This window comes from Paraburkholderia sp. MM5482-R2 (assembly GCF_050436125.1).
GTDB classification, from domain to species: Bacteria; Pseudomonadota; Gammaproteobacteria; order Burkholderiales; family Burkholderiaceae; genus Paraburkholderia; species Paraburkholderia tuberum.
In genome coordinates, this window is record NZ_JBNDLP010000003.1 from 2179265 (window position 1) to 2236935 (window position 57671).

At 58.6% G+C, this 57671-nt stretch carries 42 protein-coding genes and 5 pseudogenes (1 of these 47 cut by a window edge); 11 read left to right on the top strand and 36 right to left on the bottom strand.

Annotated elements, in window-relative coordinates:
* The 3 genes from OKW37_RS32060 to OKW37_RS32070 form a co-directional block, all read right to left on the bottom strand.
* Positions 1-39, bottom strand: partial view of a PDR/VanB family oxidoreductase gene (locus OKW37_RS32060; RefSeq protein WP_429403305.1) — the beginning only. Its footprint begins 924 nt before the window's first position; 39 of the gene's 963 nt are visible here — the first part of the coding sequence; it begins with the start codon at positions 37-39; the stop codon falls past the left edge of the window.
* A 14-nt stretch (positions 40-53) separates the two neighbouring features.
* Entirely contained in the window at positions 54-836 is a 783-nt protein-coding gene (locus OKW37_RS32065; RefSeq protein WP_429403306.1) for an SDR family NAD(P)-dependent oxidoreductase, read from the bottom strand.
* A 105-nt stretch (positions 837-941) separates the two neighbouring features.
* On the bottom strand, positions 942-2216 hold the full coding sequence (locus tag OKW37_RS32070; RefSeq protein ID WP_184071569.1) for an aromatic ring-hydroxylating dioxygenase subunit alpha: 1275 nt from the start codon (positions 2214-2216) through the stop codon (positions 942-944).
* Between the two features lie 141 nt (positions 2217-2357).
* On the opposite strand from OKW37_RS32070, the gene OKW37_RS32075 reads away from it, so the two are divergent.
* Positions 2358-3146, top strand: a complete 789-nt coding sequence (locus tag OKW37_RS32075; RefSeq protein WP_429403307.1) for an IclR family transcriptional regulator — start codon at positions 2358-2360, stop codon at positions 3144-3146.
* A 307-nt stretch (positions 3147-3453) separates the two neighbouring features.
* On the opposite strand, the gene OKW37_RS32080 is transcribed toward OKW37_RS32075, so the two are convergent.
* The gene (locus OKW37_RS32080; RefSeq protein ID WP_429404336.1) at positions 3454-4938 is read right to left on the bottom strand and encodes a mannose-1-phosphate guanylyltransferase/mannose-6-phosphate isomerase; all 1485 of its coding nucleotides are present in this window, start codon (positions 4936-4938) and stop codon (positions 3454-3456) included.
* Positions 4939-5225: 287 nt separating this feature from the next.
* On the opposite strand from OKW37_RS32080, the pseudogene OKW37_RS32085 reads away from it, so the two are divergent.
* Positions 5226-5490: pseudogene (locus OKW37_RS32085) on the top strand (NAD-dependent epimerase/dehydratase family protein); the annotation flags it as partial.
* Between the two features lie 18 nt (positions 5491-5508).
* A pseudogene (locus OKW37_RS32090) lies at positions 5509-5664 on the top strand (NAD(P)/FAD-dependent oxidoreductase); the annotation flags it as partial.
* A gap of 636 nt (positions 5665-6300) precedes the next feature.
* On the opposite strand, the pseudogene OKW37_RS32095 reads toward OKW37_RS32090, so the two are convergent.
* A pseudogene (locus OKW37_RS32095) lies at positions 6301-6600 on the bottom strand (IS30 family transposase); the annotation flags it as partial.
* Between the two features lie 449 nt (positions 6601-7049).
* On the opposite strand from OKW37_RS32095, the gene OKW37_RS32100 reads away from it, so the two are divergent.
* The gene (locus tag OKW37_RS32100; protein WP_187617758.1) at positions 7050-8270 is read left to right on the top strand and encodes a glycosyltransferase; all 1221 of its coding nucleotides are present in this window, start codon (positions 7050-7052) and stop codon (positions 8268-8270) included.
* On the opposite strand, the gene OKW37_RS32105 is transcribed toward OKW37_RS32100, so the two are convergent.
* Positions 8260-8610 (bottom strand): hypothetical protein, encoded by a 351-nt coding sequence (locus OKW37_RS32105; protein WP_429403308.1) that lies wholly within the window; start codon positions 8608-8610, stop codon positions 8260-8262. The two genes, OKW37_RS32100 and OKW37_RS32105, sit on opposite strands and share 11 nt — an antisense overlap.
* A gap of 150 nt (positions 8611-8760) precedes the next feature.
* Between OKW37_RS32105 and OKW37_RS32110 the strand changes: the two genes are divergently transcribed.
* Positions 8761-8976, top strand: coding sequence for an NAD-dependent epimerase/dehydratase family protein (locus tag OKW37_RS32110; protein ID WP_429403309.1), 216 nt, complete (start codon positions 8761-8763; stop codon positions 8974-8976).
* A gap of 57 nt (positions 8977-9033) precedes the next feature.
* Here the strand turns inward: OKW37_RS32110 and OKW37_RS32115 are convergent, their stop codons facing one another.
* Together OKW37_RS32115 and OKW37_RS32120 are read right to left on the bottom strand one after the other, a co-directional pair.
* Positions 9034-10302, bottom strand: coding sequence for a glycosyltransferase family 4 protein (locus tag OKW37_RS32115; protein ID WP_429403310.1), 1269 nt, complete (start codon positions 10300-10302; stop codon positions 9034-9036).
* 324 nt (positions 10303-10626) lie between these two features.
* Entirely contained in the window at positions 10627-11637 is a 1011-nt protein-coding gene (locus OKW37_RS32120; protein WP_429403311.1) for a GlxA family transcriptional regulator, read from the bottom strand.
* A gap of 489 nt (positions 11638-12126) precedes the next feature.
* Here OKW37_RS32120 and OKW37_RS32125 point away from each other — a divergent pair, with 489 nt between their 5' ends.
* Positions 12127-12894 (top strand): class I SAM-dependent DNA methyltransferase, encoded by a 768-nt coding sequence (locus OKW37_RS32125; RefSeq protein ID WP_429403312.1) that lies wholly within the window; start codon positions 12127-12129, stop codon positions 12892-12894.
* A gap of 223 nt (positions 12895-13117) precedes the next feature.
* On the opposite strand, the gene OKW37_RS32130 is transcribed toward OKW37_RS32125, so the two are convergent.
* Together OKW37_RS32130 and OKW37_RS32135 are read right to left on the bottom strand one after the other, a co-directional pair.
* A complete protein-coding gene (locus OKW37_RS32130; RefSeq protein WP_429403313.1) occupies positions 13118-14278 on the bottom strand; it encodes a DegT/DnrJ/EryC1/StrS family aminotransferase in 1161 nt (386 codons plus the stop codon).
* Positions 14275-14796: a hypothetical protein gene (locus tag OKW37_RS32135; RefSeq protein ID WP_184068038.1), complete on the bottom strand. Its 522-nt coding sequence runs from the start codon at positions 14794-14796 to the stop codon at positions 14275-14277. Before OKW37_RS32135 ends, OKW37_RS32130 begins: the two co-directional genes overlap by 4 nt.
* Before the next feature lie 395 nt (positions 14797-15191).
* Between OKW37_RS32135 and OKW37_RS32140 the strand changes: the two genes are divergently transcribed.
* Positions 15192-16142 carry a GDP-L-fucose synthase family protein gene (locus OKW37_RS32140; protein ID WP_429403314.1) on the top strand — a complete coding sequence of 317 codons (951 nt, stop codon included), beginning with the start codon at positions 15192-15194 and terminating at the stop codon, positions 16140-16142.
* A 170-nt stretch (positions 16143-16312) separates the two neighbouring features.
* On the opposite strand, the gene OKW37_RS32145 is transcribed toward OKW37_RS32140, so the two are convergent.
* The 12 genes from OKW37_RS32145 to OKW37_RS32200 form a co-directional block, all read right to left on the bottom strand.
* Positions 16313-17371 (bottom strand): IS630 family transposase, encoded by a 1059-nt coding sequence (locus tag OKW37_RS32145; RefSeq protein WP_429403315.1) that lies wholly within the window; start codon positions 17369-17371, stop codon positions 16313-16315.
* Positions 17372-17409: 38 nt separating this feature from the next.
* Positions 17410-18576 (bottom strand): glycosyltransferase, encoded by a 1167-nt coding sequence (locus OKW37_RS32150; protein WP_429403316.1) that lies wholly within the window; start codon positions 18574-18576, stop codon positions 17410-17412.
* Positions 18561-19943, bottom strand: a complete 1383-nt coding sequence (locus OKW37_RS32155) for a hypothetical protein (protein WP_429403317.1) — start codon at positions 19941-19943, stop codon at positions 18561-18563. Before OKW37_RS32155 ends, OKW37_RS32150 begins: the two co-directional genes overlap by 16 nt.
* Positions 19944-19988: 45 nt before the next feature.
* Positions 19989-21107 (bottom strand): GDP-mannose 4,6-dehydratase, encoded by a 1119-nt coding sequence (gene gmd / locus OKW37_RS32160; protein WP_429403318.1) that lies wholly within the window; start codon positions 21105-21107, stop codon positions 19989-19991.
* A 55-nt stretch (positions 21108-21162) separates the two neighbouring features.
* Entirely contained in the window at positions 21163-23409 is a 2247-nt protein-coding gene (locus OKW37_RS32165) for a polysaccharide biosynthesis tyrosine autokinase (RefSeq protein WP_429403319.1), read from the bottom strand.
* Positions 23410-23786: 377 nt separating this feature from the next.
* Positions 23787-25784 (bottom strand): hypothetical protein, encoded by a 1998-nt coding sequence (locus OKW37_RS32170; protein ID WP_429403320.1) that lies wholly within the window; start codon positions 25782-25784, stop codon positions 23787-23789.
* A 99-nt stretch (positions 25785-25883) separates the two neighbouring features.
* Positions 25884-27311 (bottom strand): lipopolysaccharide biosynthesis protein, encoded by a 1428-nt coding sequence (locus OKW37_RS32175; RefSeq protein WP_429403321.1) that lies wholly within the window; start codon positions 27309-27311, stop codon positions 25884-25886.
* Between the two features lie 141 nt (positions 27312-27452).
* Positions 27453-28604, bottom strand: coding sequence for a glycosyltransferase (locus OKW37_RS32180; protein WP_429510017.1), 1152 nt, complete (start codon positions 28602-28604; stop codon positions 27453-27455).
* 50 nt (positions 28605-28654) lie between these two features.
* A complete protein-coding gene (locus OKW37_RS32185) occupies positions 28655-29524 on the bottom strand; it encodes a glycosyltransferase family 2 protein (protein WP_187613105.1) in 870 nt (289 codons plus the stop codon).
* The gene (locus tag OKW37_RS32190) at positions 29487-30125 is read right to left on the bottom strand and encodes a putative colanic acid biosynthesis acetyltransferase (protein ID WP_429403323.1); all 639 of its coding nucleotides are present in this window, start codon (positions 30123-30125) and stop codon (positions 29487-29489) included. The genes OKW37_RS32185 and OKW37_RS32190 overlap by 38 nt, the downstream gene beginning before the upstream one ends.
* A 66-nt stretch (positions 30126-30191) precedes the next feature.
* The gene (locus tag OKW37_RS32195) at positions 30192-31742 is read right to left on the bottom strand and encodes a GMC oxidoreductase (protein ID WP_429403324.1); all 1551 of its coding nucleotides are present in this window, start codon (positions 31740-31742) and stop codon (positions 30192-30194) included.
* On the bottom strand, positions 31732-32547 hold the full coding sequence (locus OKW37_RS32200) for an aldo/keto reductase (RefSeq protein WP_429403325.1): 816 nt from the start codon (positions 32545-32547) through the stop codon (positions 31732-31734). Before OKW37_RS32200 ends, OKW37_RS32195 begins: the two co-directional genes overlap by 11 nt.
* Positions 32548-33144: 597 nt before the next feature.
* Between OKW37_RS32200 and OKW37_RS32205 the strand changes: the two genes are divergently transcribed.
* From OKW37_RS32205 to OKW37_RS32220, 4 genes are all read left to right on the top strand, one after another.
* Complete coding sequence (locus OKW37_RS32205) at positions 33145-34398, top strand: glycosyltransferase WbuB (protein ID WP_184068000.1); 1254 nt, start codon at positions 33145-33147, stop codon at positions 34396-34398.
* Between the two features lie 93 nt (positions 34399-34491).
* Complete coding sequence (locus OKW37_RS32210) at positions 34492-34707, top strand: hypothetical protein (RefSeq protein WP_184067996.1); 216 nt, start codon at positions 34492-34494, stop codon at positions 34705-34707.
* 450 nt (positions 34708-35157) lie between these two features.
* Positions 35158-35370, top strand: coding sequence for a hypothetical protein (locus tag OKW37_RS32215; protein WP_429403326.1), 213 nt, complete (start codon positions 35158-35160; stop codon positions 35368-35370).
* Between the two features lie 120 nt (positions 35371-35490).
* The gene (locus OKW37_RS32220; protein WP_429403327.1) at positions 35491-36396 is read left to right on the top strand and encodes a GlxA family transcriptional regulator; all 906 of its coding nucleotides are present in this window, start codon (positions 35491-35493) and stop codon (positions 36394-36396) included.
* A gap of 217 nt (positions 36397-36613) precedes the next feature.
* Here the strand turns inward: OKW37_RS32220 and OKW37_RS32225 are convergent.
* The 14 genes and pseudogenes from OKW37_RS32225 to istA (OKW37_RS32290) all read right to left on the bottom strand — a co-directional run.
* Positions 36614-37154: pseudogene (locus tag OKW37_RS32225) on the bottom strand (IS110 family transposase); the annotation flags it as partial.
* A gap of 243 nt (positions 37155-37397) precedes the next feature.
* The gene (locus OKW37_RS32230) at positions 37398-37610 is read right to left on the bottom strand and encodes a hypothetical protein (protein WP_429403328.1); all 213 of its coding nucleotides are present in this window, start codon (positions 37608-37610) and stop codon (positions 37398-37400) included.
* 255 nt (positions 37611-37865) lie between these two features.
* On the bottom strand, positions 37866-38654 hold the full coding sequence (gene istB / locus OKW37_RS32235) for an IS21-like element helper ATPase IstB (RefSeq protein ID WP_429403329.1): 789 nt from the start codon (positions 38652-38654) through the stop codon (positions 37866-37868).
* A gap of 7 nt (positions 38655-38661) precedes the next feature.
* Positions 38662-40179 (bottom strand): IS21 family transposase, encoded by a 1518-nt coding sequence (gene istA / locus OKW37_RS32240; protein WP_429404338.1) that lies wholly within the window; start codon positions 40177-40179, stop codon positions 38662-38664.
* Between the two features lie 402 nt (positions 40180-40581).
* Positions 40582-41739, bottom strand: coding sequence for a hypothetical protein (locus tag OKW37_RS32245; RefSeq protein WP_429403330.1), 1158 nt, complete (start codon positions 41737-41739; stop codon positions 40582-40584).
* A 36-nt stretch (positions 41740-41775) separates the two neighbouring features.
* Positions 41776-43530 carry a phospholipase D-like domain-containing protein gene (locus OKW37_RS32250; RefSeq protein WP_429403331.1) on the bottom strand — a complete coding sequence of 585 codons (1755 nt, stop codon included), beginning with the start codon at positions 43528-43530 and terminating at the stop codon, positions 41776-41778.
* The gene (locus OKW37_RS32255; RefSeq protein ID WP_429403332.1) at positions 43527-47093 is read right to left on the bottom strand and encodes a DEAD/DEAH box helicase; all 3567 of its coding nucleotides are present in this window, start codon (positions 47091-47093) and stop codon (positions 43527-43529) included. The genes OKW37_RS32250 and OKW37_RS32255 overlap by 4 nt, the downstream gene beginning before the upstream one ends.
* Positions 47094-47326: 233 nt before the next feature.
* A complete protein-coding gene (locus OKW37_RS32260; RefSeq protein ID WP_429403333.1) occupies positions 47327-51124 on the bottom strand; it encodes a DEAD/DEAH box helicase in 3798 nt (1265 codons plus the stop codon).
* A 966-nt stretch (positions 51125-52090) separates the two neighbouring features.
* On the bottom strand, positions 52091-52960 hold the full coding sequence (locus tag OKW37_RS32265) for a hypothetical protein (RefSeq protein ID WP_429403334.1): 870 nt from the start codon (positions 52958-52960) through the stop codon (positions 52091-52093).
* A gap of 405 nt (positions 52961-53365) precedes the next feature.
* Positions 53366-53646, bottom strand: a pseudogene (locus OKW37_RS32270) (hypothetical protein); the annotation flags it as partial.
* A gap of 100 nt (positions 53647-53746) precedes the next feature.
* On the bottom strand, positions 53747-54244 hold the full coding sequence (locus tag OKW37_RS32275) for a Mov34/MPN/PAD-1 family protein (RefSeq protein ID WP_429403335.1): 498 nt from the start codon (positions 54242-54244) through the stop codon (positions 53747-53749).
* Positions 54241-54693: a hypothetical protein gene (locus OKW37_RS32280; protein WP_429403336.1), complete on the bottom strand. Its 453-nt coding sequence runs from the start codon at positions 54691-54693 to the stop codon at positions 54241-54243. The genes OKW37_RS32275 and OKW37_RS32280 overlap by 4 nt, the downstream gene beginning before the upstream one ends.
* Positions 54694-54922: 229 nt before the next feature.
* Positions 54923-55723 (bottom strand): IS21-like element helper ATPase IstB, encoded by an 801-nt coding sequence (istB, locus tag OKW37_RS32285; RefSeq protein WP_429403337.1) that lies wholly within the window; start codon positions 55721-55723, stop codon positions 54923-54925.
* On the bottom strand, positions 55716-57239 hold the full coding sequence (gene istA / locus OKW37_RS32290; protein WP_429403338.1) for an IS21 family transposase: 1524 nt from the start codon (positions 57237-57239) through the stop codon (positions 55716-55718). The genes istB (OKW37_RS32285) and istA (OKW37_RS32290) overlap by 8 nt, the downstream gene beginning before the upstream one ends.
* Positions 57240-57671: the final 432 nt, after the last annotated feature.

Sequence of the window (57671 nt, forward strand, 5' to 3'; positions counted from 1 at the left end):
GGCGACACGCACCATCAGCGTGGAATCGGTCATGTTCATGCCACCTCCTCCGCTCACATCGCCGACAGGCCGCCGTCGACCATCAGCGTCGTGCCGGTTATGTACGAAGCCTCGTCGCTCGCGAACCACAGGATCGGCCATGCGATCTCTTCGGGCGACGCCCAACGGCCGATCAACGACGTGTCCTGGCGTTGCGTCTTCAGCACTTCGACGCTTTTGCCCGATGCAATGGCCCGGTTCATGTGGAATTCGGTCAGCGTCGAACCCGGGCACACCGCGTTCACGCGCACGCCGTTCGCGGTCTCCTCGAACGCGAGTGTGCGGGTCATCGCGAGCATGCCGGCCTTGGTCGCGTCGTACAGGCCCATGCCCTTGCGGCCGGTCACCGCGTAGCACGACGACACGTTGACGATGCTCGCGCGGCCCGCGCGACGCAGGAACGGCAGCGCTGCCCTGCAATAGTTGGATGTGCCGACCAGATTGACCGACACCATCGCCTGCCACTCGGCCGGCGTCGCGTCGGCGAGTGCGCTGTAGTTGCGCATCGCCGCGTTGTTCACCAGCACGTCGAGCCGGCCGAACGAATCGGCGGCGAGTTGCGCCGCGCGCACCGCATCGGCGTCGTGCGACACGTCGGCCGCGAACGTCTCGACACGCGCGGACGGATCAGCCGCCTTCAGTTCGTCGGCGACGCGCATGAGCGCCTCCGGGTTCGCATCGACGAGCACCACCGCGGCGCCCTCCGCGCAGAACACGCGCGCGGTCGCGGCACCGATGCCGCCTCCGCCGCCGGTGATCAGCGCGACCTTGTCCTCGAGTCTTTTACGTTGCTGCATTGCATACCGGCGCGCAGCCGGCCTCCTTTTGCGGAATGGGCAGAAGGTCCAGTCGGACCAGACGACGACACGCGGGGCCGGACCAGAGTCCGGCCCCGCCGTGCATCAGATCGAGTAGATCGGCTGGTCCTTGCCGTCGTGCAGATGGATCACCGCCCATTCCTGCGGCTTCTGATCGCGCGGCAGCAGCACGCCGGCAGCACGTACGCGCTGCTGGTCGGCGTCGATCGCGGGCGGATCGGTGTCGGGCACCAGCGCCGTTGCCGCCTCGTACATCATGCGGCGCGCCATCACGATCGCGCGGTCGGTCGGCAGCAGCTTTTCCTTGCTGTGATCCTGAATCGGACCCATGCTTTCCTGCAGCGACGCATCCTGCATCGCAAAGCCGAACACGCCCGAGTACGCGCGCTTTTCCTTCTGAGCCTGGCGGTCGATCAGGTAGTCGTTGTCCTTGTTCGCTTTCGGCCGGAACGTGCCACCCTCCTCGTACTCACAATGAATGCCCTTGCCGGCGTTCAGGTCGGCCAGTTCCTGCTCGTCGAGCGGACGGTCCGGGCGGAAGTTGATGCTCCACGCCCAGCAGGTGTGATCGTCGATCGGCACCCATACGTGGCCCGCGAGCGAGTGATCGCCGAACGGCGGGATCAGCGTGTACCACGGGAACAGCCACTGCGTGACGCGCCAGTAGTACGAATCCGGCTCGCCGTTGCGGCGGCCGAACAGCGTGAGGCCGAACGGCTGCTTCTCGATCTCGAAGATCACGTTGCCGTCCGCCTTGATGTAGTCGAGTGCCTTCGTGCCCTGATGCATCGGGTCCTCGTCGACTTCGTAGCGGTGTACATACGACACGTGACTCGTGTCGATGCCGCCTTCCATCGCCTGCAGGTAGTTCGATTCCTGCAGCCGCTTCGAGACGAACACGTGGCTCTCCGGCAGATTGCACCACTCGAGATCCGGCGGCGCCGGCTGGCGGTCCTTCGGCCCCATGTACGCCCACACGATGCCCGCGCGTTCGATGCACGGATACGCGGTGATGCCCATGTGCTTGCACGCCTGCGGCGCGGACGGCACTTCCACGCAGTTGCCGTTGCGGTCGAATTTCAGACCGTGATACGAGCAGCGGATGCCGTTCTCTTCATTGCGGCCGAAGTACAGCGACACGCCGCGGTGCGAGCAGAACTCGTCGATCAGCGCCGGCTGGCCGTCGGAATCGCGAAAAGCGAGCAGCTTTTCGCCGAGGATCTGCACGCGCACCGGCGGGCAATCAGGCTCTGCGATTTCGCTGGCGAGGAGCACCGGCACCCAGTAGCGGCGCATCAGATCGCCCATCGCCGTGCCTGGGCCAGTGCGAACCAGAGTTTCCGACATGTTCTTGTCCATCATTCCTCCGAATCCTGTTGTCCGTTGTATGAGAATGTAGTCTCATTGTACGGACAGATTGATCGACGTCAAGTTCTTGCGGCTAGGGACTTTCACTACAATGTGCAATCGACGCGGACCGCCGCAGAAAGGAAATTTCAAATGGAAGAAAAAAAGCCGCACGAAAACGTGCGGGCCGTCGAACGGGCGCTAGAAATTCTTCTGGCGTTCCGACCCGGGGACAAAGAATTGACCGTCGCGGAGCTGCTGACCCGCGTGGACCTGAGCCGACCGACGCTGTACCGCCTGCTGAATACGCTCGAACAGAACGGCTTTCTCGCCTCGTCGGGCGAGCCGCAACGCTTCAGGCTCGGCAGTTCGGTCGCGCAGCTCGCGCACGCGTGGATGGCGAACAATACGATCGCGCAGCTCGCGCAGCCGATGCTGCGTGAGCTTTGGAAAGCGACATCTGAGACGGTCGCGTTGTTCGTGCCGGAGGGGACGTACCGGATCTGCGTGGCCGAACTGGAAAGTCCGCAGCCGCTGAGTTTCCGGCGCGGGGTCGGCTATCGCGAGAAGCTCGTGCTCGGCGCGAGCGGCCGCACGATTCTTTCGCAGATGCCGCTGTCGGAGGACGATCTGCGGCGCTATCTGACCGATCCGGATCAGGACGTCGCGGCGCTAGCCGCCGATCTCGACGCGGTCCGCGCACGAGGCTTCGGTACCAGCCATCACGAGCTGATCGCCGGCGCAGTCGCGGTAGCCGCGCCGTTCTTCAACGGCGCGAACCAGGTGGCAGGTTCGGTGTGCATCTTCGGGCCGAGCGTGCGCGTAACCGATGAGCGCGTCGCGCAGTTCGCGGAGTTGCTCAAGCGCGAGGTGGGCAATCTGTCGCGTGCGCTTGGGCATCAAGGGGAAACTGCACGGCCGCAGGGTACGGCACGTCGGTGAAATCGGCCTCAAAGGCGCTGGCCAACGCCGGGAGCGTCGTCAGAAAGGTCGACGCTTTTGCTCAGGCTCCCGCTGATTCAGGGCTGAAGCCGAAACCAGCCGGATGGCACGCAGTTCGACATTCACGAGGTTGGAGTGTGATGTGCCCGGAGGGCCGACGGGTTGCTGAAAGTAACCGATAATCAGATGGGGCACATCTCCCGGATCGCAGTGTCCGGCGCAGCGCGCATAAAGGATGAGGCCGGCATGACACCGGCGGATAGAAGTTGGTGAGACGTTGGTGTCTCACGTGCGTATCAACCGAGGGTCAAATTCGGCCGTAGCAGTCGTCCAGGCGCACAATATCGTCCTCGCCGAGATAACTGCCCGATTGAACCTCGATGATTTCGAGCTGCACTTTGCCCGGATTCTCCAACCGATGCTGCACGCCGAGCGGAATGAAGGTCGATTGGTTTTCTGAAAGAAGAAACTGGTCCTCGCCCCGTGTCACGAGCGCGGTGCCGCGCACGACGACCCAGTGCTCGGCGCGATGGTGGTGCATCTGCAATGACAGGCGAGCGCCTGGCGCAACCACGATGCGCTTCACCTGAAACCGCTCGCCGCGCTCGATCGCATCGTAGAAGCCCCACGGACGGCGCACCTTCCGGTGCGTCTCGGCTTCAGGCGCGCGCTGCTCGCGAAAGCGCGCTACCAGCGTCTTGATGTCCTGCGCGTGTGAGCGGTCGGCGACGAGCACGGCGTCGTCCGTGTCGACGACGACTACGTTGGAGGTGCCAACGCATGCAACCAGCCGCCCGCCCTCGGCGCGCACATAGCTCGAGGTCGCGCCTTCGAAAACGACACGCCCGCTCGCGACGTTGCCGAGCCCGTCCTTCTCCATCGCTTCCCACACGGCATCCCAGGATCCAAGGTCCGACCATCCCGCCGCCAATGGCACGACCACGCCTTTGCAAGGCGAGCCGGCCGCGCCGATGTGCTCCATTACCGCATAATCGATGGAATCCGCCGGCACACGGCCGAACTGAAACGGGCAAGGACGAATGAAGTTGTCGTCCGCCTTGCCTTCCGCGAACGCCGCGGTGCAGGCCGCATGCATGTCGCCGTTGAGCTTGGCTAGCGCTTCGAGCCACACGCCCGCTCGCACGATGAAGATGCCGCTGTTCCACCAGTAGGTGCCTGCAGCGACGTACTGCGCGGCGAGTTCGGTCGTGGGCTTTTCGACGAAGCGGTCGATCAGATGTGCGCCGTTTTCGAGGGCGTCGCCGATTCGGATGTAGCCAAAGCCGGTATCCGGCCGTGTGGGCGCAACGCCGAGCGTCACGATCATGGAGCGTTCGGCATATTCAGCGGCAATTGCGATCGCACGATGCAGCGCCGGAATGTCTGAGATGGAATGGTCAGACGGCATCACCACCATGATCGCGTCGTCATCCTGATTAACGGCTGCGAGCGCCGCGAGCGTGAGCGCCGGCGCCGTATCGCGCCGCGCAGGCTCGACGATAATCTTCGCGCAGACGCCGCACGCCCGCACCTGCTCTTCTGTCTGGAACCGGTGTTCCTCCCCACACACGATAATCGGCCGAGTGTCGACGTCGAAGCCGCCGACGAAACCCTCCATCCGTGTGACGGTAGCCTGCAGCAATGAATCCCGTCCGACCACATCGATCAACTGCTTTGGAAACTGCTCACGCGACATCGGCCAGAGGCGCGTGCCCGATCCGCCTGCGAGAATGACCGGGACGATGCGCCGACAGGAGTGCCCGAGCGACGCTTCTGCGATCGCCGCTGCCATTGCGTCTTCAGAACTCACCGCGTCTTCCATCATCCACCCCTCTGGTCTTGCGTCGAACACGTACTTCCCGGCATCGCCAATTCGATTCATCGGTTATGGGTTCGCCGTGAAGCGCACTTTCTCCTGCTCTCCCACATAGGGGCCCCGCTTGATGAAGAGGGAACGACCTCACGCGTCTGCAAGCATAGGAGCAGTTCCAGGGTCACTAGACGGGTTGACCGAATATGCCATGACGTTGGCTGAAGCGAGTTTCGCGGTACCAGGTGGTCTCACACGCACCACCTGATCTGCTCTTCTTTGGTTCATCATGCACTTATCCAAAGTGTTGCCCGCAGCCCATCAAGGAAGAGTACCTGCACACGAGCAGCTTCGGGCATACCAACGAAGCCTACGCTATCGCGAAGGTCGCCGGGCTCAAGCTCTGCGAGGGGTATAACCGACAGCACGGAACGCGGTACATATCGGTGATGTCCGAACGACAACGATGATTTGCAGAACGGGCATGTGCTAGCTGCGCTCATCCGTACGGCACACGAGGCAAAGCTCAACGGGGTGCTGATTATCGAACAGGGCATGATCGGCGCGGGCAGCACGTCACAGTCGTCCGGCCTGTTGCGCACGCACTATTCGGTGCGCCAGAACGTGGAACTCGCGCGCGCTTCGTGGTGGGCGTTCAATAATTTCGCTGACTATCTCGGCGACGACGAAGCGTCCTGCGGTTTCGTCGGCCAGAGGGCCGGGGTTCCAACGTTGCACACCGACTCCCCGCGATGCTTTCCCTACGGGCTGACGCGCCCGCGTCGCGGGCTTGCCTTGCATTGAGATATACAACCCTGAAAAACCATCCCCGAAACCCTGACCTTTCCCGCAATCCGGCTCGGTTTATTTGTTGAGCGGCTTCATGCTGTTGCTGTGAATATCTCCGAAATGGCAGGACCGCCAAGCGCACAGCTGGAGGCAACCGTGAAGGCATTGGACGAGGCGTTCGGTCTCGGCGTAGTGCGATTCGGACGCGAACACGCAGAGGCCCAACCGGACGACTCCCGCGCTATTGTCCAATTCGCCGTGGGCGTTGGGTTATTCGATTGGTTCTTCAATGCGCGAACTGGATATCGCGCACATTTTCGAGGGTGCTATAAGCGTGGGTTAGAGTTCAATAAACAGATCATCGAAGCGCTGCGCCGTTGCCTCGATGCGAAACTTCCTGATATTGTCATTGGTCGGGAACTGAATAAAAACTTCGAGGACTGCGGCGAGACAGAGATTCCGAGAAGCCTTTTAATGGACTCGCTTGTGCCTCACCTGTCAAAGGTATGGTTCTGTACCAAGCTTACCCGACCGTCTCAGCAACGTGATAGTGCCGTCAGTACCCTTGGGCAGATACTGCCGCAGCAGCCCGTTGGTGTTCCCGCAGGTACCGCGTTGCCATGAACCGTGCGGATCGCAGAAGTACACACGCACGCCGGTGGCGGCGCTGAGCTCCTGATGCCGGGTCATTTCCTTACCCTGGTCGTAAGTGAAGCTCTGGCGCAGTGGGGCGGCGATCGAATTCAGTTTGGCAGTGAAGCCCGCCAGTGCCGAAGCGGCGGTGGCGTCTTCCATCTTCGCCAGCAGCACCAGGCGACTGGTGCGCTCAACCAGCACGCCGACGGAAGACTGATTGCCGGCGTCGGCTCGTGCTGAGCGACTCCGCCGGGGCAGACGCATAGCCCACGACAGAACACGTGTTTCTGGTCAGCTCGCGGCTCACAGTTCGGGCCATGGCCGAACACTCGAACCCTGCTGCTTCATGCTTGCAATGGTCATGCGCTCTTCAGGCTGAAGCTGCTGATACGTTCTTCTTTTTTGCATGTGCGCACCTTACACGAGGAAGGTGTTGCAGTTCAGATTTGATCGCGCCGTCTGTTTCACATTGCTATTGCAAACGCGCCGCGTCGTCGGCCAACTACTTGCCATTATCCGCCAGTACCGGCGGCTGAACCTGAAGTTACATTAAGATTTCGCTACCAAGATATCGCTAACGAAGCCGATTTTTCTGCATAGCCCGGCCTATAGCAGAAGACGACCTACGGAAAGTCGATTCGAGGCGACAAACGAATGCGGAGACCACCATGCCGAACCCGCCCGCCCCGCGAGCGCTGATCTGTTTTTGGGAAGAGTACATCGGGGCGGCCCCGAGCATCATCAATGCGATCCGTCGGTTGGCTGAAAATGGCTATCGAGTCGACGTAGTCGTGCGAGATCTTGGTGCGGATTATCCGGACGCGCCCGGGTTCCCAGCGGGTGTGACGATCATAGCTCTGCAGAAAAAGAACCGGGGCCTAGAAAGCCAACGATGGTGCCCGGCGTGGATACGAAGCGCATTGAATTGTGCAGCATTGGCGGTTAGCGTACATGATTTCGCGTTCGGAGCGGTAGACGAGCTGCGGGGACGATCCTACGACGTCGCATTCGGTGTTGACCTATTTGGTTTGATAGCGGCAAACGCGGTGGCTCGTAAATCAAAGGTTCGTCGCCTGGCTTACTGGTCACTCGAAATATATCTACTCAGCACTATCCGAAACCCAGTCATACGCTGGGCGAAGAAGCGCGAGATCTCGCTGAGTCGTGGAGCAGACCTCGTCATAGCTCAAGACGAAGAGCGGGCGCGTTCGCTAGCTCTCGAGAACGGATTCACTGAGCAGCGCATAGCATATGTGCCTAATTCCCCTATGGGTCGTCCAGGCGGTGTCGACACTGCTTTTCTTCATCGCCGATTTTCACTGCCGCCCAATATCAGGATCGTCTTACATGCAGGCATGATTTCTCGAGAAATGCAATCCATTGAACTGGCTCGCGCCGCAGCTTCGTGGCCAGACCCCTATCGATTGCTATTTCATGAACGGCGCCGCCGTACCATCGATGATCCGTACATCCGCGAAGTTTCGAACGCGAGCCAGAATCGGGCTATCTTGTCACTTGATCCAGTTCCTTATGACCAGCTCGATAGCATCTACGCATCCGCATGGGCAGGGGTGGTTTATTACGCGGACGATATAGGGCCAAACTTTCACCAGATGGCAGCGGCATCTGGGAAGTTGGCATTTTGCCTGCGAAACGGGATCCCGGTCGTAGTGCGAAATCTGCCTTCGCTACAGCGGATGATGGATGTCAGCGGATGCGGAATCGCTGTCAGTCAGCCCTCCGAGATACTGGATGCGCTCTCTCGCATCGCCGAAGATTACGAAGGTTACCGAAGGCGCGCACTTAGTTGCTTTGACAACTCTCTTGACTTTCGGCCGTTGTTTGACGAGGCACTGGAGCGCCTCGTATCCAACCAGGCTATAGCTTGATCTGCTGTTTATGGAAGAACGAGCAAGAATCGTGAAATCGTGGCAAAGTCGCCGCGAACGAATCGACGCAACCCAGCCGCACCGGCATCTTGCCCGTATGCGAGGCATCGCCGATGCGGGCTCTGACCATCTGCGCATGCTCGATCAATGGCCCCGCCAACTCCACCAACGCGCGCCCCGTTACATTCGGGCCGCGCTCTGGCTCAGGCCGAGCTGCTTCGCGGCACGTCATCGAGCCGCTTTCGCACACGGCGACGAATGCCTGTAGCGCGCGCAGATCGATCGGGGTCGGGGTTAGTCTCTTGAAATGCTCCGCTCGCATGGGTGACTTGCCGGTCATCCTGTGCGGCACGACAGCATGGTGCCGGGGTTCACAGGGTTGGTGTGCAGGATGAGTAATTGCATTGGCTCGGCATAAGTTTGCCTAATACAAAATTGGTGCAGCCAACGTTTTCCTAGAATTCGCCTCATTGCCCACACAGAGGTCCACATGAGCCACTACGATTTCATCGTGATTGGCGCTGGTGTCATCGGCGCGTCGGTCGCCCATCATCTCGCCGTCCTGGGCGCACAAAGCGTTCAGTCGATTTCCGTCTGGGGCTCCGACTCTCCGAACCGGGAGTTCCTGCACGTCAACGACCCCGGGTCGGCCGCACTGGCCTTGCTCGACGCCGACGGGGCCGAAGGCGTCTTCAATATCGGATAGGGACGGGGACACTGCAATCGCGGATCTCGCCCGTCTCGTCTGTGACCTCACCGTACTCTAATTCATCCAGGCTTCCTCTCCCCAACACACCGCACGGGTGCGATATCGTTCGAGCACCCGCGCTAGCGTCGACAAGCGGGCTGCGTCATCGTTGCTCGCAAGACGCCGCGTGCCGCGCTCGATCATCAACTGGCGCAATGCAGGCTGGTCGATCAGACTGAAAAGCGCATCCGCCATGCTGTCGGGCCGAGCCAGATCGACCAGCAGTCCCGCGTCGCCGACTTGCTCGCGCAGCGCCTCGAGGTCCGGGTAAAGGACCGGTACGCCCAGACTGAACGCCTCGAGTGGCGGCAGATTCGTCGGGCCGAAATATGTGGGCATCACTAACGCGTTCGACTCGCGATACCAGTAAGGCACGTCGCCGTCCGGAACGAAACCGAGAAAGAACACACGCTCGCCCAGACCGAGATCGGCGGCGACCGAACGCACGTATCTCATGGTGCCGAAATCGCTTCCTGTGAAGACCGCACCTACACGGATGCCATAGCGGGACTCCAGCGCGTGCAGTCCCTTCAACAGAAACACATGGTTCTTGTGCGACCAGAACTGCGCGGGATAGTAGACGTATTTCAGATCGCGCGGAATTTTGTACTTCGTCTTGACATCGACGAAGTGCTCCACGTACGCCTCCTCGGAAAGCACTGTCGCGCGGGCGGGCGAGAATGGCATCAAATGCACGCGTTCGCTGTCTACTCCATATCGCCTGACAACCTTCTCGCGGCCGGCCTGCGAATCGACGAAGATGCCGCAGGCCTTCTTCAAGGCAGATCCGTACAGAAATTCGCGACGCTCGAATTCGTGCTTGATCCGGACTTCGGGAAACTCGACGTCGTCGCGGTGGGACAGATCCCAAACGGTGAACAGGTAGTTGAATCGATCAATCGCCAGTGCGAGGTTGGACGGCGTTGTGAAGTACGCAATGTCCGCGCGCATCACCGAAAGCAAGCGGTCCACCGAAGCCATCTTGCCCGGTTTCCGCAGAAACGCGCGCGGGCCTCCACGGCTATATATTGAACCGAGTCTCGCCGCCAGTCCGCGCAAGCGGGGCACCGGGAAAAAAATAGGCTCAATGCCGCTGCGTCGCAGATCATCGATGGTGGATCGCCGCGTCGTCACAAACTCAACCGCGCAAAGTTCCGGCGGAAGACTCTTTAGCAGCAAGGCAGCATTCTTCGCCTGCTGATAACCCCCACCAGAGGTATGTTCATAGTCTATAAACGCGACCATGCGAATAGGCCGTTCCAAGGAACCGTTTGAATTCGTCACTCCTCGCTCCACGTTTCTTGGCCATCTATATGACGATTGCAGCGCTCGACAACGGTTCTCGCGCCCTGTTTGAATTTAGATTGCGCGAGCTTGCTGGTGCCGTTCGTGACTGATTAAGGCAGGTATTTGGCCGGTCCGACGGCTTCCTGAGAAAAGCCCTTGTGCAAGGCTCATATGACGCTCATGCGGCCCTCGGACATCGAGCTTCCGAGGCGAACAGATGCGTGAAGATCTGTTTCTCCTCGAAAATATTTGAATCTGAATGCCGACCAACTGATTCGAAGGCCTCCTCGTCTCGCGGCGAAACTTTCCCTCGCCAGCTCCTTAAGCGGACCTCTCCACAGGATCGGCCGTGGCGCCGCTTTTCTTTCGACAGCGGTATTCCGTCGCCGACATCGAGAATTGCCTCCTGAACACTTTCGAAAGCCGCTCGCCATTCGTCAGTCCAACCCTGCGAGCGATCTTGTCTATCGGCAAGTCGCTTCTGACCAACAGTTCACAACTGAGATCGAGGCGCGCTCGCAACAGATATTGCGACGGTGTCACTCCCATCTCGCGCTTGAACAGACGCAGGAAGTTCCGCTCGCTCATCGCCACCGTACGAGCCGCGTCGCCTATTGAAACCGGGCGTCCGCAATTTCGCTCGAGCCAGCGCGCGGATTCCTGTGCCTTTTCCGCCTGCGTGTTCGTTCCCATGGTGCTCAGCATGGTCGTCAAATTCTGATCTTTGGAGACGGTGAAGTGATCGGCAACCGCTGTCGCGATGTCGTATCCGAGGTCCCGCTTCACGAGCGCGAGCGAGTTGATCAGCGCATCGCCGCCTTCGGTCGACGCCGCGACGTTAGACGTCTCCGGACTCCAGATGCCCGGATCGACCGAAGCCCAATCGCGGCGAGAAATGCCCGCTGCCGCCAGCAGCAAGTCGCCGTTGCCGAGAGGGTTGACGACGCCGGTCTGCGAACATGCTATGGTCAATAACCCAATGAGCACCTCGTCGGCGGCTGCACGCTTTGCGCCGGGTCCGCCCGCAATATACAGTGCGTCGAAGCCTTGGAACCGCTGGCCGCCCAGGCGCTCCGTCCAAACGCAAACGGATGACGAACAGGCTATCATCCCACCGCAGGCAGAGACTAGACGGACGCTGTAAGTCGCGTTTCTTCTCAGACTGCGAGACTGAATCTCGTTGGCGATATGAAGCACCTCGGCAAGGGTGCCCGCTTCCAGCAGCGAAAAACCGTCGTACAACAAAATTCCTATGAGCTTGACCGCGCGTTCTTTAAATCGGTGGAAAATACCGTTATCTCCTGCATCGCCTAAGCTAGTAGCGTGGGACATGCCGTTACCTCCATTTTGCTTCGGTTCTAGATCGCTGCTCTGGCTTGCGTTGGAACGCTGTGGAAAGCGTATGACCTCGTGAGCTTAGTGCCATATTCGATCCACCATTGCCGTGGTGTCCGCCAAAAGCATGTTTCTGGCCGAGAACGTCGCTCCCAGTATCAACAAGACCAAAACATCCTCTGATTTCTTCAGTGCTGAAAGTGAAAACCATACAGCCGCTCATCAGGGTTTCCCGACCCACTGGACTTGCTGAGCGATAGACCGATCAGACGGCGAATGCTTCAGCAAGGAAACGACCCGTCAACACCTTGCTGAAAACGGTCATGCATGTAGTCTGAAAATCCCCGCTAGATACCCTTTCTCATGAGCACCCTGAGCTTTGGCTTTGGCTTTGGCTTTGGCTTTGGTTGCCTTCGGATAAACAAGAGTGCGTTCGCGTCACGCGTGACTTCGCCACCGCCATACGACCAGACATGGAGTCGCTTCATGAGCTTCAGCACGAAATATTCGCAATACTATGATCTTTTCTATCATGACAAGAACTACAAGGCGGAAGCGTCGTTTGTCACCGGATTGCTCGGGCGGTACGGAATAGTTGGACGTCACGTGATGGATCTAGGTTGCGGCACCGGACGCCACGCGGCGGAATTCGCAGCCGCGGGATTTTGTGTTTCTGGCGTTGACATGAGCGCCGATATGCTTGCCCGAGCCGCTGCCAGGTGTACCACTCTGCCAGGCGCAGTAGCGAAGCGACTGACGTTTCAGCAAGGCGACGCGCGGATCGTCCGCACGAATGAACTCTACGACGCAGTCGTCTCGCTCTTCCATGTTGCGAGCTATCAAACGACCAACTCCGATTTCATGGCGATGTGTCACACCGCCGCGACGCACCTGCGGCCATCAGGACTGTTCGTGTTCGATTGCTGGTACGGACCCGCGGTCCTCGCCGCTCCGCCCGACGTACGCATCAAACGCGCCTCCAGCGAAGAAACCGCGGTGATACAAATCGCCGAGCCCACGATGCGTCCTCATGACAATACTGTCGCGTTCAGCTACACCGTCCTGCTAACGGATTTGAAAACGCAGTCGGTCGAGACCGTCCTCGAGACGCATGTGATGCGCTACATGTTCAAGCCCGAGATCGAACTGATGCTGGACCTCAGCGGATTCGAGGTCCTGGACAGTTTGAAGTGCATGGGCGGCGAGTTGAGTGCTACCGATCTCTCAGCGACATTCGTCGCGAGAAAACGGTGATGCTCGGAAACAGCCCGAGCGAGAAAACGTCGGAAAATACAACGAATGGCATGTCATAGCCAGCCTCGTCGATGAGTCGAGGCTGAACCGCCAGGCAGTCCTGCGCTGGCTAAGCGCATCGCGTCAAAGCGGCTCGCCGAAAGCCGCGTGCCACCACCTGCCACCCGGATCAAGTGTTTGTTCCGTTGCGTGACGGGCCATATTCGCTGCGGCGAGCAGTCGGTCAGCACCGCGCTGAACTTGACCTGCTGTTGCAGAAACTTCGCGAAAAGGCGGTGGCCAGCATGTCGCGCACCACGCCCACTGTGTAGTCCTGCTGTGCTTCGGTAAGCGCGAGACCACTCGGCAGATACAATCCCCTGCGACTCATGCGTTCGGCAATCGGGAAATTCTCTCCCTTGAACATCCCTTGCTTGAGAAAAACCGGCTGTTCGTGCATCGGCCAGAAGAACGGCCGCGCGCTGACACCTGCCTCCGCCAGCATGGACCGGAGCTCGTCGGCATCAAAGGGCAAGCTGTCGTCCAATACCATACCGAAGACCCAATAGACATTCTCGGCATATGGCAATGCCACCGGCGCCAGCCCGATTCCCGGCACTCCCTGCAAAAGGCTTTCGTAGCGGCGGCCCAACTCGCGCTTTCGCGCGATGTGCGCATCTAGCTTCTCGAATTGCGCTAACCCGACAGCCGCCTGGAGGTTGCTCATCCGATAATTCCAGCCAAGCTCTTCGTGGACGAATCGCCTCTCTGGCTTGAAACACAGGTTCCGCAAACTTCTCGCGCGCGTAGCCAGTTCGTCGTCGTCGCAGACGATCATGCCCCCTTCCCCCGTCGTGATGTGCTTGTTGGCGTAGAAACTGAAGCACGATATATCGCCGAAACTGCCGCACTTCGCTTCGTTATAGGTTTGTCCGATTGCCTGCGCAGCATCTTCGATCACAACGAGGCCGTATTTTCTTGCGATATCCAGCAACGGAGCCATGTCCACCGGCAGACCGAAAGTGTGCACGGCCATGATCGCCCGTGTCCGGCTCGTGATAGCGCTTTCGATCTTCGTCACGTCCATGTTCCACGTATCCGGACTTGAGTCGACCAGTCTCAAGCGGGCACCGGTGCGAACAATGGCCGATGCGCACGATATGATCGTGTGCGTGGGGATGATAACTTCGTCGTCGGGACCGAGCCGCAGAGCCACCGCCGCCACGTCCAACGCAGCGCTGCCGTTCGCGACGGCAATCGCGTGTCTGCGGCCGACGTAACCCGCCATCGCACGTTCGAAACGCTCGACGAACGCCCCGTCCGAAGAAATCCACCCGCTTTCAATGCATTCGTTCAGATAGACGCGCTCCTTTCCGTCGAGCAGGGGTTCGTTGACCGGAATCATCGCGCGCCGTCCTTAACTTCAAGCTCGACGCCCGGGCCGTTGCTCGCTTCACTGCATCGGCTCAGGTTTGCGGACGCGAAGCGCAATTTTTCCTGCTCTCCCATATAGGGACCTTGTTTGACTTCGAAGAAAGACGCGTCCTCAAGGATCTCGAAGCCGTGACCGCCCGACGCCAGCAAGATGACATCGCCCGCGTACAATACACGGCTCGACAGGTAGTCCTTATCGGGCGTATAGAACTTCACCAGGACACGGCCACGCTTGACGAAGAGCACCTCTTGCGTCCATTCGATCTGCCGCACCAACTTGCAGTGAAGATGCGCGTCGATCACTTTTCCGGCGGGATGTTCCATGTACGCGAGTTGCTGAGGAAACTCCTTCGGAGTAAAGAAACTCACACCACTTCTCGAGAACGAATCCCGGATGATCATGGCGAGCGTTTCACCTTCGAACGAGACTACTTCGAAATTCGAGTCATGAACGACCTCTGCGTTGCCCGTTATCGGTAGAGCTTCCATTTTTTTCCTCGAAGAGAGCCGGTAGTATCCCGACACACCGAACCTTCCGGGAGCAGGGCCGCTTACGACATAAATTGGCCCACGGAGGTCCTTCATGCGTCCCCGAAGCATAGGATCGGTTCGGCGGTCACACGGTCAGATGGCCGAATACGGAATGAAGTTGGCTGACCGGGGTATTACGTTGCAGCGTCACCTCGCGCATCTCTATATCCTCGGCAACGACCGCGGAGAGGTGCACACGGACCGCGCCAATATATTGGCACCGTCCGCCATGACCTTGAATGGTCCATATGCATTGCTAAGCTGATGAAACCGCACGTCGTAGCCCTTTGAATCAAGTGGCGGGGCAACTCACGTTCCGACCGACGTGTCTCTCTCGACTATTGGCCATTCACATGAACAGAAACTCTCGCATCTATGTCGCCGGACATAAGGGAATGGTCGGCTCGGCTCTCCTTCGGCGCCTTGCCAGTTCCGGATATGATGACGTGATCACGGCCTCGAGACAGTCGCTCGACTTGCTGGATCAGCGCGCCGTGATGGATTTTTTCGCTCGAGAGCATATAGACGTCGTCCTCCTGGCCGCAGCCAAAGTCGGCGGAATTCATGCCAATTCGACTCAGCCGGCTTCGTTTCTCTACGAGAACCTCGTCATCGAAACCAATGTGATTCATGCAGCATTCAAGAGTCACACACAGAAGCTCGTCTTCTTCGGTTCATCGTGCATCTATCCAAAGCTTTGCCCTCAGCCCATAAAAGAGGATTACCTGCTCACGAGCGCTCTCGAACAAACCAACGAGGCCTATGCCATCTCAAAGATCGCGGGTCACAAGCTTTGTGAAGCGTATAACAAGCAATACGGAACGCGCTTCATATCGGTGATGCCCACGAATCTCTATGGCCCCAACGACAACTATGATCTTCAAGGCAGCCATGTGCTGGCCGCGCTCATCCGCAAGGCGCACGAGGCAAAGCTGAACGGACTCGAATCGCTCCCGGTATGGGGCTCCGGATTGCCGAGACGGGAATTCCTTCATGTAGACGATCTGGCGTCCGCGGTTCTCGTCCTCCTGAGCAACGACCTGGTCGAGGGCATGTTTAATGTCGGATATGGAAAGGACATAGCGATTGCCGACCTCGCACGACTGATCTGCGATGTCGTCGGTTTTTCTGGATCGCTGAGATTCGACTCGTCGAAGCCCGATGGGACGCCGCGAAAGTTGCTCGACGTATCGAAGCTCGCCGCTCTGGGTTGGGCGCCCACGATTATGCTCAGAGAGGGCATCGCCTCAACCTACGCCGACTTCGAGAATGACGTGCAGCGTACCGGGCTCGCCAGCGCCTGACGAATTCACGCGGCATGCGCGATCCTGCACCACGGATTGAAGTTCCGCCCCTGGTATCCAGGGTACCCGTCTGCCGACTGCGGTTCCTGTCCCTCGATGCCAGCAAATCATGTCACTTTCAAGGCCACGACAGGTCATTCCAGTTAGAGCGGCTTGATCAAAGCGTCGGCCTAGTCGGTTGAACCGGATGAATTGCACCGGATTCGCCGCGATGGATCGGAGTACTTCCATTTCAATGGGCGCGCCTGCTTGTTGTATTGACAGATATAACGCATGAGCTTTTTGTTGAGATCCTTGGTGCTGGTGAATACGTCACGCGCAATGTCGTCGCGCTGGATGCGTGCAAACCAGTTCTCGACATGATTCAGCCATGACGAATACGTCGGGGTGTAATGTATCGACACTTTCGGATGGTCAACCAGAAATGTTTGAACGGCGTTGGTTTTGTGGCTGCTCACGTTGTCGCAGATCACGTGAATCTCCTTTCCGCGCGGCTGTGCCCATACCACCTCCGTGAGGAACGCAACAAACTGGGCACCGGTATGGCGTGACGCGGTTTCGCCCAGCACCTCACCGGTGGCAACATTCAATGCGGCGAACAGGCTCAGGGTGCCGTTGCGTTTGTATTCAAAGCCATGGCTCTCGGCGCGTCCAGGCGAGAGCGGCAACATCAGGTCCTTGCGATCCAGCGCCTGGATGGCTGTCTTCTCGTCCACGCAGAACACCACCGCATGCAACGGCGGATTGAGGTACAGCCCGATCACGTCGGCTGCCTTCGCCTCAAAGTCGGGATCGTTGGACATCATGTGGGTATCGAGACGATGTGGCCGAATGTCGTGCTTGCGCCAAATACGCTGCACCGTCACGAAGGCCATGCCCAACTGTGCCGCCAGTTTGCGGCTGCTCCAGTGTGTCGAGCCGTCGGCCGGCTTACGTCGCAGTGTGTACTCGAGCACTCTCGCTTCAAGGACCGCCAGGTCAGGTCGCGGTGCCCGGCCTGGATGTCTGCCGTACAACCCAGCCAAACGCTCACAGGTGAAACGCATTTGCCACGTTGTAATGAAACGCGAATCGCAACGCAATTCCGCCATGATCGCCGCACGCGAGGCTCCTTCGTCGAGCAGCAAGATCAACCGCGCACGCCTCACCTGGCCAACGGCCATCGTGCGGCTGCGCTGCATCGACATCAGCTCGTCGCGCTCGCTTTCACTCAGATTCATTTTTCCCATGCACTATTAGCTCAGTGCAATTTCATTGGTTCAATGGACTAGTCCTTGATTCGACTGCTCAAAGCCCTGGATATCGTCCTTTCTAGCGCGTCCCGCGTCAAAAGTTGGGCGGCTGCTTTCATTGCCCGCTCGATGCTCATGCGTTTGCGGCGATACGTCTGCTCTGCGTTTGCCAACGCATCGGCGATGGACCTTGCATCCGCGGAAACAAAGCATATGGCGTCGTGAATCTCCTTCATGCTCATCGGGGGAAGTTCGGTGGAAATGACCAATCTTCCCGACGCGACATATTCGACAACCTTGAAAGGAAAGACCCCGTTACCCATTTTCTCTATCGAAACATGCGGGTTCACCAGCACGTCACAGTCGGAAATCAATTTGAACAAGACTCTTTCGTCCACCCGACCGTGGAAGTGCACGGGGTAATCTTCGGCGGACAGCCTGACGAACTCGCGTGCCAGAGGACCCGTTCCGCAGACGTGAAACATGAGGCGTCCGCCGGACTTCCGGATCAGGTCGAGAACCACGTCAGCACCCTTCTCGACGCTCAGCCCACCGAAATAGCCAACCATCGTTCTAGCATCTGCCGTTCGCGAGAATGGACGCCGCTGTCCACAAGCTTCAATGAGATCGTCCGACACCACGCCCGGACACAGCACCACGGGACAACCGCTGCGTTGATGTTCGCGTGTCGATAAGTGATCGTTAACCGCAAGACATAACGATGGAGCGGGTAACACGTATCGCCATGCGATGAAGTCGAGCAACGGCTTCGGATGCCAGCGGCGACGAGAAAGCAGCCAATCTTCGAACTGGAGGATCAGACGCGCACCGAACCGGTGCGTCAGCACGCGAGCGAGCATCGACTCGAACGCGTACGCGTTATAGATCCATACGGCTTCGGGCTTGCCGACCTTCGCTATCTCATCGCTCAGCGCCAAGACTTCGAAGAGGTTCAGCAGCTTGCCGATGGGCCTTACAGGGTAGCAGCGAAGCGAAATCTCCCGAATGCGTTGCGTGCCGATGACGGAATCCCGACATTTTCTACGTGACCATCCTGCCTCTATGTGGCCCGTATTGATCAAAAGAACATCCTTGGAAAGTTGCGATGCCAACGCCAGAAAAAACTCCACCTTGCGTGCGGCGCCCAGATTCACGTTCGCCCCACGGTTAGAGGCGCTGTAAGGCGCTATGAAAACAAGCATTTCTGCTGCTCCACGTCAGCGACTCCTGCTTCAGTGCCAGGCAAGTCAACGCCACGTGATCGACGCGTGGACAAATACGCGCCGAGAGAGCACCCGTAGATGTCCCCAAAGCAGAGCATCAGAGTCGTCACCAGTGGATACTGCTCGAACAGGTTGACGTCCATGCAGGCTGCAATCGTGATCCCAACGAACACCACATATCGAACTGACTGACGCCTCGAATGACGCGGACGGATGCGCCAGAAAAAGGCCGTCGCACCCGTCGAGAAAATTAACATACCCACAATTCCGATTTGAAACTGCATCGTCACGAAGGCGTTATCGATGATCTGATTGAACCGGTATTGCTCAGGGTCGACGCCCGCACGCTGGAGGAGCATGACGGCTGTGTTCGTGCCTACCCCGAGGCCCCGCCCCAAAAAGAGTTCTCCCGGCGTTGCCTCTGACAACTGCTCCGCTATCTTCCCGAGGTTGGATAAACGACCGCCTTCGTCGAGTTGATCAGTCAGCACATCACCGCGGCCGACCGCTTCCACCATGTGAGAATAGCCAACGATTGCGAGGCAAATAGCAATCGGTAGCGCAGTCACCACCAGCAGCATCCGATCATTACGGCTCAGCCGTCCCGCAAGCGTTTCCCAAACTACTACGCCGACGATGGACGCGATACTGAGCATAGCGAATCGCGTTCCCGAAGAGACGGCAATCGCGACTGCGAGGCAGAGCAATATAAGCCGATAACACAGCCGGGCGCGGTCCAGAATGAGCACCATGCTTGCAAGCGAAATCGCATACATGCCTGCTAGCGCCGCGTTACTGAACAGGCCCGTGTACCGATCCTGCGTAAATAGAACTTGCTGTATTTGTCCGAGTTGTATCCATTGTCGCAGGACAACGTAAAAGTCCAATGCGGCAAGCGCGAGCAACGCGAGGACGAGGGCCGTTTGTCCCCGCTTCTCGGCCGGCAGCAAACTCGCGAACACAAACAGGCCGAATGACGCATGAATCAGCAGAACCCAGCGCAATCCCGCAGGTAGGAAGAACAATGGCGTCCAACCTGCGATGAACGGCACGAGTCCCACCGATACGATGCAAAGAATCCACGTGAAGAACATCAGAATAAACGTACGCATTCCCCCCCGAAAGCGATTCAAACCGAGCGCAAGAGGCCACCCGACTCCGATCAAGGCGATGCTCGCGTCCTTCACGTACTTGACAGCACCTGCGTCATCCATGGCGGCCGAATTTAAGTTCCAGACGTTGATTGCTCCGGTGCCGAGCGCGCCAAGCGCCTGATCCGCGTATTGCGCCAAGCCTGCCGCGAAGACCGTAAAGACTGCAAGTGAAAATACGAAACGCGGCGACATTCCACACGCTCCTGAGTTACATGCCGACTCGGCCAAACTTCGTCCTTACTCGTGATGCTCCAACGCTCTGTAGCCAGCCAGCGTGATCAGCGCATCCCGCTTGGCGATCTGATAGTCGGACAACACCATTTCCCTGACAAGAGCGCCGAACGTCACGGTCGGTGCCCATCCCAGCTTCGCGTGGGCTTTCGACGGATCGCCGAGCAAGGTCTCGACCTCTGTCGGTCGAAAATAGCGAGGATCCACTCGCACGATGACCGTCCCGGGCGCGACCCGGCATTCCCGGCTGCTCACACTTTCGACGATCGCGACTTCATCGACTCCGTTTCCGTCAAACCGAAGCTTGATGCCGAGTTCGCACGCCGCCTGCTGAACGAATTCGCGAACGCTGTATTGCACGCCAGATGCAATGACAAAGTCTTCCGGCTCGTCCTGTTGCAACATGAGCCATTGCATCTGGACGTAATCGCGCGCGTGTCCCCAGTCGCGTTTCGCCGACAAATTGCCAAGGTAAAGGCAATTCTGCGAACCGATTGCAATACGTGCGAGGGCGCGCGTAATTTTGCGCGTGACGAACGTCTCGCCCCGAACGGGTGATTCATGATTGAACAGAATGCCGTTGCAAGCGTATATGCCATACGCCTCGCGATAGTTGACCGTGATCCAGTACGCGTACATCTTCGCTACCGCATACGGACTGCGCGGATAAAAGGGCGTGCTCTCCCGTTGCGGCACTTCCTGCACGAGTCCGAACAACTCCGATGTCGACGCCTGATAGAACCGGGCCGTCTTCTCGAAGCCCAGAATTCGCACGGCTTCTAGCATGCGCAGCGCACCCAGGCCGTCCGCGTTCGCCGTGTACTCAGGCTCTTCAAACGAAACCGCAACATGGCTTTGCGCGGCGAGGTTATAGATCTCATCCGGTTGCACCCGCTGAATAATTCGCAAGATGCTCGACGAGTCGGTCAGGTCACCATGGTGAAGATGAAAGCGGCGCTGCGACGCGTGGTCGTCCTCGTATAAATGGTCGATGCGATCCGTGTTGAAGAGCGAGGTGCGCCGCTTGACGCCATGCACTTCATATCCTTTGTCGAGCAGGAATTGAGCAAGATAAGAGCCATCCTGGCCTGTGATACCGGTGACCAGTGCAACCTTGTTCGACATGGTTCCTTCTCCTTGTTTTGATACTTCGCTGTGCGTGATACTTCTTGCGATTCGTTCAGGCTGTCCTGACATTGGACTCGCCGCCACTTTTGCCGTACCCGTCCGACCTGCCGTAGCCTGAACCGTATCGCGCCTTGTCGAGCGGAACATCGGTAAAGAGCGTTCCTGCCACGTTCACGCCACTACTGCGCAACCGGTTGAGCGCCTCATACAGTTCGTCCACCGGATGCCGACCGTGCCGAACGACCAGCAGCGTTGTACCGGCCTGCCGGCCGATCAGCGTTGCATCGGTGACAGCAAGCACAGGCGGCGTATCGACGACGACAGCGTCATACCGCCGCGATGCAACATCGAGTATCTCGCTCAGTCTCCGGGTCGTGAGCAAGTCCGCGGCGTTTGGCGTCTCGCCCCCGCGCGGGATCAGGTCGACGCCATTCATGACATCGCGCACGACCACGTCGTCAAACGCCGCACCTTTTAGCAACTCGGTCAAGCCGGGGCCGCCAGCCGGGTTGAAGGATCTGTGTATGTCGCCCATGCGCATGTCGGCATCGATCAGGAGCACCTTTTTCCCCCCTGTCGCCAACACGATTGCAAGATTGGCCGCGACAAACGACTTTCCTACCCCGGGACGGGAACTTGTGATCATCACGACATTGTTCCTGACTTCCGATCCGATCGATTGCAATGCTGTTCGCAAGCTTCGCACGCCTTCGACCGCGACATCCCCGGGCCATACCGCAGCAAGCACATGTATGCCCGGAGCCTTGCGGCGCATTGCCTCCTGCAAACGAATTTGCCGTTCGCTGTGCGGCACGACAGCGCAAACGGGTATTCCAAGGGCTGCCTCGATCTCGGCGCTTCGCTCGATTCCGCCAGACACCGCCTTGCGAAGGAACGCGGTGACGATTCCCAGTACAAGCCCAAGCACGGCAGACAACGACAATAGTACCTGCCAGTTAGGCTTGCTCGACTTCTCGGCGGGCACCGCGAGATCGACAATGCGCACGTTGCCTACGTTGCCCGCCTTGACGACACGAAGCTGTTGCGCACTGTTCAGGAGATTCGTATAGAGGTCTGTGTCGACCTGAACGTTGCGCATCAGACGCACTGCGTTTTGCTCCTTATCCGGCAAACTGGCAACACGCTGGCTCAGCGCTTCGCGGTCTTGTTGCAATCGGGCGATCTTCGAGTCCACCGCCGTAAGTAGCGGGTAACCCTCCTTGTAATGCTGCGAGATGTCGTCGCGCTGCTGCAAGAGTCCGCGCAAGGCGGTATCGAGATCGACAACCTGTTGCAGCAACAACCGGCTTTCCACACTCAGATCGACGGTTCCATTGCTATTACGAAAGGCGTTGTACTTATCCTCGGCTTGCTGTAATTCGTCCCGCAGCTTCGGCAATTGACCCTCGAGGAAGAGAAGCGAGTGTTCGGCCTCGGACGTACGCCTTGCAAGATCCTGAGCGAGATACTGCTGAGCAACCGCATTGACGATGTCCGCAGTGCGCGCCGGGTCGGGTCCCTCCAGGGCAACACCGATCATGCCGGTTTGCGACTTTCTTTCTGAAATGACCAAAGCATCTTTCAGCGCGAGAATCGTGGCCTCTACCGAACTTGACTTCAGTGTAAATTCACCGCCGGGAGAAGCGGATAACTTATTGACGAGAAGATGCACCTTGCCGTCGCCGAAAGGCACTACCAGCTCGTGGCCGACTTCTCCTGTTCCGAGCGTTTTGCCGTCAGGTGCAATCAACTTGAAGTACGGGGCCTGTCTCGCCTTTACGATGAATTCGTGGCCGATTGCAGCATGAGGAACATCGAATTTCGATACTTCGATCGACTCGTCGCTCCAGGCGAACTGCCGCAGTCCAAACAGGGGTTTCATGCTGGCGGATCCGCTGCGGAGTCGCGCGATCCAACGGCCAATAAGTGGGAAGTACCGAGGTTGCGCCGTAGTTTGGAGATTCAGTTGCTGCACCGCCTCGCCGACCACCATGCGTGAGCGAATGAGTTCCATCTCGGCGTCTGCACCGGCTTTCACCCTCGAATCGAATATCGAGGCGAGCCGGCCCAACGCTTCGGCTTCGGGAGAGCTGGACGCGGGAGTGCCAATCTGTATGAGCGCATCGGCCCGGTACAAGGTCGGATGCATCAGGCCGTACAACGATCCCAGCGCGAGAACGCCGAGCGCAATCATGCCGATTAGACGCCAGCTCTCGCCGATTGTGCGAAGGTAATCCGAGATGGAGATCTCGTCGCCCTGCAGCGGATCATCGCGCGTGATCTGTTTCCTTGAGGCCATGGTTTCTCGGGTGGAGTGCTTTGCGCCCGCCAGCGGGATAACGCCAGGGGCAACCAGTTACGGGAGCGACGACGCGACGCGTTGACCGTGCGTCCATTTAGACAGGTACTCTGCTACTACTTCAATGACTGAAATTCGAGAATGCGGAACATTCGCCGCCGCAGTCTATTTTAGATAAGCCTGCTGCTTGCGCCGTGTCGAGACCGAAATTGCCAAGATGTTGTCGGGCATGATAGGACGGTCGTTTAGAATGAAACGATCCACTGGCCAGTAGCGTGACCCTTGGTGTCGTGGGTTGGAAATTCGTTTCATTAATCGGTTTTGCTACCAGCGGTGACGAAGTGCTGCTTGAAGAGGCGTTCAGATGCGGGGTCGGTCTAAGTCTCGAACGGCCGGTTGCCGATCATCACGACGTGGTGTGCGCCACGGACAGTAGCTCGTAGTTCCAGCATGTTCCGCGGACTTACAGCAAAACGCAGGACATCGCTTCCCGACACGAGCGTTCCAACCGGAGCGCTCGTACTATTACGCGAAAGCTGCAGCAGATAGAGACCGGACGACGCGCTCTCTACGCGGTTCGCATCGCGTGACACCAACACCATGACTGCATGCCCTTCTTCGTCCTTCGGGCAGGAAATCTCAGTGTCGAAACTGCCGCCATCGAAATGCACCGTGTAGAGGCCCAATCCACCGATCCGATGCCTGGCATCCTCCAATGCGCGAAGCGCTCCACTGCGTATCGTCACATCGTCGGTGAAAGTGGTGGCAGGCAGGGTGTAGCGAGGCTGCGGTTCTTTGAAAACACAGTCCGATGACTGGACGGATCCGACAGGGCCGTCAGATCGAACGACCGAAACGCCGAAAGACTGCTGGATGTTGACACCGGAAACGCAGGAGGAGACGTCGAGTTCTCCGATGAACCCCGGGACGAGGACGCCATGACCAAGGTAAGGATCGTCCCATCCGGCGCCAACGGCACCGGTTCGCTTGCGATGGTCGCGATAGCCGACGCGTTCCATATAAACGCCGTTGAAGACAGCCGATTGGCATGCATCAACCAGCACCGCGGGACGCGGCGAGTAAGCGTGCGTTATTTGCATGAAGACATTGCTATTCGAAGGGCGCGCATAGCGCGCCATGACGCGTATGCAGAATCCGCAAATGCCCCGATAGGGATACGCCCTCGCCGGTGACGCGGCATTAGTCGGCGCGCTGAGTCTGCGCTCGCTGTTGATTGACTTGAAGAACGTGGCATCGAACCATTGATCGATCTTGCGCTCATCGTCGCCATAGACGCGGTCATAGATGTTACGTACGTTGATGATGGTGCACTTGTCCGCGAAGCCGCCTCGTTCGTTGTAGTCGTCGTTGCGATCGACCCATTGCCCTCCGACAAGAACAGGGACGCCCGTGCGCAGCGCCTCGATATTGCTGAACGTGCACTGTTCCAGCACAGCCGCATAGATACCCACCCCGCAGCCGACAAAGTGAAGTCTGTCAAAGATGCAGCCTGCGAGCGTCGCGGACAGGGCGCCAAAAGCCATGAAGCAATCCACGCATGTCAGATTCTCGAGCCCTGCATCCATCGCCGTGTCGAATTGGTCTAGCAAGCCGAAAGTGACTGGCTGCGACGCGTCCGCCATGCCGTAGCGATAGTTGCCCTTCACCACGGCGTTATGCCCATATAGTTTGACCCCCGGCCATACGCCTACGCAATAGGGCTGTCGCATGGCAGGCTCAGACGGGAGTCTCCTGCCTTTTCCCTGCTTAACCGTGCCATCGTCGTGACAAGGGATGGCCAGCGTTCCGCGCGCGGCTGCAAGGTAGAACGTGCCGTTATCAAGCACAACGCACTGAGTCCGGCCCGTCGATGCATAGAGCGATCCTGCGAATGCGACGGCGCGATTGATCGCGTCACCGTCATCCGTCGTGCCGTCACCGCGTGCACCGAACCATCGGGCATGGATGTCGCCCTCGAATACGCGCTTCCAACGCTTTCCGCTCTTCGAAACCAGCACTGTGCCACCATTGTCCCGGCTCAAGACGTCGGTAGGATCGAGCCAATAATATGCAGCATCCAAATCGCGTTCGCCCGCAGCGTGCTGGAAAACGAGCAGTCTCGTAAGCGGTCCGCCGTAGTCACGCAAGCTGGCGTAGCCCTGAATCGGACCTTGCGCAAGCACAAATTCAGCGAGGTGTCGGATTTCGGTGTATGCGAGCGAAGACCTGCTGACTATCACCCTGTCGTCGGGCGACAAGTCGCTCACGGGCTGCATCGAGGTCGAACCGCTCTGCATGTGCGACGGCTGCTGTCCCGATGCCTGCCGCTGCGCCGCTTGTGCAGATGCGCCAGACAGGCCGAAGCAGGCGGCCATGATTCTCCTCAAGGCTCCACGTCTGTTTTTGAGCGCGTCCCCCGCCAACCGCAACTTTTCCTGGAAGTCGGCCATACGTTCAGAAGGTGGGTGTGAGAGTCACGAAAGCGGACCAAGCGACGCGTGCGCAAGAATCTGCTTCCTGCAGAGGCCGATATAGACGCCATAGTCGGCGATGATGCTCGCAATGATGGAGGACCAGACCACCCATTCCACTGTGCCGAACTTCAAGAGCAGACATACCTTGAGCGGAATGGATACCGCGCTAAAGATCAGCACGGCAAGCAACTGGGGGCGTAATTCGCTCATTCCATTCAGAAAGATGGTGAAAGCGTTTCCCATTGCTTCGACCACCGCCAGCACCCCCGCCGCGCACAGCAATGGGAAAGGTACAGCCAGGTGATTGCCCGTCCAAACCTTCAGAAGCCAGGGGGAAGCTGCCAGAATCAGCGCGCTTGTCAGCACCGCGATGCCGCCCGTGACGCCCATGGACACCTTCAGCGTGTGCCTGATGAACATCTTCTCACCGCGCGAGTGTGCGTCGGCATAGAGACCCCAGAGCGGCCCCGACAGCATGGCCATCCCGACGGTGATCGCCTGGAACAACCGCTGCGCAACGGCCAGTCTCGCCACTTCCTTCGCGCCGAGAATGTTTGAAACGATCAGGGGATCGCATGCGCTGCCGCATATCATGCCAAGTTGAAGAATCAGGAACATGCCGCTCGTCCGCAGTAGCAGCCTCGAGTCTTGCCACCCCGTTCCCAGCCATATGCCGCGATGAACGCGAAAAATCCGCTCCCGGCGAAGACGCCAAACGAGAATCAACGTCGTGCCGACCTGCATGCCATAGGTAGAAAGCACGAGATACGGCAACGGTGCGCGATAGCGGTTGCAGAGATAAAGAAGCGGTAGCGAGAAAAAGTATCCGATCGCAGCAGCGATATGTGGCTCCCATGCTCGCTGAAGACCATAAAAAACCTTTCTCACGCCGCTTAGTGGGATGTTCACGCAAAACAGCGTGACGAAAACCACGGTTGACTCCACCGCTTCTCTTGTGACGTCTGCCGATTCGATCTTGAGCAGCCTTTGGAAGTCCAGCAACCTCACGGCACCAACGAGCACAGCCCCGGCGGCGGCGCCGATCACCACGAGCAGCAGTACGCCGCGAGTCGCAATCGTCTGCAGTTTCTCTTGATCGCCGCTCGTTTTCGCGTCCGCAACCAGGTTGACGAGGCCATTCGCCACGCCAAGGTCAAGCACCGACAACATCACTGCGAGGCTTGATATTGTCATCCAGATGCCAAAGCGCTCTTGCCCGAGATACGGAAGCGTCAAAGAGACCGAGAGCAGCACTACCGCAAAGCCCATCGCGGCACTCACCGCATTGCATGCAGCGGAACGCGCGGCGCGCACATAGCGATCCCTGTCGCGCCCTTCCGAGGCTCCGATACCAAACGGCAAGCGACGAAAACAGAGCCGCAGGATGGAGACCGGTGCGCGCACGAAAAAATTATCTGCAAGCGGCATTGGAGCGTGTGATCCTCTGACGCTGCTCTTCCGCGAATGAGATGTCCTGGAAGGGGCAGCAACGGTTGAGCGTAAAATCGCGCTGACGAAATCAACTTCCTGCGACAGCCATCCTGCACGCGTGTGTTAAAGCAGAAATGCTTACGCGACCTGCTTGCTCATCAACGCGATATAGTTCTGCGCGACTCTGGAGATATGAAACCGATTGTTGAAACACCGCTTTGCCGAACATTGCATCGCAACCTTCTCGTCGTCCGGCAGCCTTGCCCATTGCGTCAGAAGGCGGGTGATACCCTCTCGCGTGTCGTCGTCCACGAACCCGGCTCCATCGGCAACGACCTCTTGCCAGATTCCAACCTTGTCGGTCAAGAGCACCGGCACGCCGCACGCTAGTGCTTCGGCCACCACCACGCCGAAGTTTTCCTGATGCGAGGGCAAAACCATGACGTCGGCAGCGCGCAGCAGGGACCACTTGTGCGCCCCCGTTACCATGCCAGGCCAGCTAACACGATCCGCGACGCCGAGCCGCACGGCCTCGCGACGCAATCTCGCCCCGAGTCCATGATCGTCGGGGCCTGCGACGACGAGGCGATAGTCGGTGCTCAAGTTCTGGAGATCGTGAAACGACTGGATTAGCAAGTCGCAGCCCTTCTTCTCGTGAATTCGCCCGAGAAAGAGGATAATCTTGCCCGGCGTCGCTAGCGAATGCCGCTGTGCAACGTCCAAGGTTTCCGTCGAAGGTGGCGGTGCCGTGCCAATCATCATCATCAGCTCCTTCGCCCTGTACAGCGGAAACGCCAAGCGCGCCAGTTCGCGCTCACTGTCGGTGGTGAAGAGAACCCCCTTCGCATTGCTGATGACATGACGCTCCACAAATATCCAATAGACTAACTTCTTGGCATGTTTCAACGGGCGGCCGATGTTGAACCATGGATCGAGCATGCCGTGCGGCATCACGAAATATGGGATCTTTTTCGGAAGAAGCGAGAGAACGGCCGCCGCGCTGTGGAACTGCCATATGCCGTCTACGATAATTGCATCGTACCGGTTCGCATGCTGTGTCAGCCACCCAACAAGCCTGAAGTTGAGCGCGTATTTGCCAGCGTGGTGGCCTAGCCTGACAACCAGATCGAAAGCATTGTCGTCCGATTTGTCAGCATCAATAGATGAGTCAAGACAGACAATGTCGGTAGTGTGTCCGGAAAGCCGGAGCTCCGTCGCGAGCCGTTTGAGCGCCTCAGCAGGACCACCATATCTTCGCTCGATTGACGAGATAATGTGAAGGGTTCTCAAGGCGGGATCTCCGGCTGACACTGACATTCATCATAACGCGCATGCGCGGTTCAACTCTTCAATTCTTCGCTTAACGTAGGGCGATCGACTTGCGTTCTCGCCGCCCTCATCTTCTCCCTGACTTTCAGAACGATGAAGTACTCATAGACCGACTGCAGCGTCGCATACACCAAGCCCGGGTGTCCGTCGAGGAAGCCTCGACGAACCAAGTAAAGTAGAACGAACTTGATCACCGGGCGGCATGGAAGTTGGTAGAACAGGCGCTTTTGATGATAGCGGCGAGTCTGGAAATCGGCCGCAAACAGCGCCTTGGAAAGGCTGAACTTGTTGCCGTTCGCCTTATTGCGAAGGAACTGATCTGCTTCCAGCGAACTGTAGGCGTTATGCCGTGAAAGCCAGTGCGATAGCCCCTTGCTGAAAGGGAAGTGATCGAGATAGCCGTCGAGCCGGCCAGTCTTGCCATCCACCACGGTGACGGGATTGACGAGCCGTTCATAGTGGATATGCTGGGGCCTGAAAAGCCGAACGAAGTACGGTGAAGCCTGCACGTGCCTGAGCCACCTGTCATCGAAGAAGTCGCGGCGTCTAATCTGAAACGCCACCGCATCGCCGGCGTTCGAGACCGCCGTTTCAATCTCCGGTACGAGCAATGGGGGAACGCGCTCGTCGGCATCCAGATACAGCACCCATTCGTGCTTGAATGGGATGTTTTTCAATCCCCAGTTCTGGTGAGTGGACCAGTCGTCGAATGGTCTGGAGATCACGTTCGCGCATACCGAGCGAGCGTACGCGACGGTCCCGTCTGTGCTGAGCGAATCAAATACGTGGATGTCGTCGGACCACCCGATGACGGTCTCAAGACAACCAGGCAAATCCTGTTCTTCATTCTTCGTCAGCACTAGTACAGACACTTTGCTCATTGGGCTCTCCGTGCTTGACTCTAAGAGAAATCTTCCTTGCTGGCATGCCGGCATACACAGTCCACTCATCCAGCAGACTCCGCGTTACCACTGATCGCGCGCCTACAACCGCTCCCGGCGCGATATGAATGCCAGGGCAAACGAAGACTTCAGAGCACACCCACGCGTCCGATCCCACAATAATCGGCTTTGCAGTTAGCTGAAACGTCGGATGGTTGTAGTCGTGACTTCCTGTACAGAGCTGCGCGCCCTGCGATATCGTGCAACGCTCACCTAACGTGATGCGTTCGATGGAATACAAGTTCACTCCATTGGCAACGCCTGTAAAGTCGCCGATCGAAAGATTCCATGGCGCCCAGATGCGCACACGCGGATAGACGTGAACACCTGCGCCTATAGTGGCCCCGAATAGTCGCAGAATCCAGCGACGCCACGCATGAAAGACACGCGGCGTCGGCACGAAGAAAACGACGTAGATGACGCCCCAAAGAACCCTCAGAAATCTGTTCGACAACGAAAATGAAGGTCCCTGTCTCGAATTCACGCCTTTCAGGATTATGCTCGGACGAACGCCTTCCCGGTTGATTGCATCTTTAGGCATAGACTCCTCTCTCAACGGACCATCGTAGCGTCCACACGGCTCAATACCCGCGGTTGGCGGAAAGCATCAAGCTTTTGGCGGGGTGCTGCCGGCAGCGTGCTGATTGACACATCGCATCCCCAGCAGCAGGAGCATCATAGTCGGATTCGCCCCACCTCCCGTCGGCAAGACTGATGTGGCAAGCAGCTGGACATTCGCGACACCGAAGAGGTTGAGGTTTTTGTCCACCACGCCATCGGCGGGGCAAGCACCCATGCGAGTCGAACCTGTGGGATGGAAAATGCCCTCTGCGTTATCGATGTTGGCCCAGATTTGCTCTGGCTCGATCGATTTCCATACGCCAAGCGAGGCGAATTTGCTCGTTCTCCAAGTTCTTTCAAATAGTTCCGATGTCTCGATTACGTTTTCTTTGTCTTCCGTGGACAACCTCCAGTTGATCTCAGCGAGTGGCAAGCCGAAGCGGTCGCAGCACGTATCGCTGAGAGTGATACGATTGTTGGGAGATGGAAGCTGCTCAACCACCGCATGGACAATCAGGCGCGAGTGGGCGGGAAACAGTAGACGTTTGTTCACGAGCCTCCACCACATGGCGCGCGCAAGCCAGGGGGTATTCGCAATCAAATCGAACATTACTCGTGGCGGCGGTGACTTACGACGCTGTACATTCCGGAATATCTCCCGTAGCACATCAAAGCCACCGGGTTTCTCAACCTCGAACCCGATGTGGCAGAAACCTGGCGGCAGATGCCGCCGCGCCTCCGCTTGTGGCGCTAGCTCGAAACGAATATTGCGCATTGAACCGGCGGCGCCGAATCGAAAGCCGACGATCTTATTTAGCAAAGCGCTTTCGGAGGCGACGATTTCCGCTACTTCTGCGGAAATATGATCCGTGAAGTTATGACCGAGCGCAGACGTAAGGGCCGAGACGGCTCCATTGTTCTGACGGTCGATTAGCAATGCCAGACGGGTTGTTTCGATCGCGCCAGCGGCGACGATGAGCTTCCTCCCCGAAATAGCTAGCCTGTCACCATTTGGCGATACCGCTTCCAGTCGGACGCCTTCAGTCTGAGTTTTGATTTTGACGACATGGGCATTCAACCAGACCTGAAGGTTGGCTGCCGCAGCGACGTCAGCGTCCAACAACGCCGCTACATTGCGCTTCCGGAATTCTGGCCACTTGGCGAGACGATTGACATGGGTCCCACCGAGTTCGAACGGAAAGGAGACGTCGGAATACGGGCCCGGTTCCAGGGAGAATAGCCGCTCGACGTCTCCGATGAAAGGGGTTAGTTCATCGAGTGAGATCGGCCAGTGGGCATTGCAGAGATCAGAGTTTTGGAAGGGAATGAGGGCACCGCCCCATCGCATCGAGGTACCGCCCAGGCATCGGAAACGTCCGTGCGAGGCACCCTTGTAGAACATCCCCTGCTGGACGACTTCATTGAGCGGATGCGTGTCCTCTTCCTGGCGCAATCCGCCGGTTTCCAGGCAGATGACGGTTGCGCCTGTCTTCCGCGCCAATAGTACGCTGATCGGTAGGCCGACGGTTCCCGCGCCGATGACTATGAAATCGGCTGCCCGCGAAATCGCGCCCTGCCCGCCCAGGTCATTGAGCATCGGCCGTTTCCTCCGCGAGCCGGGCATATTGCTGCAGCCTGGCCAACTGCTTCGTGCTCACGATGATTGCGCCATTGGTATTGCGAAGTAGTGCCCGACGCAGAACCTCTGTCACGGACAGCGGCGACCCCTCCTTGCGGGACGCGGAGACATAACCATAAGTGATCTGGAAGGGCTTGCGGTAGCAGGTCAGTACGTCAGCCTCGCGACCGGTGAGACTGTCGTGGACCTGAATGAAGCGGGTCAGTTCGGAGCCGGCAGCGAGGAACGGTTCGACCTTATCCGTAGTTAGCGCGAGGCCGAAAGTACGGACCGTTCCGTCACGTAGGAGACTCTCGAGCCATTTCAACCATTCATCAGTATTGAGCAGGGAAAGTTCAGGCTCGTGCAGCGCGTAGATGTCGATAGAGTCACGCTTCAGACGACGCAAACTGCCCTCGAGTGTTCTCTTCGCCCGGGCGACTGAGAAATCCACCGTTGGACCCGAGATGGTCTTTATGAAGCGCCCTGTCGCCTTGCGAACAAAAACAGCGGCCCCGCTTTGCTCCTCGCCGCCGGGCGAATAGATACCGACTTTGGTGGTGACAGTGACCTCCGGTCGTGCTTTGAGAACGTGGCCAAGATCGCGCTCGGCCAAGCCAAAGCCATAGTAGGGGGCCGTGTCGAAATGGGTGAACCCGGCGTCCACCGCAGAGAATAATAGTCGTCGCCTTGCTTTTTCGGAGCCACTGTTGAAAAGACTGGCGGTGCCGAATATGAATCTCGAAAGTATGATGGGAGTCCCCGTCAACTGAACGCTTTGCACGATTAGCTCCCGCTAAATGCTCGTCAAGCCCGCGCCTTGAATTGAATGACGAGAATGTTCTACCGACGATCAGCGTTACCGCGGCGATAAGACGTCAGTTCCTTAGTAAGGTCTGTGCGTAGTCCGCCAGATTAACCGTGTCAGTATCCATGGCATGGTTGTACGAGCTCTCCGTCAAAGCCGCTGTGTGCCGAGGCACTGGATGGGTTAGCACAGCGTGTTCACGCGATCGCATGTGGCGAACTTGAATCTCGTCGACGTGAAAGGAATATAAGCGCCGCGCCCTGATTCCCCCGGTCAAGACGGAAATTGGCAAGAAGTTGTCGGCTTTCGCCCACCGCGAGTGGCAAGAGACCGGCACCAGGCCTCCTGCGCCCACACGACTTGCGATCATATGTCCTCGCTGGCGAAGCCCATCTAGGCGAGGCACGACAAGCATTTGTCCGACCGGGCAATTTGATATCTGCGATCTTCGAATCAAGAAGGCGAACGCGCAGCTTTGACACGATAGCCTCCATCAGAGTCCGAACGCATGGGTCGTACGTTCCCGTGCCCAACGCAGACTTGATCTTCTTTTCCCAAGATGTGGATTACTCAATGAAAGTGCTGATAATCTCGCTCAACTATGCCCCAGAGGTGACAGGGGTGGGAAAGTACTCCGCGGAGCTTGCGGAGTGGCTCGCATTACAGGGGCACACGATACGCGTGATAACCGCGTCTCCATACTATCCTGAGTGGCGCATCAAGGCTGGCTATAACGCGTTGACGTACTCGACTGAGCAAATCAACAACGTTTCCGTCATACGCGTTCCCTTCTGGTGCCCCAAGCGCCCGTCGGGTCTGAAGCGCGTGCTACATCTGATGAGCTTCGCGGTTTTCGCGAGTCCGGCCGCTCTGTGGCAGATCGCGTGGCGTCCGCACGCCGTGTGGCTCGTAGAGCCACCTTTGTTCGCGTCTCCCGTCGCGTTGTTCGCCGCCCGCGTCGCCAGCGCCTCATGTTGGCTTCATGTACAGGACTACGAAGTCGACGCAGCGTTTCGACTGGGCATACTGAAAGGCCATGTCGCAAGAAAGCTGGCTTTGCGCGTGGAAAGATGGTTGATGTCACGCGCCGACGTCGTCTCGACACCCTCCGCAGCGATGACACGGCTCGCCGTGCAGAAGGGGGTCTCCTCGGAAAAAGCTTTCACCTTTCCCAACTGGGTCGATACTCAACACGCGCATCCAAACAGCACGGACAACCCCTATCGCGCACAGCTCACCATCGGCCACGGAGCGCTGGTCGTCCTCTACTCAGGCAATCTCGGACTTAAGCAAGGTCTGGAAATCATTGTCGACGCTGCAAAGCTTCTCACGTGGCGCGCGGACATCATGTTCCTGATCTGTGGCGCTGGACCAGCAAAAGATGTCCTGCTCGAAAAGGCCCGTGACGTACCGAACGTCAAGTTTCTCGGGCTGCAACCTAAAGAGCGGTTCAATGAATTGCTATCGCTTGCGGACATACACGTCCTTCCACAGGTTGCGGGCGCCGCGGATCTCGTCATGCCTTCGAAGCTTGGCCCAATGCTGTCGAGCAGCCGACCGGTAATTGCGACTGCGAATGAAGGTACCGAGTTATGGAGCGTCATCAACTCGGTCGGCGTCGCAGTCGAGCCCGGCTCTTTCACGGCATTGTCACACGCCATCCTTCGTCTCGCCGACGACCCGTCGCTTCGTGAGCGCCTTGGCACCCTCGGACGGCAATACGCCGCATCCAATTTCTCGAAAGAAACGATTCTCCTCCAGTTTGAGGCACGGCTTCGCAGCTCAGTTCTCGGCAAACGAGACCTCGGAGACCGCGCGACGACGTAGGCCCACTTAACAGTCTTCGGATCCGGTGCTAGCGCAAATGAGCGAGATCCAGCTTGCTTCGTGGACCTCACAAGGTATCCTAAGGAGGCAGGGATGAATTCAGAATGGCTTAGTGCTGACCTTCCCGTGGACTGGACGGATGAGGAGTCGGAGTTCTTTATGCGTGCAGTGGAGGCGATCGCACTGGCCTACAAAGAACAGACCATCACGCTCGAAGAGGCCGGAGACCGGATTTGTATGGTTGCGGTCACGAGACTCGGTGAAGCCATGGGCATGGATGATTCAATCAGATGTATTAGCCGGGACTAGATCTGAAGCGGCTTCGCCTTGCAGCGCTTTTCGTCCACCCAGACGTCAACACCTGGACTTTTGCAGACCTTCCCTACTAATTCACCAGGGTATGCGGCCAGTTGAACGCGCCGTAGTTTCATTAAGTCAAAACTTAGCCCTGTCCGGCCGATAAAGGTTGAAAGTAATTGGTGGGATTTTTTTTCACGCGGTAAGTTATGGCGTGTAACGATATTTACGTGGCACAACTTCTCATTATCTCGCCAGTTTATCTTCAAAGTCTACTATATGAAGAATACGCTTGAACCAGGAATACCGATATATGGGAACCTCGCTGATTCGCATCAGGCGCAGACTCCCGATATCGTTATACGAAACGAGAAGTCGATGCTTGTTGTTACTATTTTCTTTCTGATTACCGGGTTGCTGCCCATATTGCAGTGACGCCTCCGCTATTTTGAAGCGGACACCTTGCATCTCGACATTGAGGCAAGGCCGCTGCATTTTCTGCTGACAGTCGTTTTTATCGCGCGCCGCGACCTGGATGTCGGGCTTGCACCACCGCCCTTCGGCAACGTATTTTTCTCGCCAGAAACCTTGTCGATTAAAACGGCAAGGATAAATCTGAAAACGAGAGAATCGAAGTCCGACACCACATGGAAATCCTGTCTTTTTTCCGTGTGACGAATAGAAACCTGCCGAACTGGAGGCCGCATGACGCCAATCTTATCTGACGCGCTAGCACCGCTTGATTGTCCGAGACAGGACATTCGGTCTGTTCAATGTTCGACAATCGTGAAGCACGTGGCGATTATTTTGTATGACGGATTTTCGTTGCTGGACGCCGGTACGCTCGCCGAAGCTCTGCATGTCGCTAATGAATTACAATCGCAAAGTTCGAATCATTCCGTGACATATCGCGTGAACCTCATCTCGGCTGGCGGTGGAGCGGTTGCGTGCTCGTCATCGATGATGGTTTGGACAGAGCATTTTTCCACGCGCGATTTCGATCGTCTCGACAACCTCTTCGTTCCCAGCGGAAGTGGTGTCGCGCACGCCTCCGTCGACGACAACCTCATTGATCTGTTGCGACTGGTTTGTGCAAGAGGCGTCCGTGTGACCGCGATCGGGAATGGGCACATGGTTTTGTCGGCTGCCGGCGTGGCGCGATGCGATTGGCCTTCGGTGAAGCATGATATCCGTCTCCGATCGTTATCCGCGAGCGCTGCGGAGCATGATCGCGATCAGGCTTTGGTGACCTCGCTCGCACTGCTCAAGATGGATCTGGGAGCGGAGTTGGCCGCGCGCGTGGCGGACCGTCTCGGCTCGGATAGCGGGCGTACATTGGCCCCCGCGTTCGAAGAGATGGATGCAAAGACGCTCGCCGAGAAAGCACGTGCGTCGGCGCGTTGGATCGTCCAGAATTGCGCGAAGCCCATATCGGTGGGCGATGCGGCGCGCACGTCTTCGATGAGTGAGCGCAATTTCCTGCGTCTGTTCAAACGGGAGCTCGGTGTTACGCCTTCAAAGTACCTTCTTGGTGCGCGGCTCGATCTTACGTGCAAGCTGCTCGCCAACAGCGATCTTCCGGTGGACAAGATCGCTCGTAGAACCGGTCTTAGCAACGGAGAGAGACTGTCGAAGCTTTTCCGTAAAGAGCTCTCGATGTCGCCTACTGAGTTCCGGACGCAGAGTCGACGAAAGAGTTGACGTACGAACAGCAATCCAGATGCGCAAGTGGGGATTCACGTCAAGCGCACCGGTGAACCGCCCCGGGAATCGTGGAGGCTGGTTGGTTTGAGTTAATGTGTATTAGCCTGGACCGGACCTGACAGGTAGTCGGGGAAGCGAATCACGGTCCGACCTGTGTTGCCATCACTCTCGATTCCCAACGCAACCTTCGCTCCACTTCAACAGAGTCAATTTCTTACGAGACGTTTCCCACTTCCGCTGGATGTATGCTCACGTATCCCTTCTGGTACGGACGATCATTGGCTAGTACCGCCCAGATCGTCCGCGCCATTCTGTTTGCCAGTGCGACAATCACCACGTTCGGATGGCACCGCTTTTTCAGCTGCTCGACCCACGCGCCTGGTTCTTTCGCATTTATCAACACACTGCGTGCACCGTGGATTAGCAGCGTTCGCAAATATGTGTCGCCGCGCTTACTTATGCCGTGAAGGTTTACCTTGCCACCCGAACCGGTCTGCTTCGGCACCAGTCCCGCCCACGCGGCAAACTCCTGCCCCGATCGAAACGCCTTCGCGTCGCCTATCATCGCAACCGCCGCGGTCGCGGTCAGCAACCCGGACAAGAATCTCGGGTATCGCCTTGTCAATCGACGCCCGTCCTTTAGCCGTAACTTCGCCGTACTCGGTTAGCCGTCCGCGCAAGCCGTTGATTTGCATGGTCCGGAACTTCACAAGTTGCTCGCGCATGCGATGCAGCGCCAGCATTGCCTGCTGCATTCGATGCCTATTGTGAGCATTCAAAAAAGGCTGAACGTGAATTTCTTATCCGGAGGCGCTTCCGGGCCCTCAGCACCAGAGCGGAAAGGGTGGAAAATCTGGACTTTTGGTCGCATGGCGGCGAGTAGTCGTCCGTTAACGCACGATAAGTTGCACTTCCCTAACGGCGCGGGTGATTCCGCGTCGCCGCTTATTGGGGCAATATAAACGGGGCTCGAGAAAAGGGGAGCTCTTTGTCGAGACTCATTTAGTTGGCGTAGATCGGCCTTGCTCCGTCATCGTTGGCATAACGGCGTCGGATTTTGTTTCGAACGCGTTGTGCCCGGTGACCTCGACATTGATGCGTGGCGCAGGCCAGACAGGGCTGCAGCGGGTACACCGCGGCCATGCCATCCTGAGGTAAATTGGAACTACCATGCCTTCTTCGGCGATGCCGAGCTTGATCTGGTAGTTCACAAAGCGTCCATCGTGGACGACCGAATCACCAGTTCGCTGCCGGCATGGTCGGCAAGGTTGCCGCCAATGTCGAGTGGCTTGAAGAAGTGTGACGTGTTTGTTGGCAACGCTGAGGAAGACATTACTGCTCGACCGCACCGTGCACTTTTTCGAACGCCTCGTGAACCGGGTGTCACGGATCGGCGTAATGACGCCGGGGATGATCGCCGTAATGGTGCCAGTTGGAAGTGGAGTAAAACGCGGATTCGAACGGGCTCAAGGATGCGTTTTTTTAGCCGATTTCGCAAGACGCGTGTGGTCGGCTTCGGGCATGGGTTTGGGTGTGCGGAAGCTGTCGCCGTCGAGCACGATGCGGTAGGCGCCGTGACGTAGGCGGTCGAGCGTCGCGGCACCGAGGATGCGGTTGCCGGCGAATGCCTCGCCCCATTCGCTGAAGTCCAGGTTGCTGGTGAGAATGGTCGCGGCGGCCTCATAGCGCTCTGCAATTAGATCGTGGAAGTCTTCATCTTGCGGCGAGCGCAGCGGCTTGAGGGCAAAGTCATCGACGATCAGCACCGGTACGCCGGCAAGTTGCTTGAGCTTGCGCTCGTAGGTGCCGGTCGCACGCGCGGCCTGCAGACTGTTCAGCAATTTGGTCTGCGTGGCAAACACGACATCACGCCCCTGCCGCGCGGCGCAATTGCCCAGTGCCTGCGCCAGGTGCGACTTGCCGGTGCCGGTTGGCCCGGCAATCAGGATCGCGACCTTCTCGTCGATATAGCGGCCGGTGGCCAGATCGTGGATGTGTGTGCGGTTCAGGTTAGGCAGGCGGTCGAAGTCAAACGTCTCCAGTGTCTTGCCCATTGCGAAGCCGGCACGGGCGAGCCGGGTGCCGAGCTTCTTCTGGTCGCGGCGCGCGACTTCGTCGTGCAGCAGCATGGCGAGGAACTCGGTGTACGCGAGCTGCCCGTCGATGGCCTGCCGGTTGCGCTGCTCGAGCGAGTCGAGCACGCCGGACAGGCGCAGTTGCTTGAGGGTCGTGTTCAGTTCAGGACTGGGATTCATGGGCGGTTTAATGGATCAGCAGAGATTGAAGGTCGCGACCGAAGCGGCCGCCGTTGACGTAGGTGTCGGTGAGCGTTGGCGAGGACTGCGGCGCGGGCTGGCTCTCCAGGCCTTTGTCCAGAATCGTCTTGACGGTTCGCCACCTGGGACTGGCATGCGCCATCGCGCGTTCACAGGCGGCCTCGAGCCGGGCGTCGCCGACCTTGCTGCGCAGTCGGACGATGCCTTGCGCACCCCGCAGGTTGACGAGCACCTGATCGTTGAACAGCGCCAGAATCAGCGCATGGCAGGACGGGCCGATCTCCTTGGCCTGAGTCAGACACCATTGCGGATCGTGCTCGAGCCACGCCTGCGCCGCCGGCGGCTGGTGATCGCGTACGGTGGAGCGCGCGCCGGGTTTGCGCAGCCGGGGATGGGTGGCGACGAGCTCATGCTGATGGAACAGCTGCACGACCGTGTCGGTCGCCTTCAGCCACAGCGTCTTGCCAACCAGGGCGAACGGCACCGAGTACAGGGCCTTGTGATGCTGGATGTGCGCGTCACGATGAACGGTGACCGTGGACCACGCGGCAAGCACCGGCGGCACATCGGGCAGCGCCGTCAACAACGGCTTCTCGATGGCGAAACGCACGAGCGGCTGTTCGCGTGTCGTGCCGTGTTCACGGACGCTGGCTTCCTGCATGATCCATTCGCGCAACTGCCGGTTGGCGTCCGCCAGATCTCGAAACATGCGCAGCGGCACGAAGGATTTCTTGACGTATTTGACGCCCGACTCAACGACGCCTTTCTTCTGCGGGTCGTGCGGCGGACAGGCATCGATCCTGAAACCGTACCCCTCAGCCAGGCCCGCGTAGGAGCGCTGAACCTCGGGGTCATACGTGCAGGCCCTGACGATCGCGCACTTCGCGTTGTCGATGATGATCCGGCCGGGGCAGCCGCCGAACCACTCGAAGGCGCGGCGGTGGCACGCCAGCCACGTCTCGACCGTCTGGTCGAACACCAGCTCGACGTACTGATGACGCGACCAGCACAGTATCATGACGAAGAACCATGTCTTGAGCGCCTGTCCGGACTCGTGCGCAAGCGCCGGGCCGGCGCCGAAGTCGACCTGGGCAGCGTCGGCCGGCGGGAAGTCCAGGATCGTTGTTGCGTCGACGCTGCGTCCGGCGCTCAGATGCGTCAGGAAGCGGCGCACCGCGGAGTAGCTGCCGGTGTAGCCGTGGTTGCGTTTGAGGGCGCTGTGAATCGTCGTGCCCTGGACGTCGGATTCGAACCAGCGGGTAATCTGCTCGCGAAAGGGTTCGAGCGTCGACACGCAGGTGCTGGGCAGGTGCGGCGTGCGGCCGAAGCGTCCGGCGATCACGGTGTCTTCCGGCAGCGGCTGTGCCGGATCGAGCCAGCCGAGCTCCAGGGCGACGCGCCTCACGGCGGTGAGCTTCTTGCGACCCATCAGCCCGACGCGCGCGATGTCGCGGTCGGAATCGCCTTGCCGCATGCGGACAAGGACTTGGCGGTACTCAAACAATTCGAACCTCCGGTTGGCCATGGGCGCTCCGCTCAGAAAAGAGCGAAGCGTACCCAGTTGGGAAAGTTCGAACCGCGTTCTGCTACATGGCGCAGGTGGCGCCTATACGCCGATCATCCGGTGGCGCCATTACGGCGATCATCGACTGGCTCCATTACGCCGATCCTGCGCTGGCGCCTATGCGCCGATCATCAATTGGCTCCTATACGGCGATCCGTGACACCGGGATCAGTTGTTCTGTTGTTCTGTGTCGGGGAGCAGCGTCGATGCGGCAATCCACTGTTGTTGGCGTATTGTCATCGTCGCGACAAATCAGGCTCCATCACCCCCAGCGCCGCAAATCATCGCCGACGAGAGTCTGTCGGTGAAAGCGATCCAAGCAGACCGGCGCGAGCGCTCATATCACCGTATCTCGCGTGTTGCACGCGCCAAAGCCTGCAGGACGGCCTGAACCACCTGCTGGGTGATCTGTACAACATCACCGTCAGGCGCGCTGCGTTCCCGAAGATGTCGGTCCGGGTGAATGAGGTTGCGCGTGTCACGTACCGCGTTGGCGTGGCGAGCCAGACTTGGATCCAGATACTGAAGTTCGGCTGCGACCTTGATCAGCGCCGCGCTCGACCAGTAGTCGATCGGCAATACCTGCCGGGTTTTGCTGTCCTTGGGAGCAGCGGTGGCCATCCTGGCGGCTGGCTGGTCGCGGCGCAGCCAGTCAAGAAGGACCAACTCAAGGATGGATCCATATACGGTCGCCGCAGCTAACCAGGCTCGTGCCTCGACACAGCGTGCGGCTTCCTCCCATCGGAAGCGCAGATTATCGGCCACGATTGGCGGCAGGCCAAGCTCGTCGAACGGAAGGCGTTCATCAGCAGCCGGGGCGAGGATCGTCGCGGGCAATGTCAACCCAAGCCGAGGGACGACCTCTTGGGCGTAGTAGCGATCGCCATCCGGCGTGGTGCGCAACGGTACGCCGTTAAAACGGAAATCATCCCAATCGATTTCGCGGGTGAGCAAGCCACGTTCAACCAGCGACTGGGTAGCCCCTTCGCGCTCTGCCGGGGATACGTGAGCAAGATACACCGCCAGTTCATGTTCCGGAAACTGAGGCGAATCGTTGGGATGTATTTCCCACCCGCCACTCATGACGATCGCAAGCACGAGATCGTCGGCGGCCGCTTCCCCCGCGCCAAGCGATCGATGCCGTCGACCTGTCGCCTGCCACCGGGTCTCGCGGGCAACAAGACCAGCTGGCAGTGCATGCCAGAAGCCAGCCTCATTGCAAGTCACCAGTCCCGCAGCCTGCATGCGGCGCAGTTCGGCCTCGATATCAGCCGTTTCGAAGCGCCACGCGGCTTCATGACGCCGAAACGCGTCCGGCTGAACCTGCCAGTTTCCTATTTGCCCGGCGGCAAAAATCCCATGCTCGAAAATCGCATCGCGAATCGCCTGTTCGTGCGCAGAGTTGTCCATCAGGTACCTTTTTGGCGGGCTGCCGGCCGCCGCGAGGACGGGGGAGTTCTGCGGCAGACCCGGAGCCACGCCATCCGAAATTTCACTCATGCCGAAAGGCAGTGTCGTTGCCTGCCTCGTAGATCGTTAGTACTTTACCTGAGTGGATTTCCCTATCTTGGCCTCAAGCTGTGCCACCAGCTCTCTCGCCAGCCCGTTGCCGCTCAGGGATATTCCGATCTCGGAAGTGTGTGCGTCGTCTCCTGGATCTGCCGACAACCAGTTCTGGCTGCTGACGACCACTGAATCCTCGTCCCACGCGAGAATTTTTGCGTGAAGCCTTGGATCCAGTACTTGATCGAACTTGACGCCCTCCGAGATGGCTCGCCGTTCGAGGGTCGCAGCCACGGCTCCGTCGTTCGTTCCGTCGAATCGCCCGTAATAGAGCTGAATGTTGACGTTCTTCTCACGGTGAGCAACTTTGGCCGGGATGAGGACAAGCGTTTCCGCATTGTGACTAAACCGATGGCTCACCACCACTATTCTTGACTTAGCCGCATCTCTCGCTTCCCGGACGCTACGGGCATGTTCCGCGCCAAAGATGAACTTTGCTTTCGCGCTCACACCAGAAGCAGGACCGGGCGGCGTCGCTCGCACCTTGCAGGCCAGGGCGGCAAGATCGGTAGAAAACGGCGACCAGTTGAGACTCGGTCCCCCTGCCAGTTTTGACAGGATACCCAGCATCTCAGCCACTACGGACGGCGTAGTGAACCGCAACGATGCCTCGATACCCTTGTAGTCCGTGTTGAGCCAGTTGCATGAACCTAGCACGCCGACAAAGCTACCCTTGCCGTTATCCGCCACAAGTATCTTTGCGTGCGAGCCGGTCGAATAGCTATGTATGGTGATGCGCTGTCTAAGTTCATCCGTTGTGATGAGAGACCTGCAATCGGCTGCGATTTTTGCTGCCGCACCGCTTTCATCGGAGTCCAGTTTTCCCCACAGAATGTCAATCTGCGCACCGCGCTTCGCGGCGTCGTGCATCAGGGGAAGCAGACGCTTGAAAGCGTCTACGTTCAAAAACGTTGAATGAATGACGACCCTGGAGCGTGCCCGTCGAAGCATCAATTCAATGAGGTGACGGTGTTCCTCCGCCCCTACGATAAAATCTCCGCTGTCGAAGCGGACGTCGAACGTAGGTGTTTGCGCGGGTTCAGCGCTCTGGATCGTTGCTGCGCTGGATTGCTGATCGGGGCCGGGAACCGCTGCTGCAAGACTAAGAATCTTCTGCCTCAGTTTTTCGGGCGCACGCGGGGGCAGGCCCTCGATGACCTCTCCCGTGACGGAAACGACAGCAAAGCGATCGGCCAGACGTGCTACTCCCGAGTCGACGTGAGTGCATTGCTCGTCGTCGTCCAGAAGTGTCGAGATAATGGCATCCTGCCGCATCGTCGGCTCTACCGACTCTGGGTCCAGTGTCGGGATCTCGCCTCCCCTCGACAGCTTTTCGAAGGTATATCTGTTGTAGAGCGTCAGATCTCGTGCGCGGAATACCGCGCCAGTGACCCGATCAATTGCAAAGCTGGCCCAGCGGGTGCCGGGTCGTGTGACCGCGGGAAGGCTCTCACGGTCCACCACAGCTTTTCCGGCCGCAGTGGCCCTGAACTGGTCACAGTCGTCTTCGCTTGTTAGCTCAACCCAACCGGCACGCATCAGTCGGATCATGACTTCCACTACAAGCCGGATCGGAGTGTTCGACAGGTCAGCAAGCTGGCGCCCCGTCAAGGGTTCACGCCAGACCGCATACAGGAGCATGTGCTCGATGGCGTTCCACTGGCGGCCCTTCTCGATGTGCAACTTTAGCGTGGAGTAGTACACGGGTATTGCGATACGCACGCTCATTTCTTTTCCTTGCCGAAGATCTCGGGGCTGACAAAACTGACGTCAACAACATCATTGACCGACTTGGACTCGCTTTGTGTTTTTAGCGATCCAAGCATTCGGCGAAGAAAATCGAGGTCGCCGTTGTCTGTTTTGGCATCAAACCGCGTATCGAGAAATTCCCTGCTGCCCACGATGAACAACTTCCACTTTGCTCGGCTGAGCAGCACGTTCATACGACGCGGATCGGCCAGAAAGCCCAATGCCCGTTTTCCGGATCGAGCGTTATTGCGGACAAGCGATACGATGACGACATCGGCTTCGTTGCCCTGAAATGAATCGACTGTCCCGATCGGGTTATCAGCACCGCCCTCGAAAGAAAAACCGGATAACTCACGTAGGCGTAGTTTTCTCTCTTCGAAGTATCGGTTTCGCAACCGCTTTACCTGCTCGACATAGGGAGCGAGAACTGCCACGCTTGGCTTCCCGTCGCCGCCATTGACTCTCAGGGTCGACAGGATATTGATTACCGCATCAATCTCTTCCTCGTTGTAGTAACGTGGCTTCTTTTCGATCTCCTGCTTGCCGATTGTGCTTTGAACAAACGGCATGTCAACAAATACGATCGGCGACTTCACGCGGATGTCGTTGACAGCTACGTCAAATGGTGGGGTTTCCTTTGTGTAGCGATCAAGGGTGCCCGTATGCGTAAGCAGTTCTCCATCATAGAATGTTGTCGACACGAGTGTTGCGATGGCGGGGTGCATGCGATGCTGAAACGAGAGCTGCTTTGCCACTTCGCGCCGCTTTTTCGTGCTTTCCTTCTTCGGAAGCGATTGCTCGATTAACGTTTCAAACATGACCAGTGCGGCAGCGGCGTCGCCGCACGCCGCCGCGAAGTCATCGATCGCATTGGAGTCATCGATGATCTCGTCCAGTCCCGCTTCGCGAAAGACCCAGCCGACCAGCGATGTACCCACTTCCAGTGCGCGTCTTATCGCCTCCGGGTCACCAAGGAGACTTTGTAGCCGATCCGCACCAAAAGGCGGAAGCTGCTTGTGATCACCGATCATCAACCGTCGATGCGACAGCAACAAAGGCGCTAACAGTTCCGGTCCGGTAGCTTTGCCCGCCTCCTCGACAATGCTCCAGTCAAACTGGGAACGCTCCTCTATCAGGCGCTCGAGATCGCGGGCATTGGTCGATGCGAATACCAAGTTTGCAGCGCGAAGCAGTAGTGCCTCGATTGACCGGTCAGCGCGCCGCAATGCCGTCGGATCAGAATCTTCTGTAGCTGCGGACAACTGCTCAGGATCGAGATCATCCAGCTTGATCCTGATGTTGGGCGGCAGTTCTGCGAACAGGCGCCCTTTGATAACGCGTCTCAACAATTCGCCAGCCTGCTTGTGGAGATCGTACTTACCCGGAGGGCGCTTATCATCCCGCGGGCGGGACCGCACGATCAGGAGATCGTCTGAACCGGTATCAAATTCCTTGTCGATCTCTTGCAGCAGATGATCAACTGCGTCGTGACTTTGCGCGGAAAGCAGGAGTCGTGCGCTTGGGTCCTCCGCGATCTTTCGCCGGACGAGTTCCCTCACGAGGCGTGTTTTCCCGACACCAGGCGGGCCTTGCAGCAGATAGAGTGGCATCACCGCCCATATGTCGTGCAGTGCGGCCTGCTTTGATTCGTCCAGTTGCCTGTATTGCTCGTCCTCGCCAGGCATCTCATGAGTGGGCCGTACGACGCCTCGAGGGTCCTCCAGTGCGTCCAGCAATTCCGCATGCTCCCGCAATGCGAGCAATGCCTTGACCCTGCGGTTCAGCAACCGGTCGGTGCCAACGTAACTGCTGCGTCTCAGAAAGAGTTTCTCGCCGACCTCCATCGGGCTGTTTCCCTCAAATAGATAAGAAACGGGCTCGCCGGACTTTTCGACTACCTCCAGAAAGCTCCATTCATGGCGTCCCGTCTCCTTCTCACCCAGCACGCCGACTTCGGTTAGTTTCCATGCCTCTTCCGACTGCCATTGATCTGTACCGAACGCATCCTGCATTCGGATGGTGGTCGCTTTTAACCCGAGAGCGGCTGAAAGTTTGGAGCGCTCTTCATCTTCGCGAGCGATCAGGGAGACCGTATATTTGCCCTGCCTCTCCTCCACCGAGTGCACCTTCACCGGCCAGATCTCGGAGGCGATATGCAAAGCCTCCAGAATCTGGACAAGGAGAAGTGCACGATATTGCCGGTGCCCGCTTAGTCCGTTGTCTTCCGATATCTGTACCTGCCTGTCCCAATGACCAGTACGGCCCTGGAGCTTCGGAAAACGAACGCCCATTTCCGACAGCTTCACGATGTCGATGGATCCATTTGCGAGTCGCTTCTGGCCAATAATGTCAGCAGCAACAGGTCGCTGCTTCGATACGCCGTCACACAAAGCAATCGCCCAGATCGGAGGTGCTTTGCCCGCAGGTCCCTGGTGACGATAAGCGCTGAGGTGGTAGACAAGGACGCGTCCGATCAGCAGATGGCGGCGCGCGGGGTTTTCGCCACGAGTGGTAGCGACGACCAATTGCGCCCCTTCGGCAATATCGCCTGCGATAAATTCCATCTGCGCTTCGATGTCGTCGATGTCTATTGTCCGGTCGGAAGCGATTCGTATCGCCTGCGAAACTCTCGAATCGACGCCCAGGCTCGGGGTGAGGCACAACCTTTCCTGGCGTTTTTCGACGATGGCCCTCAGACCGCCTTGTATCTCTGCAATTTCCTGCCGTACAGAGTCGCCATCCACGCGACTGAACGGATCACCACGAAGCAAACGCATGATGAGAGCCCGCTCCAGACCAGTGAGATGAACCGCTGCGTCACGCCCGTCATCCGTCTTTCGTTCCAGAAAAACCTTCGCGTCAATCCCCAGTAGCGTCGTGGCGAGAACGCCGAATGCGTACCAGTCCTGGAGAAAAGAATGAACGTTGCGGTCGCCGGCCATGTTACTGCCCTGCAACGGTACGATCCGCGCGGCGCTTGAAAGTCGCACGGACCATTCAAACCCGCTAAGCTGGAAATCAGAGTCCGCCTCACCAGAAGTGAGAATCGCCCACTGGTCCAGATTGCGGTGCAGCAGACCCTGCACATGCAGAAGGCTCAAGCCAGACGCTATCCGGTCCAGATTGCTCCAGATCTGCAACCGGTTCGCTTCCAGACGCGGCTGTCTCAACCAGTGATTCGACGCGACGTGGTCGAGAATGACGGGAAGAGGTAACCGTTGACCCGGCCCGAGAATCAGGTAGAAGCCGCTTTCATCGAATCCGGAATCGACCAGCGGGGCTATGAAATCCTTCGCACCTGGATATCCCATCAGTCGATGAATCTGTCTGATTTCCTGGCGCCAGATTTCCTGAATCACTGGATCGAATGAGACGCTATTGCGCTCCCATTGCTTGATGATAACCTGGGCGCCCGTCTCGCTGTCCGTGCCCGTCCGGACATTGGCCCGCCCTGTCTTCGCATCACCCACCTGAAGCACTTCGCTATCTGGTACGAATCGGCCCGCGGCCAACGGTCCGGTTTCTTTGCCTAGCTCTCTCATGTTCGTCGGTTTCCCGGTCTCACTAATTATTTTGTGAAAAAAACGCCTTGCGGCGTCACCAGCTACGAGCAGATCGCAAGATTTTCACACACGAAGCCTGAACGCATCGGCACCTGCCAACGCGGCCTGCCGGTCTTCCGACAGCCGACCGTTCAGCCTGGTTCTTGATACGTCGGTGTTGCACACGCTCACCCCTCGGGGCTCTGCGAACGCCCATCGTCCTGATACTTCAATTATATTTCGGCATCCGTACTAAACCCAGCTTCTTGAAAGTCGGTCGCAGTGCGCTTTCGATGCCACTCCATCTCCGATTCATCCAGGTGCTCGGCCATTCGGCTGAAAATGCGGTGCACATCAGATGCGCCGGTCCAGTACTTCCGGTCGCCCACAACATATAGCCGTCGTTTAGCTCTCGTCACCGCAACGTTGACCAGATTCGGCTTGGCACCCGCGAAAATTGATATGACTCCGGGACTCGACGGGTTACCTCCCAGGAGGAAGACGACATGCTCCGCCTCCTTTCCCTGGAACGTGTGCACGGTTCCGGACATACCTTTGCTTTCTTCTCCATAGCGCCTGAGCAGAAGTAGTCGAATCTTGTACGCAACAGTGCGGAACGGCGTAATGACGTAGACCTTGAAGCGTCCTTTTTCCTTGAGCCTGCCCCCGGTAATCGCGTGAACCAGTTCCATCGTCCGGTGTGCCTGAGCTTCGACCCAGTGCCCCTCCGAATGCTCGGCCGGCACATGCACCCATTTGCTGGGTCCAATGCCGGGCGGCCCCTCGTCGTCGCCCGCACCGTAGACCATTTTGTCCTCGTACGCGATGCTGTTAGAGACCCGGAACATGGGGTCCAGACACCGGCGGTGGACTAAAAGCGGCGAGCCTAACCAGATCTGTTCGTCCGAGCCAGGCTCCCCGAGGTACATTCCGTGACGGTTCGCGCGATCGGCTAGCGTCTGCGCTGACGCAAATGGAGGAGCCCACTGAGCTTCCGCCGAACAACGCTTCAGCAACGGTGAGATCATCTCTTCCGGCACGCTGACGACCGGCTCGAGCTGCAGCGGATCTCCGACAATAACTGTGTTGCGGCTGCGCCAGATCGCACCTGCGGCCTGCTGGGGTGCAGCCTGACCAGCTTCGTCGATCATCAGCCACGCCAGTGCCTCACGGCCAATACCTGAGAACAGCCGGGGGAACGAGGCGAAGGTCGTCGAGACCACAGGCACAACCAAAAAAAACGCGTCCCAGAGATGGATGGAGCCTTTCGTGATCTGCGCGGGACTCAGGTTACCCTGCAGCAGATTGACAAACGCGCTGAGCGTGCGCGCCAGCCGCTTCCACGCTGCAACGATGAAAGCCTGATGGAGCGCCATGGCTGCGATAAAGAGTTCGCGGCGTGCCTGAAACAAGGCGGGATACTCATACGGCGCAGCGCTGTGCATTGCCTCGCGATTGAGCTGGGCAAGGTCCCAATGCCCGATCTTTTCGGGGGGAGCATCAGCGGACGAAAGCACCTGTTCGGCGCGGTCAATATCCGCTTCGGCCCGAGCCTGCTGCGCCTGCATTTTCGATATGCGCTGCTTCGTGGCGTCGGCGGTGGTTTGTGCCGATTGCACAGCAGCGGAAGCAATGTCGACGGACTTGCCTGCGTCGATTGCGGCTCGCTCAAGGCGACCAAGCAACCCCGCTGACGGTTGTGCATCGCCTGATGCGTCATCAAATTCGACACCTTGGTCGCGGGCCTCCTCTTTGCAGGACAGCGAATGTTGCCGCGCCAGCTTCAAGGTTTCGGCGCGCGCCTCAAATGCGCGTTGGAGACTCTCCTGGTTCGCAAACGCGTCAATCATGCGCGACTCATGCTCGCGCGCCTCACGCAGCCGGGAATCCAGTTCGGCGCTGCGTTCGTTCCAGCGGCGGCTGTATGCCGTGCGAAAGAGTTCTGAGAGAAACCCCGGCTTGTTCCGTTGATGAAACTCGATGTCGGCCTGCAGGCGCCGGTAGGCTGTATCGGCGCGAACGCGTTGATCTTTGGCGTCGTCCAATGCTCCAGGCAAGATCCGTTCGGCGATCGCTTCGCACGCTTTCCGGTGCGCCTCTACCTGCTGTTCGGCTTCGATCCACTTTTGACCGGCGCTCAGGCTCAGTCTGGCGCTCGTATGCGCGTTCCTGGCAGCCACGAGTGCCGCCTGGGCGCTGCGCAGCACGTCGAGTTGGCCCGGCAGCAACTGCGCGTATCGGGTGAGCTCGCTTAAGGCCTGCCCCCGCCTGCCGGTTGCGCCCACGCGTAACTGTATTGCATCGGCGACAGCCGTTGCCTGACGGGTTAAAATCTCGACCTTCTCGCGGGCGCGCCGGTACTGTGCGCAGGCGACATCCCATGACAGGGCGCCATGCTCGCCTGTCCTCATGAGATCCTGGAGAGAACGCAAACGCAGCGGATCAACCGGAGGAGGAGGCTCCCCCGGTTTCGTCTTCGCTGGCAGACCTGACAGCCAGAAACGGGTCGCAAACTGGCTGCGATTGCTCTTGTTTCCCAGTACGGCGGTAACAAGGCCCCAGCGCTGGCGCTGCGCGGAGACCTGCTGGGCCTTCTGTGGTGCGGCCACCGAGTCGGCGACTACCGAAAAGTAGTCAACGTCGAAACATTCGTCGATCTCTGAGCGCCCTGGCAACTCTTTCGTGATGTTCTCGACCGCGCCATTATTGGCCGACGAAACCACCATACCGAAACCCCTGAGGCGCGCATCAAGCTCATACGCTGGATACTGATACCGCTCAATGTCGAGACGCTTGCGAAATGCAGACTCCGGGTTGGTGAATTCGACCAGCACGTCCGCCCTACGCACAACGACCGCAGCAATGATGTCCTTGAGCATCGTCGTCTTGCCGGTTCCGGGCGGCCCGTTCACCGAGAAGAGACCGCCCGCATCCGTGAGATCACGCAAGGCCGTGTTGACGGCGAACTGCTGCGCGGTCACCAGCGGAAACTTCGCTGGCCAGCAGCCTGGTGGTTGCAGAGACGGGTGAACACCGTCGATCAACTTGTCGACCTGTCGCTCAAGGTCGATGCGCCCCGACGAATCTTCGCCTTGCAGATAAGCGGTGAGGCCAGCACCAACGTGTCGCGCTTCGACCGCTCCAGCGACGTGCTCCAGGTCCTCAGCGTAGAAGCTGTTCAGCGGATCGTCCTGGGTGGTAGCACTCTCAGTTTCGTTCTTTGGCACCCAACGTGCCTGAATTCGCCACGACTCCTCGCGCTCAGGGCGCCAACCGCACATGTCGAACACTAGCGCACTAATCGCCTTGATGTCCGCAGAAGTCACCGGACGAAGCGGTGGCGGTTCCGGCCGGGATTCCGCGGACAGCGCTGTAATCTCAGCGATGAGTGCCGCGGATACTGGTGCTGCCGGTGCTGGTATCGGATCGCGCTCTTCGCTTGTTTCAGGCGACGTGTGCTCATCGTCTGCTGCTCTGCGAATTAGCCTGCGCTCGACCATCAGGTCGGTTAACTTCGCGCGGATCTTCTCTTCAAGCCCACGGATTCCGAAAAAACCTTGAAAATCGAGTTTCCCAGCTTTCCCCGAGGCGTTCGAAATCTGAGCAAGGGCCCACGGCACGGTGCTGATAAACACCTGACCACTTGCCATCCCCTCTCCGTTAGCATCCAGCACAACGCACGCCGCCGGCGATGGGGGGCGGCGCTCGGAACCGTCGATGGGAGGAGCTGCGAGATACTTGCGAGCGACCTCGATAAAGTAACTGCCATCGAGAATGCCAGCGAAGATCTGAAATTTCCGATTGGGCCCGATCTGGGCATCCAGAATCGCGCGCTTCTTCGGATCGAGCCACGGCATCTCGCGCTCTGCCGCATCATGGCTCAACGCCCACACAGACTCTTCGAGCTTTACATCAGGCGGCGATTGAGGCCCAAGGTACTCGAGCGCTTGCCAAAAATTCAAGGCTGTCGCAGCCTCCTTCCAGCGATCACGCTTCGTTTCGCTTGCAGCAGCCGTGGTAGTCGTATTCACTGTCGTTGTCTTCTTCTGGTGTGGCGCATTACCTGTTCCGATTTCCACCGCGGGCGTAGCGAAAGCGGCGCTACGGCATCTATCGACGAGCTGGCAGACTTGATCCTGCAGGAGCATTGATACCTCTGCCGCATCGGCTGCGCCTTACATATGCGCCTCATTGTGAATGGCCAGAGCGGTCGATTCGATCTTCATGTCCGTCCAACCAGTCTTTGGCCAGTTCTCATTCCACGTTTGCACGCGTCTGAAGTCGACATCGCGGTACCAGCAATGGAGGAAGCGATGATCGTATAGAGACAGCGTCTTGAGAGGAATCGTATGCGGTGGTGAATTGCCCTCGCGTGCGTCACTTGTTATAACAGACATGCAAAATGCATGAGGTCCTATCGGAGAGCGCTCTGCGGTAGCACGCGTTTCGATCACGCTCGCTTTCCAGGAGTCTGTCCTGGCGCACGCAGTTCGCGCAACATTCGCTTAAACGACGTGAGCACACAAGTCTGGTTGCATTGCAGCCGGGACCACGGCTTCATATCGGCAGATTCATCCGGTTCTTGAGCGAGAATTTTGAGTGGACCGGCGTTGTTTTGCGAACTGTCGCCGGACTTTGCCAACCCTTGACTGATGGAATGTCAGCGGCCGCGAGTTTCTCGATGAGATCTCAATTATGTCCTGCTGTTTTGGGTGTTTGTGGTCCCTGTCGCCGCGTTAGAGCACAATCGTCGGCAAACGAACTCTGCGGTGATCTCCTTCTCGCCAGGCGTCGACGGGCGATACCCGGTACGGCGTTGCTTGAGGCTGGCCCTGGGCATCCACGGTAACGTGAATCGCGCAGACGGCAGCATCCGTCTCATGGACGTGGGGACCCAGATGGTCGGGACCAGCATGCGCGTCCAAACGCAGCCAATCGTTATGGAAACGAATCCGGCTGAACACGGCCTGCCTTGTGCGGACCCGGGGCGCTTGGGGCTATGCCGGCGCGTCCGTCGACCCTGCATTTATCCAGGGCGCCAGTTCTCCGGACCTGAGCGCGACGCCCGCATATGGAGAACTGGAATCAACGTCGAAGCGGAAAGCGTTCTTCTTGTCTGTCAACCTGGGAATGGCGCCATGCCAGAACAACGTTGCCTTCTTGTCAACCAGTGTCGGAAGATAATTGGGCAGCACTTTCTTTTTGCTCGACACCAGTAGCAAGGGGAGTTTCTTCGCTTCATGGAGGAATCGCTTTCTGCTTTCTATAAGAAAGCTATAGTCCGCCTCTCTGACGGTTGAAGCACCGAAAATGATCCGCTCGGGCGGATTAAGCGAACTGATTTCATCCGAGGCACTGCCAAGAAATATAAAGGCACTCTCGTACGTCAGGTGCTGATTCCCGATAGTCAGTGGCTGCGATGCACGCTCCCCGGGCGTCAACTGGATCCAGGCATCAATCACCTCTTCCAGCGTTCCCGGGTAGTACGCGGGGAGTGTACGGACCGTCACTGCCAGTTGCTGCAACTCTTCTCTCGTAGGCTCAGCAGCTTTTTTTCTGATGGTCGGACCAGGACCGAGAAGGTTTGGCACGGATTTGCGAGGCTCATCCGCAGGTCTTGGGTGAGACTCTCCGGGATACATCGACGGTTCGGTAGATCGGGCCTCGTTGGGGCAGCCAGCGACGTGCCGTTCGGGAGCGTAGAAATAGGTGTTTTTCAGTTTCTTGGGATGCACCTTGACGAGGCAGTCTTTGTTTGGGCAATAGCACGAAAGGTCAAATGCTGCTTTTGCCTTGTACGCATAGTCCGCATTCACTTTTGATTCCACCTGCCAGCATAGTGCCTCCGTCATCAACTCATCACGCATGCGATCAATCTCCGAAACCAGAAAATTTATCCAACCTCGACTCAACCGTAAATATTCCTGACTATTCCACCTGTTTTCCTGTTGCCTGATTGCCTACCAGACCGCGATTCGCGGCCGTGGTGAAAGGCGTTGCATGCCCGACACACTGTTCCGGCGGCACCGCCTGTCGGTTGGTGTGGCATGCGTCAGAGGCAACAATGCGTTTTGCATCTGTGGCGCAGATGCGGCCATGCGTTGACCAATCTTGCGGGCTTCATTATATGAGTCAGAAGTCCGTAGCGACGAGCAGCACGCTAGGGAGGTTCGCATATCACCGCTTGCAGTACCCCTGACACATTCACGCACCGGTACGCGATGCCCGGCGTTCTCAGCAACATGCCTGACGTCCGTTCCCGCACGATAGCATCAGGTGCCGCGAGCTCCGTCCGGTTCGCTCCTGTTGACCCGCACCGAAGGCCTGTCCCCCTGTTGTATGCGTTCGACGTCGTCGCTGTGCAGGTAGATAGACGTCGTCGACACGGATGCGTGCCGAAGGTAGTCGCGCACCGTGGTCAACTCCGTACCGTGGCCCAACGCCTGTGTCGCGCCAACAGGACAAAGCGTCGTAGCACGCCCAAGAGCCGCACATTGCTGATCGCCGCGCCGCTGTCGGCCTCAAGGCTGCCAATGACCGGCGTGTCCGGCCTTCAGTGCACCGGCATGGCCGGCAGACCGAGATCGTCTTGCATGAGCTGCATGCAGAAGACAGTAGGCACGGTACATCGAGCGCTACGCGATGATCCCGCGTCAGTCCGAGCGGTGAATATCTTCAAATAGAGCTTCACGCAAGTCGATTCCATCATCAATCCAGACGCGCACGCCGATGGGCGGTGGCGCATTTCCGACTATGACGAAGACAATTCCTGAGAGCTGTGGCTTTGCCGCCAGCGAATGATCGCGTGCCAGGCGACGATCCTCCATGGAGGGCGTAGGCGACGGCTCCGGATGCGTATGCCAGAAGCCAATGCAATGTAGTCCGTTCGTGAAAAGCGACTCCCGTTCGTTCCTTGCACGGTCAGTACTGAAGGTCACCCGCGCCCATGCAGCCCGTGTAGGTGTCAACACCGTTGCTACCTCCGCGACGACAGGGTTAGAAGTGAGATCTTTCGTGAATAGCTGCCCGACGGACTCCTTGCTCGAAGGCGAACGCTGAACATGACCGAGAAGTGTCCCAATGGCCGTTTCACTGAGCTCAAGCGACCACGCTGCGCCGGGCAGACGATATTTGAGGATACGATACGTCATTTGCCGCGCAGCACTTTTGAAAGTTCCCGAGTCGTTGCTGCGCTGTCAGATCGCGACGAAGAGAGGGGCACGATCGAGCGTGTCGTAACCGGTGCAGGCAGCGTATCGAAGAAGGCGCTCGAGCGGACCCATGACCATACAGTCGATGGTTGTCCCATGTCATCGAGAACGGCAATCACGCGTTCGGCAGCGAACGCCGCGATTAGCTGAATGTCCGCGGCGCCGTACGGGTGGAAACCATCCGAACAGGCCGGCAGATCGACCCGCGTATCGCGTGCTGGAAGATCGCTGGCGTTGACCAGCGTGTCCGCCGGGTCGTCGACCGGCCACGGTACTGCCGGCTGGGTCAATACGACGTGGCCGGCACTACAAAGTGGTTCCGTCCAGGCATGGATAATTGGAATATTCCCGAACAAGACAGATCGCATGGTGGAGATGAACGTTCGCACCGGCGATTCCGCCGTGCATTCCACCACCAGTGTCCGCGCCGAATGAATTTTGAGCCACCGCGCCGACCGAGCTTTGAGCCGGGGTGGAGACCGGTCCGAAGCAGGACCGGTTGTGGATTAGTGTATGGGTTTGCGGAGGGCTTGTCCTCCTTCGTGTGAGGATGTATTGCGCAGTGGAAGCTGCGAAGGGCGTAGCCCGTAGCGGCTTCCACTGCGCGGCAAGCGACGATCAGGCTGATTCGTTCGCGCTCGCACTGTCGGCTCTGCGCGCTGCTTCACGCGAGCGGATACGCTTCTTTGCACTGGCGCTGCTATGGCGGAAACGGTAGCTTTCGTTGCCGGTTTCCACGATGTGGCAGTGATGCGTCAGCCGGTCCAGCAATGCCGTGGTCATCTTCGCGTCGCCGAACACACTGGACCATTCGGCGAAGTCCAGATTCGTTGTCACCGCAACGCTCGTGTGCTCGTACAGGCGACTCAGCAGGTGGAATAGCAACGCCCCGCCGGCCTGGCTGAAGGGCAGATATCCGAGTTCGTCCAGAATGACCAGGTCGAGGCGCAGCAGGCTCGCCGCGATCCTCCCGGCGCGTCCCTGCGCCTTCTCCTGCTCCAGTGCGTTGGCCAGATCCACGGTCGAGTAGAAGCGCACGCGCTTGCCGTGGTGCATGATGCCGGACACGCCGATGGCGGTCGCCAGATGCGTCTTGCCCGAGCCCGGGCCGCCAACCAGAACCAGGTTGTGCGCGCCCTCGGTGAACGTCATACCGGCCAGTTGCGTGACGAGCTGGCGGTCGACCGGCGAGCCATCGAAGTCGAAGCCGGCGATGTCGCGATGCACCGGGAACTTCGCCGCGTTCATCTGGTGGCTGACCGAACGCACGGCCCGATCCGCGACCTCGGCCTGCAGCAGCCGTTCGAGCAGCCACTGCGAAGACGCCGCCTCGACATTCACCTGTTCGAGCAGTTCGGCCCAGCCGGCAGCCATGCCGTGCAGCCGCAAGTGTTTAAGTTCGACGATCAGATCACGCATGACCGGCCTCCGGCTGTTGCAGCGCCGGGCGCAGCCCGTCGTAGCGCGATGTGTCGGCCAGCGGCGGTGTCGTCAGTTGTAGCGCAGTATCGATCTTCGGCGGCATCTGCACGCTGCGCATGCGCGACAGCACGTTCACCACATGCTCGACGCTCACGCGCCCGGAGGGCGGCGCCTGCTCCAATGCAAGTTCGACTGCAACCACTATGGCATCCAGACCGCTTTCCGGGACTAGCGCCAGAACCTTCGCCATTACCCGGTCACCACCTGGCTCACGTAGTAACGCCCGACGCAGGCGTTGCAGCGGCTCGGGCATGCCCTGGAACGGCGCACCGTTACGCAGCGCGCCGGGCTTGCGCTGGATCAGCGGGATATAGTGCTGCCAGTCGTATCGCACCAGTCCTTCGTCGGCCAGTCGCTCATGGGCGGCCACCACGGCATCATCGCCCACCACCACCACACGGCCCGGATAGAGCCGCGTGCTGAGCATCTGGCCTGCGAATTCGCATGGCACCGAGTAGCGATTGCGGCCAATCACCACCAGGCAGGTCGACGAGACTCGTGCCGCACGCTCAACATAACCGTCAAACGGTGTCGGCATCGGCATCAGATGGGCGCGCTCCTGCTCGAACACGTCGGCGACGCTCAGGTCACGATAGTCCGGGTGCTTCACCTGATCCCACAACGACCGGCACCGGGTCGCCAGCCATGCATTCAGATCAGCGAAACTGCCGAAGCGCTGCGCACGCGCCTCAATCCAGATGCGCAGACGGCTGTCCTGCACGTTCTTTTCGACGACGCCTTTCTCCCAGCCACTGGCGACGTTGCAGAAGTCCGGATCGAACAGGTAGTGCGAGCACATCACTGCGAAACGCGGATTGACCGTGCGACCCTTGCCCTTGTGAACCTTGTCTACGGCCGTTTTCATATTGTCGTAGATGCCCCGGCGGGCCACCCCGCCGAAGGCCGCGAACGAGCGCGTATGGGCATCGAACAGCATCTCGTGCCCCTGGCTCGGATAGGCAACCAGCCAGAACGCCCGCGACGCACATAGCTTCATGTGCGACACCTGCAGCTTGCGGTAAATGCCGCCGACAACCAGTCCTTCCTCGGACCAGTCAAACTGGAATGCCTCGCCCAGCTCGAATCGCAATGGCACAAACGCCGATTTCGAAACCGCCTTGCCTTCGCCTTGCCGCCAGGCCCGGATGAAATCGGTCACCCGCGAGTAACAGCCGTCGTAGCCGCCGGCCTTGATTTCCTGGAACAGCATCCAGGCGGTGCGCCGCTCCTTCTTCGGTCGCCGCGCGTCGACACTGAGCGCCTGCACCAGCACCTCATGAAACGGCGTCAACCGGGTCGGCTGGGCGCGCCGCTGATACTTCGGCTCCTCCTGAACATCCATGTTCAGATATTTACTAATCGTGTTGCGCGACAGGCTTGTGAGACGTGCTATCTCGCGTACCGACTTGTTCTGGCGGTGGAACATCCGCCGCACCTTGCCAATCATCGTCATCGGGATCATCCCCAAAAACCCTGCCAGAAAAACTAGCAGGATAGGTTGATTGCCCGGCTCAATTTTCAGTCGGCGCGATCCCTACATGTGGCTGAATTTTCGGTCGGCGTAAACACGTCAGTCGCCCAACAGGCGTTTTCACCGCATCACCCGCAATTGACAGGACGTGATCCTGTAGGCGCTTCTGGACTATGGCCGAGCTGCCGTCTTCGATGGTTTGGACGATTGATCCGTGCTTATGCTCTGAATCGTCGGCTCCTCGTAACCCCGCTGGTGTCTTCGCCAATATCCACGATAACACCGGCCGAGAGTTGTGGGCAGCCAACATCACGACCGTGCCCGCCCGACGCGAAACGCATCCCGGCGGCCTTGGAGGTGCGCGGGGTGCACAGGGTGCTTCGAGAGCATGACGCTTGGTGGACGGCTTACGCG

Coding starts and splice junctions, on each gene's coding strand:
- OKW37_RS32195 (WP_429403324.1), bottom strand. CDS start 31,742: ATGCTCAATGACCTGGGCGGGCAGGGCGCGATTTCGCGGGCAGCCGAT.
- OKW37_RS32110 (WP_429403309.1), top strand. CDS start 8,761: ATGAGCCACTACGATTTCATCGTGATTGGCGCTGGTGTCATCGGCGCG.
- OKW37_RS32165 (WP_429403319.1), bottom strand. CDS start 23,409: ATGGCCTCAAGGAAACAGATCACGCGCGATGATCCGCTGCAGGGCGAC.
- OKW37_RS32075 (WP_429403307.1), top strand. CDS start 2,358: ATGGAAGAAAAAAAGCCGCACGAAAACGTGCGGGCCGTCGAACGGGCG.
- OKW37_RS32185 (WP_187613105.1), bottom strand. CDS start 29,524: ATGAGCAAAGTGTCTGTACTAGTGCTGACGAAGAATGAAGAACAGGAT.
- OKW37_RS32120 (WP_429403311.1), bottom strand. CDS start 11,637: ATGTCCCACGCTACTAGCTTAGGCGATGCAGGAGATAACGGTATTTTC.
- OKW37_RS32135 (WP_184068038.1), bottom strand. CDS start 14,796: ATGGAAGCTCTACCGATAACGGGCAACGCAGAGGTCGTTCATGACTCG.
- istA (WP_429403338.1), bottom strand. CDS start 57,239: ATGACGATGATTGGCAAGGTGCGGCGGATGTTCCACCGCCAGAACAAG.
- OKW37_RS32140 (WP_429403314.1), top strand. CDS start 15,192: ATGAACAGAAACTCTCGCATCTATGTCGCCGGACATAAGGGAATGGTC.
- OKW37_RS32210 (WP_184067996.1), top strand. CDS start 34,492: ATGAATTCAGAATGGCTTAGTGCTGACCTTCCCGTGGACTGGACGGAT.
- OKW37_RS32100 (WP_187617758.1), top strand. CDS start 7,050: ATGCCGAACCCGCCCGCCCCGCGAGCGCTGATCTGTTTTTGGGAAGAG.
- OKW37_RS32105 (WP_429403308.1), bottom strand. CDS start 8,610: ATGACCGGCAAGTCACCCATGCGAGCGGAGCATTTCAAGAGACTAACC.
- OKW37_RS32245 (WP_429403330.1), bottom strand. CDS start 41,739: ATGAGTGAAATTTCGGATGGCGTGGCTCCGGGTCTGCCGCAGAACTCC.
- OKW37_RS32175 (WP_429403321.1), bottom strand. CDS start 27,311: ATGCCGCTTGCAGATAATTTTTTCGTGCGCGCACCGGTCTCCATCCTG.
- OKW37_RS32255 (WP_429403332.1), bottom strand. CDS start 47,093: ATGAGAGAGCTAGGCAAAGAAACCGGACCGTTGGCCGCGGGCCGATTC.
- OKW37_RS32205 (WP_184068000.1), top strand. CDS start 33,145: ATGAAAGTGCTGATAATCTCGCTCAACTATGCCCCAGAGGTGACAGGG.
- istB (WP_429403329.1), bottom strand. CDS start 38,654: ATGAATCCCAGTCCTGAACTGAACACGACCCTCAAGCAACTGCGCCTG.
- istB (WP_429403337.1), bottom strand. CDS start 55,723: ATGCGTGATCTGATCGTCGAACTTAAACACTTGCGGCTGCACGGCATG.
- OKW37_RS32265 (WP_429403334.1), bottom strand. CDS start 52,960: ATGCGTGATGAGTTGATGACGGAGGCACTATGCTGGCAGGTGGAATCA.
- OKW37_RS32190 (WP_429403323.1), bottom strand. CDS start 30,125: ATGCCTAAAGATGCAATCAACCGGGAAGGCGTTCGTCCGAGCATAATC.
- OKW37_RS32070 (WP_184071569.1), bottom strand. CDS start 2,216: ATGGACAAGAACATGTCGGAAACTCTGGTTCGCACTGGCCCAGGCACG.
- OKW37_RS32065 (WP_429403306.1), bottom strand. CDS start 836: ATGCAGCAACGTAAAAGACTCGAGGACAAGGTCGCGCTGATCACCGGC.
- OKW37_RS32170 (WP_429403320.1), bottom strand. CDS start 25,784: ATGGCCGCCTGCTTCGGCCTGTCTGGCGCATCTGCACAAGCGGCGCAG.
- gmd (WP_429403318.1), bottom strand. CDS start 21,107: ATGTCGAACAAGGTTGCACTGGTCACCGGTATCACAGGCCAGGATGGC.
- OKW37_RS32130 (WP_429403313.1), bottom strand. CDS start 14,278: ATGATTCCGGTCAACGAACCCCTGCTCGACGGAAAGGAGCGCGTCTAT.
- OKW37_RS32250 (WP_429403331.1), bottom strand. CDS start 43,530: ATGAGCGTGCGTATCGCAATACCCGTGTACTACTCCACGCTAAAGTTG.
- OKW37_RS32150 (WP_429403316.1), bottom strand. CDS start 18,576: ATGCTTGTTTTCATAGCGCCTTACAGCGCCTCTAACCGTGGGGCGAAC.
- OKW37_RS32275 (WP_429403335.1), bottom strand. CDS start 54,244: ATGACGTATCGTATCCTCAAATATCGTCTGCCCGGCGCAGCGTGGTCG.
- OKW37_RS32155 (WP_429403317.1), bottom strand. CDS start 19,943: ATGTCGCCGCGTTTCGTATTTTCACTTGCAGTCTTTACGGTCTTCGCG.
- OKW37_RS32080 (WP_429404336.1), bottom strand. CDS start 4,938: ATGGCAGCGGCGATCGCAGAAGCGTCGCTCGGGCACTCCTGTCGGCGC.
- OKW37_RS32125 (WP_429403312.1), top strand. CDS start 12,127: ATGAGCTTCAGCACGAAATATTCGCAATACTATGATCTTTTCTATCAT.
- OKW37_RS32145 (WP_429403315.1), bottom strand. CDS start 17,371: ATGGGAAAAATGAATCTGAGTGAAAGCGAGCGCGACGAGCTGATGTCG.